45 protein-coding genes and 1 tRNA gene are annotated in these 49438 nt (G+C 64.2%); 20 read left to right on the top strand and 26 right to left on the bottom strand.

Translation table 11 applies throughout. The features are described 5' to 3' along the window. Nucleotides 1-234 precede the first annotated feature (234 nt). Nucleotides 235-1629, bottom strand: a complete 1395-nt coding sequence (gene hisS, locus IAE56_RS07120; RefSeq protein ID WP_200752021.1) for a histidine--tRNA ligase — start codon at nucleotides 1627-1629, stop codon at nucleotides 235-237. A gap of 139 nt (nucleotides 1630-1768) precedes the next feature. Between hisS and IAE56_RS07115 the strand changes: the two genes are divergently transcribed. Then, a complete protein-coding gene (locus IAE56_RS07115) occupies nucleotides 1769-2521 on the top strand; it encodes a helix-turn-helix domain-containing protein (protein WP_200752020.1) in 753 nt (250 codons plus the stop codon). A gap of 49 nt (nucleotides 2522-2570) precedes the next feature. Here IAE56_RS07115 and thrC read toward each other — a convergent pair whose 3' ends face one another. From thrC to IAE56_RS07090, 6 genes are all read right to left on the bottom strand, one after another. After that, on the bottom strand, nucleotides 2571-3860 hold the full coding sequence (gene thrC / locus IAE56_RS07110; protein ID WP_200752019.1) for a threonine synthase: 1290 nt from the start codon (nucleotides 3858-3860) through the stop codon (nucleotides 2571-2573). A 29-nt stretch (nucleotides 3861-3889) separates the two neighbouring features. Continuing rightward, a complete protein-coding gene (locus tag IAE56_RS07105) occupies nucleotides 3890-4804 on the bottom strand; it encodes a homoserine kinase (protein ID WP_200752018.1) in 915 nt (304 codons plus the stop codon). Continuing rightward, on the bottom strand, nucleotides 4801-7305 hold the full coding sequence (gene thrA / locus IAE56_RS07100) for a bifunctional aspartate kinase/homoserine dehydrogenase I (RefSeq protein WP_200752017.1): 2505 nt from the start codon (nucleotides 7303-7305) through the stop codon (nucleotides 4801-4803). The genes IAE56_RS07105 and thrA overlap by 4 nt, the downstream gene beginning before the upstream one ends. 84 nt (nucleotides 7306-7389) lie before the next feature. After that, the gene (locus IAE56_RS21240; protein ID WP_256643655.1) at nucleotides 7390-7524 is read right to left on the bottom strand and encodes a hypothetical protein; all 135 of its coding nucleotides are present in this window, start codon (nucleotides 7522-7524) and stop codon (nucleotides 7390-7392) included. 138 nt (nucleotides 7525-7662) lie between these two features. Continuing rightward, on the bottom strand, nucleotides 7663-8613 hold the full coding sequence (locus IAE56_RS07095) for a DMT family transporter (protein WP_200752016.1): 951 nt from the start codon (nucleotides 8611-8613) through the stop codon (nucleotides 7663-7665). A gap of 157 nt (nucleotides 8614-8770) precedes the next feature. Next, nucleotides 8771-9472 carry an AraC family transcriptional regulator gene (locus tag IAE56_RS07090; protein ID WP_200752015.1) on the bottom strand — a complete coding sequence of 234 codons (702 nt, stop codon included), beginning with the start codon at nucleotides 9470-9472 and terminating at the stop codon, nucleotides 8771-8773. Between the two features lie 103 nt (nucleotides 9473-9575). Between IAE56_RS07090 and IAE56_RS07085 the strand changes: the two genes are divergently transcribed. Next, nucleotides 9576-10361, top strand: a complete 786-nt coding sequence (locus IAE56_RS07085) for a DUF6491 family protein (RefSeq protein ID WP_200752014.1) — start codon at nucleotides 9576-9578, stop codon at nucleotides 10359-10361. On the opposite strand, the gene IAE56_RS07080 is transcribed toward IAE56_RS07085, so the two are convergent. From IAE56_RS07080 to IAE56_RS07055, 6 genes are all read right to left on the bottom strand, one after another. Further along, nucleotides 10358-11410, bottom strand: coding sequence for a linear amide C-N hydrolase (locus tag IAE56_RS07080; protein ID WP_200752013.1), 1053 nt, complete (start codon nucleotides 11408-11410; stop codon nucleotides 10358-10360). The two genes, IAE56_RS07085 and IAE56_RS07080, sit on opposite strands and share 4 nt — an antisense overlap. A gap of 68 nt (nucleotides 11411-11478) precedes the next feature. Further along, entirely contained in the window at nucleotides 11479-11907 is a 429-nt protein-coding gene (locus IAE56_RS07075; protein WP_200752012.1) for a BLUF domain-containing protein, read from the bottom strand. An 87-nt stretch (nucleotides 11908-11994) separates the two neighbouring features. Next, entirely contained in the window at nucleotides 11995-13128 is a 1134-nt protein-coding gene (locus IAE56_RS07070) for a hybrid sensor histidine kinase/response regulator (RefSeq protein WP_200752011.1), read from the bottom strand. Next, the gene (locus IAE56_RS07065) at nucleotides 13125-13697 is read right to left on the bottom strand and encodes a chemotaxis protein CheB (protein WP_200752010.1); all 573 of its coding nucleotides are present in this window, start codon (nucleotides 13695-13697) and stop codon (nucleotides 13125-13127) included. Before IAE56_RS07065 ends, IAE56_RS07070 begins: the two co-directional genes overlap by 4 nt. Continuing rightward, nucleotides 13697-14521 carry a CheR family methyltransferase gene (locus tag IAE56_RS07060; RefSeq protein WP_108759365.1) on the bottom strand — a complete coding sequence of 275 codons (825 nt, stop codon included), beginning with the start codon at nucleotides 14519-14521 and terminating at the stop codon, nucleotides 13697-13699. The genes IAE56_RS07065 and IAE56_RS07060 overlap by 1 nt, the downstream gene beginning before the upstream one ends. Beyond that, nucleotides 14518-17622, bottom strand: a complete 3105-nt coding sequence (locus tag IAE56_RS07055) for a response regulator (RefSeq protein WP_200752009.1) — start codon at nucleotides 17620-17622, stop codon at nucleotides 14518-14520. Before IAE56_RS07055 ends, IAE56_RS07060 begins: the two co-directional genes overlap by 4 nt. A gap of 178 nt (nucleotides 17623-17800) precedes the next feature. Between IAE56_RS07055 and IAE56_RS07050 the strand changes: the two genes are divergently transcribed. Both IAE56_RS07050 and IAE56_RS07045 read left to right on the top strand, forming a co-directional pair. After that, a complete protein-coding gene (locus IAE56_RS07050) occupies nucleotides 17801-18931 on the top strand; it encodes a PAS domain-containing sensor histidine kinase (protein ID WP_200752008.1) in 1131 nt (376 codons plus the stop codon). Then, nucleotides 18924-19283 (top strand): response regulator, encoded by a 360-nt coding sequence (locus tag IAE56_RS07045; RefSeq protein WP_116863368.1) that lies wholly within the window; start codon nucleotides 18924-18926, stop codon nucleotides 19281-19283. The genes IAE56_RS07050 and IAE56_RS07045 overlap by 8 nt, the downstream gene beginning before the upstream one ends. A gap of 268 nt (nucleotides 19284-19551) precedes the next feature. Here IAE56_RS07045 and IAE56_RS21110 read toward each other — a convergent pair whose 3' ends face one another. Continuing rightward, entirely contained in the window at nucleotides 19552-19662 is a 111-nt protein-coding gene (locus IAE56_RS21110) for a DUF3827 domain-containing protein (protein WP_234455939.1), read from the bottom strand. Between the two features lie 839 nt (nucleotides 19663-20501). On the opposite strand from IAE56_RS21110, the gene IAE56_RS07040 reads away from it, so the two are divergent. Further along, nucleotides 20502-22175: a PAS domain-containing sensor histidine kinase gene (locus tag IAE56_RS07040; protein ID WP_200752007.1), complete on the top strand. Its 1674-nt coding sequence runs from the start codon at nucleotides 20502-20504 to the stop codon at nucleotides 22173-22175. Between the two features lie 546 nt (nucleotides 22176-22721). Here the strand turns inward: IAE56_RS07040 and IAE56_RS07035 are convergent. From IAE56_RS07035 to IAE56_RS07020, 4 genes are all read right to left on the bottom strand, one after another. Further along, on the bottom strand, nucleotides 22722-22949 hold the full coding sequence (locus tag IAE56_RS07035; RefSeq protein WP_200752006.1) for a hypothetical protein: 228 nt from the start codon (nucleotides 22947-22949) through the stop codon (nucleotides 22722-22724). A 131-nt stretch (nucleotides 22950-23080) separates the two neighbouring features. Next, nucleotides 23081-23332, bottom strand: coding sequence for a hypothetical protein (locus IAE56_RS07030; protein WP_200752005.1), 252 nt, complete (start codon nucleotides 23330-23332; stop codon nucleotides 23081-23083). 145 nt (nucleotides 23333-23477) lie between these two features. Beyond that, nucleotides 23478-23714, bottom strand: a complete 237-nt coding sequence (locus tag IAE56_RS07025; protein WP_200752004.1) for a hypothetical protein — start codon at nucleotides 23712-23714, stop codon at nucleotides 23478-23480. Between the two features lie 319 nt (nucleotides 23715-24033). Then, nucleotides 24034-24110 (bottom strand) — tRNA-Arg (locus tag IAE56_RS07020). A 109-nt stretch (nucleotides 24111-24219) separates the two neighbouring features. On the opposite strand from IAE56_RS07020, the gene IAE56_RS07015 reads away from it, so the two are divergent. The 7 genes from IAE56_RS07015 (at nucleotide 24220) to IAE56_RS06985 (ending at nucleotide 31208) form a co-directional block, all read left to right on the top strand. Beyond that, on the top strand, nucleotides 24220-24810 hold the full coding sequence (locus IAE56_RS07015) for a phosphatase PAP2 family protein (protein WP_200752003.1): 591 nt from the start codon (nucleotides 24220-24222) through the stop codon (nucleotides 24808-24810). A gap of 88 nt (nucleotides 24811-24898) precedes the next feature. Then, entirely contained in the window at nucleotides 24899-25207 is a 309-nt protein-coding gene (locus IAE56_RS07010; RefSeq protein ID WP_200752002.1) for a hypothetical protein, read from the top strand. Nucleotides 25208-25296: 89 nt separating this feature from the next. After that, a complete protein-coding gene (locus IAE56_RS07005) occupies nucleotides 25297-26403 on the top strand; it encodes a polysaccharide biosynthesis/export family protein (RefSeq protein ID WP_200752001.1) in 1107 nt (368 codons plus the stop codon). Nucleotides 26404-26414: 11 nt separating this feature from the next. After that, the gene (locus IAE56_RS07000; protein ID WP_200752000.1) at nucleotides 26415-27110 is read left to right on the top strand and encodes a YjbF family lipoprotein; all 696 of its coding nucleotides are present in this window, start codon (nucleotides 26415-26417) and stop codon (nucleotides 27108-27110) included. Further along, entirely contained in the window at nucleotides 27107-27880 is a 774-nt protein-coding gene (locus IAE56_RS06995) for a capsule biosynthesis GfcC family protein (RefSeq protein ID WP_200751999.1), read from the top strand. The genes IAE56_RS07000 and IAE56_RS06995 overlap by 4 nt, the downstream gene beginning before the upstream one ends. Next, nucleotides 27880-30015 carry a YjbH domain-containing protein gene (locus IAE56_RS06990; protein WP_200751998.1) on the top strand — a complete coding sequence of 712 codons (2136 nt, stop codon included), beginning with the start codon at nucleotides 27880-27882 and terminating at the stop codon, nucleotides 30013-30015. Before IAE56_RS06995 ends, IAE56_RS06990 begins: the two co-directional genes overlap by 1 nt. 80 nt (nucleotides 30016-30095) lie before the next feature. Next, on the top strand, nucleotides 30096-31208 hold the full coding sequence (locus IAE56_RS06985) for a glycosyltransferase family 4 protein (RefSeq protein ID WP_200751997.1): 1113 nt from the start codon (nucleotides 30096-30098) through the stop codon (nucleotides 31206-31208). A gap of 87 nt (nucleotides 31209-31295) precedes the next feature. Here IAE56_RS06985 and IAE56_RS06980 read toward each other — a convergent pair whose 3' ends face one another. The 8 genes from IAE56_RS06980 to IAE56_RS21235 form a co-directional block, all read right to left on the bottom strand. Then, nucleotides 31296-32684 carry an O-antigen ligase family protein gene (locus tag IAE56_RS06980; RefSeq protein ID WP_200751996.1) on the bottom strand — a complete coding sequence of 463 codons (1389 nt, stop codon included), beginning with the start codon at nucleotides 32682-32684 and terminating at the stop codon, nucleotides 31296-31298. After that, nucleotides 32681-33709 carry a glycosyltransferase family 1 protein gene (locus IAE56_RS06975; protein WP_200751995.1) on the bottom strand — a complete coding sequence of 343 codons (1029 nt, stop codon included), beginning with the start codon at nucleotides 33707-33709 and terminating at the stop codon, nucleotides 32681-32683. The genes IAE56_RS06980 and IAE56_RS06975 overlap by 4 nt, the downstream gene beginning before the upstream one ends. Before the next feature lie 468 nt (nucleotides 33710-34177). Next, the gene (locus IAE56_RS06965; protein ID WP_200751993.1) at nucleotides 34178-35356 is read right to left on the bottom strand and encodes a glycosyltransferase family 4 protein; all 1179 of its coding nucleotides are present in this window, start codon (nucleotides 35354-35356) and stop codon (nucleotides 34178-34180) included. After that, nucleotides 35353-36801: a hypothetical protein gene (locus IAE56_RS06960; protein WP_200751992.1), complete on the bottom strand. Its 1449-nt coding sequence runs from the start codon at nucleotides 36799-36801 to the stop codon at nucleotides 35353-35355. The genes IAE56_RS06965 and IAE56_RS06960 overlap by 4 nt, the downstream gene beginning before the upstream one ends. Nucleotides 36802-36889: 88 nt before the next feature. Further along, entirely contained in the window at nucleotides 36890-39100 is a 2211-nt protein-coding gene (locus IAE56_RS06955; RefSeq protein ID WP_200751991.1) for a polysaccharide biosynthesis tyrosine autokinase, read from the bottom strand. A gap of 53 nt (nucleotides 39101-39153) precedes the next feature. Beyond that, nucleotides 39154-39588: a low molecular weight protein-tyrosine-phosphatase gene (locus tag IAE56_RS06950; protein ID WP_200751990.1), complete on the bottom strand. Its 435-nt coding sequence runs from the start codon at nucleotides 39586-39588 to the stop codon at nucleotides 39154-39156. Between the two features lie 148 nt (nucleotides 39589-39736). Beyond that, entirely contained in the window at nucleotides 39737-40720 is a 984-nt protein-coding gene (locus IAE56_RS06945; protein ID WP_325167175.1) for an undecaprenyl-phosphate glucose phosphotransferase, read from the bottom strand. Continuing rightward, a complete protein-coding gene (locus IAE56_RS21235; RefSeq protein ID WP_200751989.1) occupies nucleotides 40656-41345 on the bottom strand; it encodes a hypothetical protein in 690 nt (229 codons plus the stop codon). Before IAE56_RS21235 ends, IAE56_RS06945 begins: the two co-directional genes overlap by 65 nt. A 162-nt stretch (nucleotides 41346-41507) precedes the next feature. Here IAE56_RS21235 and galE point away from each other — a divergent pair, with 162 nt between their 5' ends. The 8 genes from galE to IAE56_RS06900 all read left to right on the top strand — a co-directional run bounded on the left by galE (nucleotide 41508) and on the right by IAE56_RS06900 (nucleotide 49302). After that, nucleotides 41508-42545 carry a UDP-glucose 4-epimerase GalE gene (gene galE, locus IAE56_RS06935; RefSeq protein ID WP_200751988.1) on the top strand — a complete coding sequence of 346 codons (1038 nt, stop codon included), beginning with the start codon at nucleotides 41508-41510 and terminating at the stop codon, nucleotides 42543-42545. A 152-nt stretch (nucleotides 42546-42697) separates the two neighbouring features. Next, a complete protein-coding gene (locus tag IAE56_RS06930; protein WP_200751987.1) occupies nucleotides 42698-44230 on the top strand; it encodes an aldehyde dehydrogenase family protein in 1533 nt (510 codons plus the stop codon). After that, on the top strand, nucleotides 44230-45069 hold the full coding sequence (locus IAE56_RS06925) for an SDR family oxidoreductase (RefSeq protein ID WP_200751986.1): 840 nt from the start codon (nucleotides 44230-44232) through the stop codon (nucleotides 45067-45069). The genes IAE56_RS06930 and IAE56_RS06925 overlap by 1 nt, the downstream gene beginning before the upstream one ends. A 115-nt stretch (nucleotides 45070-45184) precedes the next feature. Then, a complete protein-coding gene (locus IAE56_RS06920; RefSeq protein WP_108768676.1) occupies nucleotides 45185-45469 on the top strand; it encodes a DUF4190 domain-containing protein in 285 nt (94 codons plus the stop codon). Between the two features lie 5 nt (nucleotides 45470-45474). After that, nucleotides 45475-46245 (top strand): class I SAM-dependent methyltransferase, encoded by a 771-nt coding sequence (locus IAE56_RS06915; RefSeq protein WP_200751985.1) that lies wholly within the window; start codon nucleotides 45475-45477, stop codon nucleotides 46243-46245. An 8-nt stretch (nucleotides 46246-46253) separates the two neighbouring features. Continuing rightward, nucleotides 46254-47309, top strand: coding sequence for a quinone-dependent dihydroorotate dehydrogenase (locus IAE56_RS06910; protein ID WP_200751984.1), 1056 nt, complete (start codon nucleotides 46254-46256; stop codon nucleotides 47307-47309). A gap of 8 nt (nucleotides 47310-47317) precedes the next feature. Further along, nucleotides 47318-48382 (top strand): UDP-N-acetylmuramate dehydrogenase, encoded by a 1065-nt coding sequence (gene murB, locus IAE56_RS06905; protein WP_200751983.1) that lies wholly within the window; start codon nucleotides 47318-47320, stop codon nucleotides 48380-48382. 50 nt (nucleotides 48383-48432) lie between these two features. Beyond that, nucleotides 48433-49302 (top strand): DMT family transporter, encoded by an 870-nt coding sequence (locus IAE56_RS06900; protein ID WP_200752022.1) that lies wholly within the window; start codon nucleotides 48433-48435, stop codon nucleotides 49300-49302. The last annotated feature ends 136 nt before the right edge of the window (nucleotides 49303-49438 follow it).

Here is a 49438-nt window from a genome sequence, read left to right as displayed (position 1 = left end):
GCGGCATCCATGCCGCTCACACCCCTGCCACCGGACCCACCCCGCCTTCGAGAGTTTCCTGCGATCTGTCGAAACGGCATGACGCTGCTGTTGGTGGGTGCCGACCGTTGGTCGGCACGGGGTCGGATCCGTTCTCCTGGGAAAACGGCTCTGAGCCCGGAGCGCGAGTCGGAAACGAAAACGCCCACCGGGTGGTGGGCGTTTCGTTCAACTTCTGGGTGCTGCCTTGGGCAGTTACATCACCTTCGACTGTTCCAGCTCGACCTGCAGGGTGCTGGCCAGTTCGTCGCGGGAGACTTCGAACTGTTGTTCGCGCACCAGGTCCTTCACTGCCACGACGCCGCGGGCGAGCTCGTCTTCGCCAGCCAGGACCACGAAGCGGATGCCGGCCTTGGCGGCGTACTGGAACTGCTTGCCGATCTTCTTCGGCTCCATCTGCACTTCGGTGTTGATGCCACCGCTGCGCAGGCGGCGGGCGATGTCCAGCGACTGCGCCATGCCCTGCTCGTCCATCAGTGCCACCAGCGCCTGCACGCTGCTGGCTTCGATGCCGTCGATCAGGCCGGCTTCGCGCAGCTGCCAGAACAGGCGCGACAGGCCGATGGAGATGCCCACGCCCGGCAGCTTGGACTTGCTGTAGTGGCTGGCCAGGTCTTCGTAACGGCCGCCCGAGCAGATCGAGCCGATCTGCGGGTGGTCGGTCAGCGTGGTCTCGTAGACGGTGCCGGTGTAGTAATCCAGGCCGCGGGCGATGGAGAAGTTCAGGCAGTACGCGGTTTCCGGCACGCCCAGCGCCTGCACCAGCTGCAGCACTTCGCGCAGCTCGGCCACGCCGTTGCGCAGGGTTTCCGACGAGGCGCCACCGGCTTCCAGGGCGGCCAGCTGGGCCAGCGCGTCTTCATGACCCTTCGAGCGCACGGCCACGAAGGCCAGGATCTTCTCGACCTGCTCGGCCGGAATCTCGAAGCCCTCGCCCACCAGCGTTTCGCGCACGTAATCGGCGCCGCGCTTGTCCAGCTTGTCCACTTCGCGCAGCACGGCCAGCTGGCGCTCGCCTTCGGCCACGCCCAGGCTCTCGAAGAAACCGCGCATCAGCTTGCGGTTGTTCAGCTGGATGCTGAAATCACCGATGCGCAGCTCGGAGAACACGGCGTGGATGACGGCCAGAACTTCAGCGTCGTAGCGCACGCTCAGGCTGTCCTTGCCGATCACGTCGATGTCGCACTGGTAGAACTCGCGGAAGCGGCCACGCTGGGCACGCTCGCCGCGGTACACGCGCTGCATCTGGTAGCGGCGGAACGGGAAGGTCAGCTCGTGCTCGTGCTCGGCCACGTAGCGGGCCAGCGGCACGGTCAGGTCGAAACGCAGCGCCATTTCCGGCAGCGAGCGGTCGCCCGATTCGGCAGCATTGGCCAGCGCGCCGGTGGACTGCACGAAGTACACCTGGCGCTCGGTCTCGCCACCGGACTTGGTCAGCAATACGTCGGACAGCTCGAACACCGGCGTTTCCACCGGCAGGAACCCGAAGCGCTCGTAGTTGCGGCGGATGACGTCCAGCATGCGCTGCAACGCAATCTGCTCGCGCGGCAACAGTTCAAGGGTGCCGGGCGGGGTACGGGGCTTGATCACGGGCGGAACTCCTGCAGGAACGGGAACGTGGGAGGGGGCGACATTCTACCGCCCCGCATGGCTCAGCCGCCGATCAGGGGCCATAAGGCCGCATGAAGTATCATAAAGCCCTCCCCCGCCCGTGATACGCCTCCGCACCATGTCCCGGCCTTTTGGCGCTCCGTCCGCCGCCCACGACGACGCTGCGCCGTCCTGCACCACGCTGGACTGCCTGCACTGCTCGGTCCGCCACCTGGCGGTCTGCTCGGCGCTGTCGCCCGACGAAGTGCAGGCACTGGAACAGGTGACCGTGTCGCAGCAGGTGGGCCTGGGCAGCACCCTGGCCCGCACCGGCGAAGAACGCCAGCATGTCTATACATTGACCGCGGGCGCACTGCGCCTGGTGCGCACGCTGGCCGACGGCCGTCGACAGATCAACGGGTTCGTGCTGCCCGGTGATTACCTCGGCCTGAGTGGCAGCGACCACCATCGCCACGATATCGAAGCCATCGCTGACAGCCGCGTCTGCCGCGTGGCCCTGCCGCAGATGAAGGCGCTGCGCGGCCGCTTCCCGCACCTGGAACGCAAGCTGCTGCAGCGCGCCTGCCAGGAACTGGACGCCGCCCAGGACGCCGCGCTGGCACTGGCCCGCCTGCAACCGGCCGAAAAGCTGGCCGACTTCCTGCTGCGCCTGGCCGCACGCGAAGCCAGGCTGGGCGGCGATGGCCTGCGCGTGTCGCTGCCGATGGGCCGCGGCGACATCGCCGACCACCTCGGCCTGACCATGGAAACGGTCAGCCGCACCTTCACCAAGCTGCGCCAGCAGGGCCTGATCGCCCTGCCCCATCTGAACGTGGTGGAGATCCTCGACGAGGATGGGCTGCGTACGCTGGCGGGCGAAGGGCTGGCCTGACCGTCGCGCGGTTCACGGTGTTGCCGGCCAGCGGCCGGCACTACCCGCCTCAGCGCAACAACACCTCGCGCAGCGCCGCGTAATCAGCGGCCAGCGGCTCGGCATGCGCCGGCCGCTGCAGCAGCGCATCCAATGCCGGCGGCACCGCCACGCTTTCGCCGATCAACGGTTCCACCACCGCCTCGAACTTGGCCGGGTGCGCCGTCGACACCACCGCCCAGTCGCCCTTGGCGCCGCGCGCGCGCAGGTCCTGCAGCACTTTCACCGCCGTGGCGGTGTGCGGGCAGAACAGCTCGCCGCTGCTGGCATGCGCACTGGCGATGGTCGCGCGGATGGTCACGTCATCCACCGCGAACGCGCGGAACGCAGCACGCAGTTCCGCATCGTCATCGGCATACAGCCAGCGCAGGCGCTCGAAGTTGCTTGGCGCGCCCACATCCATCGCATTGGCCACGGTGGCCACGCTGGCCTGCGGCTGGTAGTCGCCGCCATTGAAGTAGGCCGGCAGCACCGCATTCGCATTGGTAGCCAGCACGATCTGGCCGATCGGCACGCCCAGTGCACGCGCCAGCACGGCCGCCATCGCATTGCCCAGGTTGCCGGTCGGCACCACCAGGTTGAGGCGGCGCCGCGTGCGCGCGTGGTGGGTCAGCGCCGCATGCGCGTAGTAGCTCATCTGCGGCAGCAGCCGGCCCAGGCTGATGCTGTTGGCCGAACTCAGCGGCACCTGCGCCTGCAGGTCGGTGTCGGCCAGCGCCTGCTTGACCATCGCCTGGCAGTCATCGAACGAGCCGCCCACGCGCAGCGCCTGGATGTTGTCGCCGAAGCAGCCCAGCTGGTGTGCCTGGCGCGGCGAAACACGGCCATCGGGATACAGCACCACCACGCGCACGCCGGGCTGGCGATGGAAGGCCGCTGCCACCGCGGCACCGGTATCGCCGGAGGTGGCCACGACAATCGTCAGGTCACGGTCCTTGCCCGCCTGCAGGCGCGACAACGTGCCGGCGAGGAAGCGCGCGCCGATGTCCTTGAACGCGGCGGTCGGGCCATGGAACAGCTCCAGCACATGGTCGCCGTCACGGCCCAGCGCACGCAGCGGTACCGGGAAATCGAAGGCCTCGCGGCAGATCTCCGGCAGTGCGTCCTGCAGCGGATCACCTTCGAAAAAAGGCGCCAGCAGATCGGCAGCGGTCTCGGCGAGGGTGGCACCGGCGTGCAGTTCGCGCGGCGCAGGCAACACGTCGGGCACGTACAGGCCGCCATCCGGGGCCAGGCCGGCGGCGATGGCGGCACTCAGGCCAACGGCGGGCGCATGCCCTCGGGTCGAAACGAATTGCATGAGCTCGGTATCCAGCAAGGGGGAAGGATTCAGCACAGTCGCGCTCCAGCAGCGTCCAGCGACGAGACCCAGGCTTCGCTGTCGAAGCCTGCGGCGGCAAACGCCGCACGCACGGGCGCCGCAGCGGCATGGGCTTGGTCGGCATCTTCAAACCAGGCAAACACACTCGGGCCGGCACCGGAAATGCCCGCGCCCATCGCGTTGGCTGCCAACGCGGCATCGCGTGCAGCGTCGAAGCCGGCGATCAGTGCGGCGCGGCGCGGCTCCACCAGCACGTCGCGCAGGCCGGCACGCACCAGGGCCGCATCGCCGCGGTGACAACCACTGAGCACCAGGGCAAGGTTGGCGCTCTGTGCGACAAATTCGCCCAGCGCATAGCTGCCCTGCAGTGCCGCCCGCGCGCGCCGGGTCTCCAGCACCGCGTGCGGATGCACCAGCAGGCTGTGCCAGCTGGCCGGCACCGGAATCGACACCAGGCGATCGGCCGTACACAGCGCCAGCCCGCCCAGCAGCAGCGGGCCGACGTTGTCACCGTGGCGGCCACCACTGGCCACCGCCTCGCCATCCAGTGCGTGTGGATACAGCGCTTCGCGCGGCAGCGGTGCATCAAGCAGCGCGTTGGCGGCCACCAGCGCGGCCACGCACGAGGCGGCCGAACCGCCCATGCCCGAGCCGAACGGAATGCCCTTGTCGATCTCGACCGCGAAGCCGTACGAAAGACCCACGCCCTCGCGCAGCGAGATCAGCGCGGCCCCGGCCGTATTACCCGGCGCATCCAGCGGCAGCTCGACGGCACTGCCGCGGATGGCCTCGATGCGCACGGTCGGCTCATCGATGCGGCGCACCGTCACGGTATCGCCGATGCCGGCAATGGCATGGCCGAGAATGTCGAAGCCCACGGCCACGTTGGCCACGGATGCGGGCGCGAATGCGCGTGCAATCACAGCCGCGCTCCTTCGCCGGCGGCCACGCGCAGCAGATCGGCAAACACGCCGGCAGCGGTGACTTCCGGCCCTGCACCCGGGCCCTGCACCACCAGCGGGTTGTCGCAGTAACGACGGGTGCGGAACTGCACCACGTTGTCGGTCAGGCGCAGGTTGGCGAAGGTGTGGTCGGCCGGCAGTTCCTGCAGGCCCACCGATGCACCCTCCGCATCGAGCCGGGCGACATAGCGCAGCACCGCACCACGCGCCCGTGCACCTTCGAGGCGCTGCAGCAGGCTGGCATCGGATTCACCCAGGCGGGCCATGAAGTCGTCCACGCTGCCATCGCGCAGCAGCGCCGGCACCAGGCTTTCCACCTGCACCTGTTCCAGGCTGAGCGCCTGGCCGGCCTCACGGGCGAGGATCACCAGCTTGCGCGCCACGTCCACGCCGGACAGATCATCGCGCGGGTCCGGCTCGGTGTAGCCCATCGAACGCGCCTGCGCCACCAGCTCGGAGAACGGCTGGCTGCCATCGAATCGATTGAACAGCCAGGCCAGCGTGCCGGAGAAGATGCCCTCCACCGCCAGCACTTCGTCGCCGGTATCGACCAGGTCGCGCAGCGTGGTGATCACCGGCAGACCGGCACCCACCGTGGCCTCGTAACGGAAGCGCGCGCCACTGGCGGCAGCAGCGGCATGGATGCGCTGGTAGCGCGACAGCGGACCCGAACCCGCCTGTTTGTTCGGGGTGACCACATGGATGCCGGCGGCCAGCCATCCCTCGTAGCGCTCGGCCACGTCGGCGCTGCCACTGCAGTCGATCACCACCGCATGCGGCAGGTGTGCGGCCAGCAGGTGTTCGGTGAACGCGTCCAGGTCGCTGGCCTGGCCATCGCCGTGCAGCGCCTGCCGCCAGTCGGCGTGCAGGACATCGGCTTCCAGGCGCATGCGCGAGCGCGAGGCCAGCGCACGCAGTCGCAGGTCGACGTTGGCCTTGGCCAGCAGCTGCGGGCGCGCGGCCAGCAGCTGGTCCAGCAGCGCCGCGCCGACATTGCCCGGCCCGATCACGCCCACCGCGAAGGTCTGCGGCGAGAGCCAGAAGCCGGCGTGCGCGGCACGCAGGGCGCGCGTTGCGTCGGCGCTGGCCACGGCCACGGAGATGTTGCGCTCGGACGAACCCTGCGCGATCGCCAGGATGTTCACCTGGGCACGGCCGAGGGCCTCGAACAGGCGCGCGGCCACGCCGGGCTGACCGGCCATGCCATCACCGACGGCAGCCAGCACGCTGACGCCCTCGCCGACCTGCACGCGCTGCACCTGGCCCACCGCCAGTTCGTGGGCGAATGCATGCAGCAGGGCCTCACGTCCACGCGCGGCCTCGCCGGCCTTCACCACGCAGCAGATCGAGTGTTCGGAAGACCCCTGCGAGATCATCACCACCGACACCTGCGCCTGGCGCAGTGCCGAGAACACGCGTTCGGCGGTGCCCGGCACGCCCATCAGGCCGGTGCCCTCCAGGTTCAGCAGGGCCAGGTCGGGGCTCAGGGTCAGGCCCTTCACCGGCCCGCGCGGCGAGCGTTCTGCGCTGATGCGCGTGCCCGGGTGCGCCGGATGGAAGGTGTTGCGGATGAAGATCGGCAGGCCCAGGCGGATGGCCGGCGACATGGTCTGCGGATGCACGACCTTGGCACCGAAATAGGCCAGCTCACAGGCCTCGTCGTAGCTGAGCGCCTCCAGCTGCACGGCCTCCGGCACCAGCCGCGGATCCGCCGACAGCACGCCATCGACGTCGGTCCAGATGTGCAGCTCATCGGCGTTGAACAGCGCAGCGAAGACCGCGCCGGAGTAGTCGCTGCCGTTGCGGCCCAGCGTGGTGATGCGGTCCGCGCGGTCGCGGGCGACAAAACCGGTGGCGACCACGCGCGACTGCGGGTGCTGCAGGCGCCATTTCGCCAGGCGGTCGGCGCTGGCCTCCCAATCCACGTCCACGCCCAGTTCGCCATGGCCGACGACCAGGACATCACGTGCGTCCAGCACCGCGCACTCTTCGCCGAGTGCCTGCAGGTGCATGCCCAGCAGCTGCGCGGAGAACACTTCGCCCAGCCCCTGCACGCGGTCCAGCACCTCGCGCGGCAGCTCACCGATCACCGCCAGCGCGCCGAGCACTTCGGCCAGGTGGTCGAAGCGCACGTCGATCCACTCCACGGTCTCGCCCACCTGCTCGCCGAGCAGGGCCACCGCCGCGCCGCGATGGCGTGCACGCAGGGCATGCCAGGCCTCGCGCCAGCCTGCATCGCCGCGTGCCGCCAGCTGGGCCAGCTCGATCAGTGCATCAGTGACGCCCTTCATCGCCGACACGACGGTGACCTGCAGCGGCTCGGGACGGGCCAGCAGCAGGCCGGCCACATGGCGGTAGCGTTCGGCGTTGGCCACCGAGGTGCCGCCGAACTTGTGCACGACGGTGGACGGTGCGGCCAGGTCGGCCGGTGCAGCGGGATGGGCGGGGGCGTGGGAAGACATGCAGACCTCGGTAGGAGGCCCCGTCACATGCAGGTGGTGGGTTTCCCCGTCACCTGGATGGTGCGGGGCCGTTGTTTTCGGGAGTTACACGAAGACGACGGGCCGCACCAGGGCAGTGGTGGCGGTGGTGGTAATAATGGTGGTGATGGCGACCGGCGCAGTCGACCCGCCCGCGGTAGCGGGGGCAATCAGGCTGGCGAGGGCGGCATCGAAGACCATGGCGCACAGAAAACACCGTGCGCCGGGGGGCTGTCAAGTGCTGCGATGCAAAAATCGTTTGTTTCGATCATCGCCCAACGTGCAGTCATTTGGTTGCAATTGAGACAAAGCCGGCATCAGGGCGCTTGAGGCCGGCAATCAGCCGGCATGTTCGGCGATCGCACGCGGGGCGCGGTGCGCGTGGGCACACAGCAGCACGCCCGCCACCAGAAACACGATCGCCAGCGCCTCCAGCAGGGTCGGCCAACGCCATTGCCAGGCGAAGGCATAGAGCAGCGCGGACAGGGTTTCGAACACGATCATCTGCCCGGTCAGGGTCAACGGCAGCAGGCGGCTGGCGCGGTTCCAGAACGCGTTGCCGATGATCGAGGCGATGACCGCGACGCCGGCGCTGATCACCCAGAACAGGCTCCACTGCGCGGGGGTGTGGCCGGCGGCCTGGCCGATGAAGGCCATCGGCACCAGCAGCAGCGACAGGCCGCCAGTGGTGACGCCGGTCAGCAGCGACCAGTCATGGCTGGACAGATCGGCGCGCCGGGCCAGCCAACGACTGTTGCCCACCGAGTACAGCGCCCAGGAAAAAAGCGCACCAAAGGCGCAGACCAGGCCGATCAGGCGCTGCCGCCACGGCGTGCCCAGGTGCTCGGACATCAGCGATTCCCAGCCGACCAGGGCCACGCCCAGCACGCACAGGCCCAGCGCGGGCAGCAGCTGCTTCAGCGGCACCGCACCCTTCTCGCGCACGCCCACCAGGGTCACCACCACCGGAATCAGGCCGACGATGAGCGAGGCCGCCGCACCACCGGCCCACTGCACGGCCGTGGCCAGCAGCAGGAAGTACACCAGGTTGCCGGCCAGGCTGAGCCACAGCAGCCCCATCCATTCGGCACGCCACAGCTGAGGTGCCAGGCGCTTCCAGCGCGGCAGCAGCAGGATCACCGCGATCAGGCCGTAGACCAGGTAGCGGCCGGCGGACAGCTGCAATGCGTTGAAGGAATGCAGCACGGCAGGCGCGAGGAAGACAACGCCCCACAGCGCGCCAGCGGCAACGCCATTGGCGATGCCCAGGGCCATCGGGTTGTTGCGCATATCAGGTTCTTCGGGGGAGAGAACAGGCCGCGCAGTGTAGGCGGCGATGGGCGCGGCGTCTTGACCGAGGCTACTGCCCAATCTCTTCGTAGAGTCGAGCTTGCTCGACTGCGTTCAGTCGAGCAACAAACGGAATGCCAGTCGAGCAAGCTCGACGCTACAGAGACGCTTCACCGCGCCGCCAGGCGCTCGGGGTCAGGCCCGTCTCGCGGCGCAGCGCACGGGTCAGTGCACTCTGCTCGGAATAGCCCGCCGCCAGCGCGATATCGCTGATCGGCGCTGCACTGGTCAGCAACGCATGCTTGGCCCAGCGCAGCCGGCTGGCGCTGAGCCACGCCTGGGGACTGACCCCGAATTCGCGCTGGAACAAGGCATGCAGCCGGCTTTCGCTGACGCCCACATGGGCCGCCATGCGCGCCACCGGCCACGCCTGCCCGGGTTCGGCCTGCACGGCCGCACACAGGGCCTGCAGCCGCGCACCACTACCCGCAGGGGCAAACGCCCGCAGCAGGTCGGGCAGCAGCTCCGGCATGCAACCGCCGACCCGCACCTGGGCCAGGCGCTGGCGCAGTGAAAGCGGGAGGTGCAGCCAGCGCTGGCGGCTGAGGTGCTCCTGGGTCAGGTCATCCAGCACGCCCGGGCCGCAATCGACGATCACGAAACCGTTCGGCCCGTGCGCCATCTGGTCATGCGCCTCGCCGGCGGCAACGAAGGCCCCCTGCAGCAGGTCCAGGCGGCCGCCGCGACCTTCCAGCTCGAACTGCAGCTCGCCCTGCAGCGGCAGCACCCACTGTGCGTAGTCGTGACGGTCCAGGCCCGTTGACTGGCCGTAGTGCCGCAGGTGGAAGATGGCGCCCATCGCGGCAGTGTGCGCGTGCGCAGTGCGGCCTGCAATGTGGTCATCAAGGCGGACAGGACCGCATGCTATGTTCGGGCGATGTTCACCCCGCAAGGATTGCATGATGAATATCCGACCTTTGCTTCTCTCACTGGCCCTTGCCAGCCCTGTCGTGACGCCGCTGCACGCACAGGAACTGCGTACTCCGCCGGCACCTGGCTGCCTCGACGCGCGCGACGTGCAGCAGGTGGAGCAGGACACGCCCAGCGCCATCGCCGTCGCCGATGGCCAGGGCCGCGCCTTCCGCCTTGATTTCGCCGCCGACTGCCCGGGCGTCAACGAAGCCGACGCGCTCAGGCTGGAAGCCCCGCAGGGCTGGGCCTGCGGCCAGCCGGGCGAACGGGTGGTGGTTGACGGTCGGAGCTGCGCGGTCAGCGCGGTCACGCCGATCGACGGCCGCAGTTTCGCCACCATCGCCCGCGAAAGCAGCCGCCAGTACGCGGCCACCCTGCCCGGCGTGACCGTGAGCGCGAAGGGGCGCGGGGGCCGCGGCGGCGACACCCCGCATACCTTCCAGACCTCGTCTGCGGTGTGCTTCGCCACCCGCAACGTGCGCGGCTGGAGCGAAAGCCCGGAAGGCGTGGTGGTGGAAACCAACCCACGCCGCAATGGCGGCCACCGTTATTACCACGTGGAGCTGGCCAGCAGCTGTTCGATCCTGGCCGGCGCCACCGACGTGGACTTCCAGTCCGGCCTGCAGAACGGCCTGATCTGCGGCAATCCCCGCGACCGCATCGTGCTGATGCCCTCTGGCATCGAGGGCGACGGCCGCACCTACACCCCCAGCATGGCCCGCCCAGGCTGCGACATCCTCGCGGTCTATCCGAAGGACGGCAGCCGCGCGCCCTAGCCGTCCGTGCCGAGGAAGGCGAACGGCTTGCTCGGCACGAACTGCGACAGCGCATCACCGGAGAAGGTGTTGCGCTGGTCGCGGCCCAGGTCGAGCTTGAGCACCTGCCCTCCGAAATCGACCTTGTTCAGATCGACCCAGAACGTATTGGGCGTCAGTGCCGATTCGAAGAAATACAACCGGCGCTTGTGGTCGGCCACCGTGCGCCAGCGCGTGGACGAGATGTTCGGCTCGCCGGGCGTGGTGATGCCAAACGGCACCGATACGTTGCGGATGACGCTGAACACACTGGCCAGCGCCTCCACCGGATCTTCGGCCTTGGGAATGGCATTGATGTAGAACGAGGCACGCGCAAAGCGATCGGCCGAGCGGTTGGTACCCGGCAGCATCACAGTGCCACCGATGCTGTTCCAGTACGCATTGAGCGCCAGCTGCTGATCGAAGATCGGCGAGTTGGTCATCACCTGGTAGCGGCGGTCGTGATGGATGACCTGGCGACCGCCGATGTACTCGATGATGGCGCTGTCGCCGGTGGCATCAGACAGCGAAAGATGCAGGGTCGCCTGGCGGTCCTCACCGGGCACCTTGTCGGTGACGATGGCAAACGGCTCGCGCTCCAGTGCAGCCACGGCCTCGGCCACGCTGCCGAAATTGTCCAGCACGTACTGCGCCCACAGCGAGATGGCCAGCCCCGGCTTGTTGCCACGCTGCTGCGGATACTCCGATTCGACCAGCCACAGCAGGTTGGCGACCAGGCCCTTCTCGTTCATGCCGTCGGTGGTGGACACGTCGTAGCCGGTGGCCACCACGCTGCCGTAGCGCGCGGTCCACTTCGCCGACTTTGGCCCGGCCTGGCCGGTACGTTCGATGCCGCGCGGCAGGACATACAGGTTGGTGGCAACGTCCACCTTCCAGTCCATCGACCGGGCGGTGATCACATCGCCGTTGTCACCGAGATAGACCGCGCGCGTGCACGCCCATGCAGGAACCATCGCCGCCGCCAGCGCCATGGCCAGCGCCGCCCTGCCCTGCCACTTCATCCGCTTCATGCCGTGCTCCCTTCCCCAGGAAGCCCGATAGGAACCCGGCAACGGTGACAGCGGGGTGAAGCTCGACGCTACCCGGCGCTGAGCATCGGGCGCACGACGGCACTCAGAAGATCCACCGCCGTGGGAGCAGCATCCTCGCCCTCCACCGTGCGAGAGAAACCGGACCAGTCACTGCTGGCCAGCTGGCGCAGCTTCAGCGCATCGACCGGCAACGCGCGCATCGACCAGTACGGAAACTGGCGCTGGCCCAACCGCCCGCGCGCCAGTTCGACGATGTCCACGTGGCTGCCCGCCTGCAGGATGCGCTCGTACACAGAATCGATGCCATCGGGCGGCCCTTCGATGTACTGCAGGAAACGCTGCCCATCGTGCAACAACACGCCCGTCACCCCGGCCATCCGGTTGAACCGGGTGGCATCGTTCACCAACGTCTGCAGGCGTTCGGCGGAAAGGTCCGGCCGGGCCTGGCTGACGTAGGCAATGGCGCGAAGTGGCATGCATCTTCCTTGGCAACGTGAGCGGCCACGGTAGCAGCTACGGACGAGCCCGTCTCAGTTCGCTCTCGCGCTCCCTGAAGAATTCAGTTAACGGCTGATGCGTGTCTCGGCGCGCCGTGGCAGCACCGCTTCGAAAACCACCTGCCCCTGCTCGTTGCGTGCACTCAGTCGTCCACCGTGCGCGGCCACGAACTGATCGACGATGTACAGGCCAAGACCCAGCCCCTTGCTCTGGTGGAAGCTGGCCTTGAACGGCTCGAACAGGCGCGGCAGCAGTGCTTCCTCGATGTGCCCGGCATTGCGCACGCACAGGGTCACCACGCGCGAATCGCTGCCATCGACGGCAACCCGCACCACATCGTTGCCCCCATGGGTGATCGCATTGCCGACCAGGTTGGCCACCACCTGCCCCAGGCGATCCATGTCGCCGTGCAGGGTGGCATCACCAGTGGCTTCGAAGGCGATGCGATCGCTGCCGTGCGCGCTGCCGGCTTCGGCAATCACCGCACGCGCCAGTTCCTCCATGTCGCAGGCATTGGCCTCCAGGCGCAGTCCGCCGCTGCGGATGCGCGAGAAATCCAGCAGCTGCTCGACCATGCGCGCCATGCGCACGGTGCTGGCCTCCAGGTGCTGCAGGGTCTGCTGCGCACTGGTGTTGCCCGGCGGCAGTTCCAGCGACAGCTTGTCGGCGCACAGCAGGATGGCCGACAGCGGCGTGCGCAGATCGTGGGTCAGCACCGCGGCCATCGTCTCGTTCAACTTCAACGCGCGCTCCAGCGCCTCGTTGCGCGCCTTCAGCAGCTGGCGCTGCTGGTAAAGCTCGATGAACACATTGACCTTGCTCAGGATCACCTGCGGCGCCACCGGCTTGTGCAGGAAATCGACCGCACCGCTTTCGTAGCCCTTGAACGCACGCACCGGATCATCCGGCGAGGCGGTCAGGAAGATGATCGGCACATCGCGGCTGCGCTGCGAGCCGCGCATCAGCTCGGCCAGGGTGAAGCCATCGATCTCCGGCATGTGCACGTCCAGCAGCGCCAGCGCCACTTCATGCTCCAGCAGCAGCTCCAGCGCCTGTGCGCCCGAGCCGGCCAGCAGCAGGTTGACGCCCTCGCGGCGCAGCAGCGCCTGCATGGCTACCAGGTTCTGCGGCACGTCATCGACGATCAGCAGGTTGACCGGGGTCTGCGACTGCGCAGGGTCCGGTGGCAGCAGGTTCATGCGAACAACTCCTTCAAGCGGCGGCACATCAATTCAAGAGGCAGCACGGCATCAGCGCCGGCGTGCTGCAGGGCGGAGGCCGGCATCATCGATGCCTCGGCCTCCTCGGGACATTGCAACCAGGCGCGGCCGCCAGCGGATCGCACCGCGGCCACCCCCTCACTGCCGTCGCTGCTGGCACCGGTCAGCAGCACCGCCAGCAGCTGCGGCCCGAACACGGCCGCGGCGGATTCAAACAACGGATCGATGGCCGGGCGCGAGAACAGCACCGGCTCATCCATCGACAACGCGATGGTCTGCGCGTCCTCGACCAGCAGGTGGTAGTCGGGTGCCGCGAAGGTCACCGTCGCTGCCTGCAGCGGCTGCTTGTCCTCCGCCTCGCGCACCTGCAGCGCGCAGTACGGCGCCAGCACTTCGGCGATGCGGCTGCTGCGGTCACGCGGCAGATGCAGCACCACCAGCACCGGTATCGGCAGACCGGCCGGCAGCGCGCCCAGCAGCGCCTGCAGCGCAGCCACGCCACCGGCAGAGGCGCCGACGACCAGCAGATGCGGACGCGAGGCAGCCATCAAACAACCTTCCGGTACAGCCGATGCTCGCGCGAGCAGGCTTCAAACGCATCGTGGTGGCGGCCGAACTGCAGCGATTCCTTGCTGCCCAGGCCAAGGAATCCACGGTGCACCAGCGCCTCACGGAACAGGCCCACGGCGCGGTCCTGCAGGTCGCGGTTGAAATAGATCAGCACGTTGCGGCAGGACACCAGGTGCACTTCGGAGAACACCGTGTCGGTGGCCAGGCTGTGGTCGGCAAACACCACGTTGCGGCGCAGCTGGCGATCAAACACCGCACCGTCGTAGGCGGTGGCGTAGTAATCGGACAGCGAACCGGTACCGCCGGCAGCCAGGTAATTGCGGCTGAACTGGGCCAGGCGGTCGATGCTGTAGGCACCAGCTTCCGCGGTGGCCAGCGCTGCCGGGTTGATGTCGGTGGCGTAGACGATGCTGCGCTCCAGCAGTCCTTCCTCGTGCAGCAGGATGGCCAGCGACCACACCTCTTCACCGGTACTGCAGCCGGCCACCCACAGCTTCACCGACGGGTAGGTGCGCAGCACCGGGACCACCTGCTCGCGCAGCTGCTTGAAATAGGCCGGATCACGGAACATTTCCGAGACCTGCACGGTGAAGAACTGCATCGCCTGGGCGAACAGGTCCGGCTCGTGCAGCAGCCGGTGCTGGAGGTCGACGAGGCGCTCGCAGTCATACCGCTGCATGGCCTGGCGGATGCGCCGCCGCAGCGAGGACACCGCGTAGCTGCGGAAGTCGTAGTGGTAGCGCTGGTACAGCGCCTCCAGCAGGACCTTCAGCTCCAAATCGAACAGCGCCTGCTCATTCATTGGCGCGAGCACCAGACCCGGCACAGCGAGACCAGCTTGTCGACGTCGATGGGCTTGGCGATGTAGTCGTTGGCACCGGCCTGCAGGCAGCGCTCGCGGTCATCGGGCATGGCCTTGGCGGTCAGCGCGATGATCGGCAGGTCCTGCAGGTGGCGCTGCGCACGGATCTCGCGCATGGCGGTCAGGCCGTCCTTCTCCGGCATCATGATGTCCATCAGCACCAGGTCGACCTCGCGCTGGGCCAGGCGATCCACTGCTTCCTGGCCGTTGCGCGCGATCTCCAGGGTCACGCCCAGCGGCTCGAGCACGCTGGACAGGGCGAAGATGTTGCGCACGTCGTCCTCGGCCAGCAGCACGGTGCGGCCATCGAGCACGGTGTCGCGGCGGCGGGCCTCGCGCAGCAGGCGCTGCTGGTCGCTGGGCAGGCTGGCTTCGACGCTGTGCAGGAACAGGGTCACCTCATCAAGCAGGCGCTCGGGCGAGCGTGCGCCCTTGATGATGATGCTCTTGGAATAACGGCGCAGACGCTGCTCTTCCTCACGACTGAGCGCGCGGCCGGTGTAGACGATCACCGGCGGGAAGCCGACGTCATCGTTGCCGGCCATGTGTTCCAGCAGGTCGTAGCCACTGCCGTCGGGCAGCGACAGGTCCATCACCATGCAGTCGAAGGTCACCGTGCTCAGCTGCTCCACCGCAGCGGCCAGGGTACCCACCGCCACGATCTGCAGCTGGTCGCGGCCCAGCAGCAGTTCCAGGTTGCGGCGCAGGTCGCTGTCGTCCTCGACGATCAGCAGGCGGCGCACATCACGCTGGCTGGTCTGTTCCAGCTGCTCGATGGCAGCGGCCAACCGCTCGCGGGTCGCGGGCTTCACCGCGTAACCGATCGCGCCCAGCTCGCGCGCCACCTGGCTGCGGTCCATACCCGAGACCACGTGCACGGGAATGTGGCGGGTTTCCGGGTTGCGCTTGAGGCGTTCGAGCACGCTCAGGCCGGACACGTCCGGCAGGCCGATATCGAGCAGGATGCCGTTCGGCCGCAGCTCGCTGGCCAGGGTCAGCGCCTCTTCGGCGGTGGTCGCTACCACGCAGTCAAAATCAAGCTCGTGTGCCAACGAAACCAGTGCCTCGGCGAAGCTCGCGTCGTCCTCTACGGCCAGGATCAGGCGCCCGGCGCGCTGGCGACGGCCGCGATCATCGGCAACGCTGGTGCCGGCCACCGCCGGTGCTGCGGCCATCGCCAAGGGCGCGGCAGCCGCGAGGTTCTGTACCGACGCCATCGGCGCCGGCGCCATCGCGGCCGGCTCGGCCGGTACATCACTGGCCGGTGCGCCCTGCAGCGGCAGTTCCAGGATGAAGCAGCTGCCGCGACCCGGCTCGCTGTCCACCTGGATATCGCCGCCCATGCGCACGGCGAGATCGCGCGAAATCGACAGACCCAGGCCGGTACCACCGTAGCGGCGGCGGGTGCTGCCATCGGCCTGGCGGAAGGCTTCGAAGATCACCTGCAGCTGGTCACGGGCGATGCCGATGCCCGAATCGCAGACTTCGAAGCGGATGCGGCCATTGCCAGCCGCACGCACGTGCAGGCTGACCTTGCCGTGCTCGGTGAACTTCACGGCATTGGCCAGCAGGTTCTTCAGGATCTGCTGCATGCGCTGGTTGTCGGCCACCAGCTGGGTCGGTGCCAGCGCGTCGGCTTCGATCTGCAGGGCCAGGCCCTTCTGCCGTGCCATCGGCTCGAAGGTCTCACGCAGGCGCTGCAGCACGCTGTCGACCACCACCACTTCGTCGGCCAGTTCCACATGGCCGGCTTCGATGCGCGACAGATCGAGGATGTCGTTGATCAGCGCCAGCAGGTCGTTGTTGGACGACAGGATCGCGCGGGCGTACTTGACCTGCTCTTCGGTCAGCGTGCCGTCCTTGTTGTCGGCCAGCAGCTTGGCCAGGATCAGCGAGCTGTTCAGCGGCGTGCGCAGCTCGTGCGACATGTTGGCCAGGAATTCGGACTTGTAGCGCGAGGTCGCCGCCAGCTCGTTGCTGTTGCGCACCAGCTGGCCCTGCGCCACCAGCAGCGCCTGCTTCTGCGCCTCAAGTTCGTGGGTGCGCTCTTCCAGCTGCACGTTGCTCTGTTCCAGCTCGGCCTGCTGCTGCTCCAGGTGGCCCTGCGACTGCATCAGGCTGCGGCTCTGCTCTTCCAGCTCCTCATTGGCCACGCGCAGCTCTTCCTGCTGGGCCTGAAGTTCTTCGCCCTGCCGCTGCGATTCTTCCAGCAGCACGACCAGCTGCGCGCGCAGCAGCGAGGCACGCAGCGCCATGCCGAGCGTCTCGCCGCAGCGCTCCAGCAGTTCCGTATCCAGAGTGCGCTGGCCGGCGGCCTGCGAGCGACCCAGTTCGACCACGCCCACCACCGCGCCATCGCTGCTGATCGGCGCCAAGATGCGCTCGCGCACCGTCACCTGGCCCAGGCTGGACTGCAGCTGCAATGCATGCTGGTCGTCGCCCTGCACGTGGCGGATCTGCTGATCGCGTGCGGTCTGGCCCAGCAGGCCTTCCTGCAGCGTCACCGACGAAGGCAGCCCGCTCGGCAGCGAGACCCCCCCGGTCAACTGCAGCCGGCCGCCTTCGAGGCGATACATCACGCCGACATCGGCCTGCAGCTGGCCCGCCAGGCTGGTCATCGCCGCATCGGCAATCTGTTCCGGCCCCAGGTCGCCTCGCAGGCTCATGGACACGGCGTTTTCCGCTTCCTGCAGCCACAGCGCACGCATCGCCTCGCGCCGCGAAGTAATGGCGCGCGAGACGATCAGCGCGATCATCAGGAAGCCGACGGCACCGATGGTGCGGTTGACGAAGGAGAACGAGGAATTGGTGCTGGCCGGGGCCACGTTGTAGCCGATGGCCAGCAGACCGCAGGCGACCACCGCCACCACGAAGGGCGCCCGCGCACTGCGCTGGAACACCGTGACGCCAATGGCCATGAAGTACAGCAGCCAGACGGCATAGCCCAGCGGAACCACCAGCTCCATGGCGATGGTCGCGGCCAGCAGCACGGCGGCAGCCATCCAGATCCAGCGGTCACGCGTTGTTGCACCAGCACGCATGCGGGTCGGTTCCAGAACACGAAAGGAGCACGATGGTACTCCCTGTCGCATTCAGCCGCATACGACCAATGGCACACGCATGGCGTGCACAAAACCTTCACGCTCGCCTGCCTACGTTCGCATCCCCTACAGGGGTATTACTGATTTCCAGGTGGACGCTCTTGCTTCTACGCCCTCCGTGTTGACGGACACGTCCCGACAACTGCGATTGCTGATTGACAGCGTTCGCGACCATGCGCTGTACCTGCTCGATCCCCAAGGCATCGTCTGCAGCTGGAACCCGGGCGCCGAGCGGATCAAGGGCTACCGTGCCGACGAAGTCATCGGCACCCACTTCAGCCGCTTCTACCTGGCCGATGAACGCGAGGCCGGCGAGCCGCAGCGTCTGCTGCACCTGGCCGCGCAGAACGGCCATGTGACCAGCGAAGGCTGGCGGGTACGCCGCGATGGCTCATCGTTCAGGGCCAGCATCGTCATCGAGGCGGTGCGCGAGAACGGCGAGCTGCTGGGCTTCGTCAAGATCACCCGCGACATCACCGAGCACTGGCAGGCCCAGCGCCTGCTGCGCGACGCCCAGCGCGCCCTGCGCCAGACCCAGCAGTTCGAGACCGTGGGCCGGCTCAGCCGCGGCCTGTCGCACGAGTTCAACAACCTGCTGACCACGGTCGGCAACGCGCTGGACCTGCTGTCGATGCGCCTGGGCAGCGATGCCCGCGCCGCCGAACTGCTGACCACCGCGCAGGCCGCCACCGACCGCGGCGCCCTGCTGACCCGGCAGCTGCTGGCCTTCAGCACCGGCCAGACCCTGATCCGCGAGACCCTGGACATCAACCAGCAGATCCGCGAGTGGCTGCCCGGCCTGCGCAGTGCCTGCCCGCCCGGGGTCACCGTGGAAGCGGCACTGGCGCCGGGCCTGCCCCAGCTCAACACCGACCCGCTGCAGCTGCAGACCGCGCTTGCGAATCTGGTCGCCAACGCTGCCGACGCCACGCTGGACGGCGGCCGTGTGCTGGTGGCCACCGCGCTTGAGCACCGGCTGGATCCAGACGCGGACACCGCGCTGCAGCGTCGATATGTGACACTAAGCGTCTGCGACGAGGGCCACGGCATGGCCCCGGACATCGCTGAACGGGCCACCGAGCCCTTCTTTACGACCAAGGACATCGGCAAAGGCAGCGGCCTGGGCCTCAGCCAGGTGTTCGGTTTCACTACCCAGAGCGGCGGCTTCGTTGATGTGTCCACCACGCCCGGTGTCGGCACCACGGTCAGCCTGCTGCTACCCGCAATGGAGGACCCTGCCCATGACTGATGACCCGCTCCGCGTATTGATGGTGGAGGACCAGTCCGATCTTCGCGAGATGATCGGCCTGGCGCTGCGCGATTTCGGCATCGATGTGGCAACCACGTCCGACGGCCACGAAGCCGTGGCCCTGATGCAGGGCGGCGAGCGCTTCGACGTGGTGTTCAGCGACGTCAGCATGCCCAACGGCATGTCCGGCATCGAACTGAGCGAGCACGTGGCCCGCGACCAGCCGCACGCGCGGATGATCCTGTCTTCAGGGTATGCGCGCTCGCAGCTGCCGCCGTTGCCCGACCAGGTGGAGTTCCTGCCCAAGCCCTACCGGCTGCGCCAGCTGGTGGAGCTGTTGAAGCAGGATTGAGGGATCACCGCCCTGCGTGGATCTACTAAACCGCGGTGGTGGGTGCGGACCGTTGGTCCGCACTGGGGAAACATCCATCCACGCATGGCGTGGATCTACTAACCCCGGTGGTGGGTGCGGACCGTTGGGTTGGCACTGCGGAAACCCCCATCCACGCGCGGCGTGGATCTACAACCCCGGCGGTGGGTGCGGACCGTTGGTCCGCACTGCGGAAGCCCTCACCCATGCATGGCGCGGATCTACGCTCGCTTGCGCCGGCCCGGCGCCTTTACCAGCGCATGAACAGCGTCACCACGAAGATGGCCAAGGCCACGCCGATGACGATCCACAGCCCTTTGCTCTGGCGCCAGGAGGGCTTACGGGTGCCGGGGTTGTTCATCGCTTGCTCCATCTTGATAACAGGGATGGAGCGAGCTTCGCGTTCTACATGTGCAGTGCGCGTGCAGAGTCGCGATATGCTCTCCCGTGCATTCAGGAATCCGTTTCGGGGTCCACCCGAAGGCGACTGACCCGCCAGCCCCCGTGCGAATTGAATCGCCCTGTGTCACCGGTCAGGCCATAGCGAAGCGCCAACCAGCCAGCGCGGACCGAGCCCACATGCCATTCCCGCACTTTCCTGTACGCATACTGAAAACGACGAGCTTGCATGAGCACACCCTAAGTGTGATGGTCATCACGATTTGCGGACGATAGCGCGAATCCGTTCCGGCTGGAAGACACCCCTCAGCCCGCCCCAACATCAGCGCTTGCGGCGGCGCCAGGCCCGGTCGGCAACGTGAACGAGCCCCAGCAGGCAGGCGGCCACCAGCGCTACCTCACCAACGGCGAGCAACAGGTCCACGGGAATACTCCGGATCAGGGATTGCGACCAGGCCGATGGCCTGCAAATAGCCGCCAACCTGTGCTGCAGGACCACCGTAAGCGCAAATGACCCCACTGTTCTGCAAGGTGATACGCATTTCCGGAACTCCAATCAGCATGAATGCGCGGCCAGAGGCGGCACCGCTTGTCAGGCGCTACATCCGCGACCGCTCCTCCGCCCCGCCACAGACATCACCGGCCCTCCCCCTCCACTCAGCCGGGAGCGACGGAAACGCCGGACACTGGCTCAGTTCACCGGGCGAAGCCGCTATTCCAGAAAGGGCCCGTCGGTCTGTGTCGAACATCTACACACCCCATCCCACATACTCCACCGCCGCTCTTCCGCCAGGACCACTGATGCTTCCCACCGTCTCAAATCCCGACTCCCTGGCCTTCCGGCTGTTCAGGGACTGCGACTGGGTTCAGGGCAAGGGGATGCGTGGCGCAAGTTGCGAGTTCTGCTCAGCTCTCAGCATGATCTTTGATTCCCCCGAGCCGCTCTGGATCGCATGGGGACCTGCTGAAAAGCGTTTCTTCTTCAACGACGCTTACCTGCCCCTTCTGCGCGGGAAGCTCCACGGCGCCATGGGAAATCGCATGGAAGTTGTCTGGAATGATGTCTGGGACGACGTCAAGGACCTGCTTCATGCAACGTTTGACGGCGAAGCGCAGAGCTTGAAAAACATGAAACTCCGTATGGACCGCGACGGCTTCCTCGAGGATACGGTCTGGACGTTCTCGTACTCGCCGCTGAGGATTCGATCAGGGGAGGTCAAAGGGCTGCTATGCGTCGTGAGCGAGCAGACTGAAATCGTGGCCGAGAGGAGCACACACAGTCGCCAGGTCGCACACTTCACGCAGGAAGCCAAAGAAGCAAATCTTGAGCTGGTGGCCGCCAGAGAGCAGCTGCGTCAGAGCCAGAAGCTGGAGGCCATGGGCCAGCTCACCGGTGGGGTGGCACACGATTTCAACAATCTGCTTCAGGTCATTGGTGGCTCCGCGGATATGCTCAGGCACGTAGGGGCACTCACAGCCCAGCAATCCCGCTATGTAAATGGCATATCCACCGCCTCGGATCGCGCCACCAAACTTACAGCCCAGCTGTTAGCATTCGCCCGCAGACAAAGTCTCACTCCGGAGGTGTTCGATCTGGTCGAAAGTATTCGATCGATCTCAGACATCATTTCTACGCTTGTCGGTGCGCGCGTAAGGATCGAACTCGATATGCCGCAACCTCCGATACCTGTGATCATTGACCGTAACCAGCTTGATACGGCAGTGATCAACATTGCGGTCAACGCCAGGGATGCGATCACTGGCACTGGCGTGCTGACGATCCGGGCTGAGGCTTGCGACGCAATCCCTGCCATCCGATCAGGCAGCCGGGTGTCAGGCAACTACGTAGCACTCAGCTTCACGGACAACGGCGCTGGCATTGCCGCTGGCGATCTGGAGAGAATTTTTGAGCCCTTCTACACCACGAAAGACGTGGGTGCAGGGACGGGCCTCGGATTGAGCCAGGTTTTCGGATTTGTGAAGCAGTCCGAGGGCGACATTGATGTCAAGAGCGTACTTGGCGAAGGCACAACCTTCACCCTTTATCTTCCCCGTAGCGAATTTTCGGGACAACTGGAGAGGGACAGGGAAGGCCTTCAAGATCTGTCCGGCGCAGGCATCTGCGTGCTGCTGGTGGAGGACAATCCAGATGTTGCGGATTTCGCATACAGCGCACTGAAAGGCCTGGACTATGGCGTGGTCCACGCCTACAACGTCGACGAGGCGGTTGCGGAACTGGAAAAGGATCACCGGAGATTCAGCGTCGTGTTTTCCGATGTGGTCATGCCTGGCCGAAGCGGCGTGGAACTGGGCCATATCGTTCGGGAGCGCTATCCGGAATTGCCGGTGATCTTGACCAGTGGGTACAGCGAACTACTCGCTCAGGATCCCAGCCACGGATTCATCCTGCTCAGGAAGCCTTACTCGCTATCGCAACTGGCAAAAGTGCTTGCAGATGTGTGCAAAGAGAGCTGATCGACGAAAATCCTGGGGCGCACACCACTTCCGATGCGCAGCGCGCAGGTCCGGCTGCAGACCAATCAAATCGTTCATAAATCACCAAGAGCATCAGACGATGCGATGGCTCAAGTGGCGCTCGCGAGGCATCAGGGGCGGCATCACGCCGCATCGACCGGACGTTATATGAGACCGGGAATGGCGCCGAGGCGCTGCACGCTGAGTAAAAGCCTCGACGAAGCACATCCTGTGCTTCGTCGGTGCACGCCTGTTTGTTGCCTGGCGAAGGATCGGACTGCCGGCGACCGAGGGAGCCAACTACTGACGAGGGGGTGGCGCGCCGCAATCAGCCGCTTGTCGGTGGAGCCCGGGGGTGACCCACGCGACGCCTGGCATCCGGCAGACCGAAACTGTCTCTCTCGTCCTTGAAGAGGTGCGTCCGGTGCCTGTTCATAATCGCAAGCGGCAGGTGTACCCGGCGTGAAAACGGTTACAACGCTACGGTTCTCGGTAGCTCGAAAGACAGGTTACGACCGCGCTGGCAAGCATCTGGCTAGTCGCACCTCACCGCTTCCGGCCCAGCTCCATCACGTGCCTCTCGACCGCAATCATCGCCAGCTGCATGGCGTCGCCCTTGTTGCGGATCAGACCCTGTTCCCGCACCTGCACCGCGACGTCCTCCACCGTGGCCGTGAACTGAAAGACGTCATCCACCTGACTGGTAATGGTGATCAAAAAGCGCTGTCCCTCCACCACACCTCGTATCGTCCGGCGAAACCCCACCGTATTCATGTCCACCCCCCTATCGATCACGGCTGCCAATCTACGCCACCGCACATCGGACTGAACAGGGCCGGATCTGGCGGTTCAGTACCAGCCGGCACCCATCAGCCTGGATAGAAGCGCCCCTGCAATCGAGCTTATCACCAGAATCGGGCGGCTCGATTGGCCCTGCAGTCGCCAGGAGCCAGCGTCCTCGCAATCGCGCGGGCGGCATCAATTCCCCCGGCAATCGCAGCCTCTCGCGTTTCAAATGCCGCGCCAGCGTGGACCTGTTCCAGAAATACAGCCTCCCCGGCTGCATAGACCAGGCCCATCGACTTCCACAGGCTCGGCGAGCAGACGTCCTGCCCCGCCACTGCCACCAACTTGAACACACCCTCGTGCACGTCCATGCAGCCCCTCCCTGAGTCCGGGGGCCGACATTACTCCGCCTGCGGGGCTCCGCCGTGAAGACGCGACAAGCCAAATGCATCGCGCGTGCACCTGCACCTCAAGGGCAGAGCCAGCCGCTGCTCGCTTCGGAGCCCGAAAACGAGGTCAATCAGCTGCGGCCACAAGTTCAAGAGCGATTCGCTCACTCACTTGGAGGGCCTCCAGGCACGACCTGGCCTCGATACCCTCCACCTGCCTCTCACCCTTTCCGCGGACCGACACCAGCAGCACATGCCAGCGCTCCGCGTTCTCTCTCAACAGTTCTGTCGTGAACGTGTCGGCTCCGACTGCGAGCGTCACGCGCCGGATGGGATCAACAATCTTGCCTGCCACTGTCTTCATGCCCTCTGCTATCACTCATCAAACCAACCAGCCGCCACTCGCAGAGGGATGTACTGCCACCGAGCGCGCTTACCGGCGCTGAGTATCCATCCGCGCAGGAACGGTCCGCAAGGTGCTGGGGGGCTGCATGAGTGCCGCTGAAAACGTGGGCCTCCCGGGCGAAGAGAGGCTGAGCGTCGAGTACGTACCGGGAAAGAGGCAGAGCAGACTGATCGCGTCGGGATCCTGAGGCCAAGAGCGCCCAGGTGCTGGCGGGCACATACAGGGCCCGCGCCACCTGGCCAGCCGACACGCTGAATTCCGGTGAGCGACTGATTTATGGTGACCCCGGCCCGATTCGAACGGGCGACCTTCCCCTTAGGAGGGGGACGCTCTATCCAGCTGAGCTACGGGGCCATTGGCAGCTGGGAAGGATACCGCGTCTGGCTGAATGGACCAAGCGCGGGAGGCGGTGGGACGGATCGGGTGTCGCTATGATCCCCTACCCCTACCCATTCAAAATCAGATGCCTGACGTCTGGAAACTGTTATCGAGCCTGGGTGACAGCCGCTGGCTGCTGCCCATGATCGCCATCCTACTGATCAGCCTTCCCCGCTCGTCATTCAAGTGGCGCGCACTGGCCGCTATCGCCTTAACGGCTGCGCTGACGCTCGCGAGCAAGCTTGCCTACATGGGCTGGGGCCTGGGAATCGCGGACATCGATTTCACAGGGTTTTCCGGGCATGCCGCCATGTCCAGCGCCATCTATCCGGTGGCCGGGACCCTGTTGGCCGGAACCCCTAGGCCAGCCAGAATTGCGGGTTTTTCTGCAGGGACAATCCTGGCCCTGCTGATTGGCTGGTCCCGCATTCCATTGCATGCCCACAGCGTGTCAGAGGTGGTCGCCGGCCTGGTGTTGGGCTTGAGCGCTGCGGCGTGGAGCCTTCGCTCCAAGCCTCTTCCGGCCAGGCCACATGCGTGGATCCTTGCTGTTTCCCTGGCAGCAGGACTCACGTTGCCGATCGCACCCCCCCACCTCCGGACCCACCAGATCGTGGTGGAACTCGCGAAATGGCTGTCCGGTCGCCCTGTAGTCATGCAACGTCACAGTTCGTAATGCAGGCATTCATATTTCTTGACACAACACCCTTCAATTAGCGACGATGGCTGAGGAAATTTCCCTCACGGAGTAGGAGACCCCGTAGATGAAGAAGATGATTGCCGCTCTGGCCCTGCTGGGTCTGTCCTCCCCGGTGTTCGCTCAGGAAGCCCCGGCTGCCGAGCCGGCCGCCGAAGTTGCTGCCGGTGCTGAAGGCGCCGGCGCTGCCGCCACTGGCACCCTGACCACGGTTGCGACCGTTGGCATGGGCCTCGCCGCCGCCGCCGTGCTCTACAGCGTTGGCGCTGACAGCAGCAAGGACGATGCGGGCAACAACAATGGCGGTGGCACCACCCCGCCGCCGACTGGCACCACCGGCACGACGGGTACCACCGGCACCACCGGCACCAACTGATCGGTTGACCGACGTTGTACCCCCGCCCCCGCCGGGCGTCAGTTCGGCGGGGGTTTTTTCATGCCCGTCAGGGCCAGGAAGAATTTTCGATGGACTGCAAGCGTCTCGTTGCCACGATGGCAATCGCCCTTACTCTGACCGGCTGCATGTGGGCCCCAGGCCAGCACATGCGCTCAAGCGTACTGGCGCGCGACGACCAGCCTGTCGGCAACGATCAGATCGAGCTGATTCCCATCACGCCGAAGCTGATCGCAATGGATCGTGCTTCAGATAGCGCGCCAAGCTTGCCGGCAGCGCTGACGCAGTTCCAGCCGGGCCCGTACCGCGTGGGCGCGGGCGACGTCCTCTACATCACCGTTTGGGACCATCCTGAACTGACCGTACCCGCCGGTCCGCAGCAGCAGCTCAACGCAGCTGGCCGCCCCGTGCAGTCCGACGGCTCTTTGTTCTATCCCTACATCGGCAAGATCACCGCGGCCGGCAAGACGCCAGGCGAGCTTCGCGAGGAGTTGACCTCCAAGCTCGCGCGTTACATTGAATCACCGCAGGTCGATGTAACTCTCCTTACTTACGCCAGCCAGCGCGTATGGGTGACCGGCGCCTCGCGCCAGCCCGCTACCGTGGCACTCACCGTGGTACCCCTCACGCTGGGCGACGCCATCAGCCAGGCGGGCCTGGACCCGACCCAGGCGGACCTATCTGGTGTACGCCTGACCCGCGATGGCACCACCTACACGATCGATCTGGATCGCCTGGGCCGCAACGGTGGTGGCGACACCAACGTGTTCCTGGCTGCCGGTGATCATATCTACGTGCCCTACCTCGATCGCAAGGAAGTGTTCGTGGTCGGCGAGGTCAGTCAGCCCGGCGCACTGAGTTTCAAAACAGGCGACATCTCCCTCAGCCAAGCCTTGGGACGCGCCCGCGGCCTATTGCAGACCACTTCCAACGGCAACGCCGTTTATGTCATCCGCGGCTCCAATGATCTACAGAACACGCCGTCTCAGGTCTTCCATCTCCAAGCGCGCTCGCCCGCCGCCTTCGCAGTGGCCAGCCAGTTCAACCTGCAGCCCGGTGACGTGGTCTTCGTGGGCGCTGCCGGCGTCACGCGCTGGAGTCGCTTTGTGAACCAGCTGCTGCCGTTCACCGCGATCATCACCAACGCCGCCAGCACAAAGAACGATCTGGACAATTGACGAGGCCCACCATGCGCAGGAGCGCTTTGGCCAATCTCACGCGTCTCGCTGGAAGCCGGCTGCCCTTGGCATTGGCTTTGCTGACCACGCTGACGATGGCAGGCTGCGGCGTGGTTGGCCGCACCAGTGTCAAGACGGTGCAATTGGCCATCAAGGGCAAGCCCGACGTGCAGCCGACTGCAGCCCAGGTTGCGGCCAAACCCTATCCGCAGATCAAGGTCACCGGTCCTTCCGGCGGTGCCGTGCTCGTACTGGGTAACGTCGATGGTGAACGACGCGCGTGGTACAGCGCAGATCGAAGCATTGTCTACCTGACCGATGGCCTGGTTGTTGGCACCTACCGCGGCCAGCCAGAGCTGCAGGGAATGCATATCGAAGGAGAGTCGCCCTTCCGTGCACTCCACCAGATTGCGAACGGCACAACGGTTCGCCGGCGCTACGACGTGATGCCCGGCTACCGCTTCGGCATGGAAGTCACAGGCACGCTGAACACGCTCGGCCGCGAGAGCGTGGAAATTCTTGGCCAGTCGCGCGAGCTACTGCACGTCCGTGAGCGACTGCGTGGCACCGGCTGGAGCAGCAACAACGACTACTGGGTTGACCCTTCCAATGGCTTCATCTGGAAAAGCGTGCAGGCCATTGCACCCGACACCAGCCTGGAAATCATCCAACTCAAGCCCTATTCGCAGGACCTGAAAGCCCAATGATGCTGCGATTGACAACACTCATGCTTGGCATGGGCATGGGTTGCTGCGCCAGTGCTGCCGCTCCGATCCACGTTGAAGTCACGGGTCATGTCCGCACCAGCGGCAGCCAATCGATCCCGGCCGGGAGTCGCCTGAGCGTCGCCGCACTGGCAGCCTTCCCTACAGAGGATGCGTATCTGTCGGGCGCAGCCTTGCTGCGTCGTGGTGCCGTGGAGTCGCAGACGCGCCTGAAGGCCGGACTGCTGTTCGACCTGGAGACACTGGCTTCGCAGCCCGGATCACCGGATCTTGCCAAGGCCGCGCGTGCAATGGCCGACAGGCTCACCAATCTGCCAGTGACCGGTCGCGAGCCACAACTGCTTGACCCGCGCGGACTGGAAGCAAGCCGGGAGCAGGACCGTCCTGCCGAAGCAGGAGACCGGCTGATCTACCCTGCCCGCCCCGCTACGGTACGGGTGACTGGCGCAGTGACTCAACCTTGCACGCTTCCTCACAGCTTCAGCCAAGACGCGCGCGCCTACCGGGAGGCCTGCGGCGTGTTGCGTGTCGCCAGCCCGGACAGTCTGTACGTCATTCAACCGGATGGCCACATCCAGAAGGCAGGCATCGCCCTCTGGAACCGCGGAGAACCCGTGCACCTGGCGCCGGGCGCCGTCGTGTTCGTTCCGCTGAACGACAACAAGATCAAGTCCATCGCCCCAGACATCAATGAGGAGGCTGCGCGCTTCCTTGCAACCCAGGTGCTGGATGCGCCGGGAGCCCCTCTCTAATGCACCACCGTTTGCCACCGCTGACGCCAATTCGTGTCGGCATCGCGCTGCTCAGCCTCAGCATCAGCGCCGCGCTCCAGGCACAGACCGCGCCTGCACCGACCGCCAGTGACTGGGGCGGAATCGGCCTGCTGCAGACACCGACTGCGCGCATGGCGGACGAAGGTGAGATCGCCTTTACTGCCAGTCATACCTCGCCCTACAGCCGCTACAACGTCGTAATGCAGCCACTGCCCTGGCTCGAAGGTGCGTTCCGGTATGTCTCCGTAGCCAATCGCCGTTATGGCCCTGAGTGGCTCAGCGGCGACCAGAACTACAAAGACAAGTCGATCGACGTCAAGCTTCGTCTGTGGCAGGAGAGCCGGTGGATTCCGGAGGTGTCGGCTGGATTCAGGGACCTCGGCGGCACCGGCCTCTTTTCCAGCGAGTACCTGGTTGCCAGCAAGCGCTTCGGCGCATTCGACGCGAGCCTAGGCTTGGCTACGGGTTACATCGGTAACCGTGGCGATTTCAGAAATCCCCTGGCATCCCTGGACGACAGGTTCGAAGTTCGACCCCGCGCGCAAGGCACAGGCAATCTGAACAGTGATGGCATGTTCCGTGGGCCGGTGGGCGTTTTCGGCGGCGTCAGTTACCAGACCCCTTGGGAGCCCTTGCAGCTGAAGCTTGAGTACGATGGCAATGACTACAAGCGCGAGCCCCAGAACAACAATCAGCGCCAGCGAACCCCCTTCAACTTCGGCGCCAGCTACGCCCTGAACTCCAATGTGCAACTGCATGCCGCGTGGGAGCGCGGGGACGCGCTGATGCTGGCAATCACGCTGCGTGGCAATATCGCGCAGGCGAGCGCAACGCCAAAGCTGCTCGACCCCGTTCCGGCTCCCACGCTCAGGGAATCACAGGGCACCAAGCAGCACGCATGCTTGGATGATGTTGATTGGCCCACGCTGGCCGCAGAACTTGAAGATAACGCAGGGTTGCGCGTGTCCCGCATCAGCCAGCGCGGGCAGGAGGTCATCGTCAGCGGCGAGCAGCGGCGGTTCTTCTACCCTGCACAAGGACTGGGACGCTCCGGCCGCCTGCTTGATGCCACCCTGCCAGACGAAATCACGTGGTTCACGGTGCAGAGCACTCGCCTGGGTGCGCCGATCGTCGAGACCAGCCTTGAGCGTCAGGCATTTGCGGAGTATGCCGACCACCGCATCGAGCTCAGCCAACTGGCCGGTCATATCGAAATGGCCACCCCGGCACAGCAACGGCGCACAACGCTCTACGATGCGCCCATGAAGCGGTTCGACGGCGGCTTCAATATCGGGTACCAACAGTCGGTTGGCGGCCCTGATGGCTTCATCCTGTTCCAGGTCGCAGGCACTTACTCCGGCAACCTGCACTTCACCCGCAACACGTGGCTTACTGGCACGCTCAGCTACAACGCCTACAACAATTACGACCGCTTCAGGTATGACGCTCCGAGCAGATTGCCTCGCGTGCGAACGAACATCCGCAGGTATCTCACGACAGAAGACCTGACCCTCCCGAACCTGCAGTTCACCACCGTGCACCAGCTGGGAGAGGACCTGTACGGCTCGGCCTACGCCGGCCTGTTCGAATCGATGTATGGTGGCGTTGGTGGCGAGCTCCTGTATCGGCCGCTCAATGAGCGCTGGGCAATCGGCGCAGAACTCAACTGGGTAAAGCAGCGCGATTTCGACCAGCGCTTCAGTTTCCGCGACTACAGCGTGGCCACCGGGCACGCAAGCCTCTATTACCAGTGGGGATCCGAGCGGAAGATCGTCAGCGTTGTAAGCGCCGGGCGCTATCTTGCCAAGGACTGGGGTGCGACCCTTTCGGTCTCGCGAGCCTTCAACAACGGGGCATCTATTGGTGCCTACGCCACGAAGACGGACGTTTCATCGGCAGACTTTGGCGAAGGCAGCTTCGACAAGGGAATTTTCGTCTCGATACCGTTTGATTTCATGCTTCCGCGATCGACGCGAGCCCGTGCGAACTTCGCATGGACGCCACTCTATCGCGATGGCGGCGCGCGATTGTCGCGTAGCTACGGCCTCTATCAGATGACCTCCGAGCGCGACCCAGACTTCTTCTTCCGCAACCTGGAAGTTATCGACAAGTAGCATTCAGGCCAAGGCAACGAACTGCCTTTCCTTACCGTTACTCCGAACCTGCAACACCGAAACCTGCAAGGACGAACAGCATGCGCGTAGCGATCATCCACGACTGGCTCACCGTAAATGCGGGCGCCGAGAAAGTCCTGAAGCAGATGCTGCTGCTGTATCCAGAGGCGGAGATTTTCACGCTGGTCGATTTCCTTCCCGCGGCGGAACGTGCGTTCCTCGGAAGCCATAAGATCCACACCAGTTTCATTCATAAGCTGCCACGCGCGCGAAAGAGCTACCGCAGCTACCTGCCGCTCATGCCACTGGCTATCGAGCAGTTCGACCTAAGCGCGTTCGACCTGGTCCTGTCCAGCAGCTATGCAGTCGCGAAGGGCGTGCTCACTGGCCCGGATCAGACTCATGTTTGCTACTGCCACTCTCCAATCCGCTACGCCTGGGATCTTCAGCCGCAGTATTTGCGCGAATCCGGCATGGAGCGCGGCCTGAAGAGCATCGTCGCACGGGTCATACTCTCTTACATCCGCATGTGGGACGTTAGAACCGCCAATGGCGTCGACCACTTCATCGCCAACTCGACCTTCATCGCTCGTCGCATACGCAAAGTCTACGGGCGAGAGTCGGTTGTGATTCCGCCGCCGGTCGACATTCCTGAAGCATTGCCGGCGGTGACCCGCAAGGATTACTACGTCACTGCCTCACGGCTGGTGCCGTACAAGCGAATCGATCTGATCATCGAGGCATTCAATCGCATGCCTGATCGAAAGTTGGTTGTGATTGGCAGCGGCCCAATGCTGGAGCAGATGAGGCGGTTGGCAAAGCCGAATATCAGCGTTCTCGGGTATCAGCCTCAGGAAGTGCTTGAGAAGCACCTCGCGGAGGCCCGCGCGTTCGTCTTTGCCGCTGAAGAGGACTTTGGTATTGCGCCGGTTGAGGCACAGGCGTTTGGCACGCCGGTTATTGCTTTTGGCAAGGGCGGCATCCTGGACAGCGTGATCGAGAGCGAAACTGGCAAATTCTTTGAGTCCCAGAGCGCAGAATCCATTATCGATGCGATCAGTCGATTTGAGTCTGATCTACAACAATGGGATCATGCCCAAATTGCAGCACATGCGAAGACCTTTAATCCAACCTCCTTCCGTGAGCGCCTGAGAACGGAAATTACTGCAGCAAGCGCCCAAACACGGAAGTAAGGATAGAGCACGCCACCGCGCCGCCTAATTGAGCCATAAAAAAAGCCCGGATGGAGTCCGGGCTTTTTTTTATGGATTCACCAACGACTAGCCAAGCTGCCTTCGCCCAAGCTCCAATCCATTTACGACACAAAGTGCGAACGCCGGAAAAACCCAGATGAACATGGAATAGGCAGGCGCAATTGATAGTAGCGACGCAAAAGTAAAGACAACGCCCACAAGATAGGGCAGAGCCTCATCATTCTGACGCGCACACTTAAGAACCCTCGAAGCTATATAGAAAGAGAACATCAGAAAGCAAACAGAACCAATAAGACCCAACTCCGCAAGAATCGCGGCGTATGAATTCTGAGGGAACGAGCCCGGATTCAGACTCTCGCCGAAGACATAAATAGGAATCTTGTACTCATGCGCATGCATAAAGAAAATGCTCGCACCCGGACCAACGCCGGTTATCGGATACTCCTTAAATATCTCCAGACCGATTAATGACGTGTAGGCCCGAAACTGCCCGGAGTCCAACGTAGTTGTCGGAACGGAAAAGAATCCCACGAGCTTGTGATAGAAGGCATACTCAAGCATTCCGCCGTAACCGGCAAGATACGCAGCACCAAGGGCCATCCCGAGAAGTGTCGCGAAGACAGCAATCCGCTTCATCCTGCCCCTAACAGTGCCAACCATCAGGCTTGTCAGGCCAACGGCGCCCACAAGACCGATCAGAGCACTGGACATTGTGAGAACCAAGCAAACTGCCGCGACAGTTAGAAAATAAAATCCAAGAACTCTGGGAAATAAATGTCGATAGTAGTAGGTCAACAGAATTACCCAGCCCTGATAGAGCACATAAAAGCTGGGCTCCTGACTGAACCCATACGCTCTGAAGCCGTAGCTAATTTTTCCTACATTCTGCACGAACTCAGGAAGCAACTGGATTGGAGTCTGGACACCGAGAACACCGTTCATGAATGCGGCAAACAGCGCAAACAATCCGATGAAGTTCCCGGAATACACAATCCAACGAATGACCAGTTCACGCCGACTAAACAGCGCCTTGGATCGACTTATCTCAGAGAATGCCACCCAACAAAGCAGAAAATAGAAACACGGGACTACCGTCGCAGCCCAAGTGGTGTAGCGAAGCTGTCCCAGCACGCCAAATCGCTCATAATATCCACTGATATCATCCTTCCAAGCGACCCAGAATACGACTAGCGACAGCACCGGTGAGAACACCAGAAATGCGAACGACCATAGTTCGCGCTGCCTGAAAATGGACCTGGACGCTAGTGAGACCATTAGCAGCGCCAACGCCAGAAGTTCGTATAGCCTGAACGAGCCACCAACACGAACTACCGGAAACTGTTGAAAACCGATGCATACGATGATTGCAAAGGAAAGCCAGGATCGCAAACCGAACTCATGCTCGAGCCTGCCACCAGCCGATGGAACAATGGGAATGCTCACCCGCATGATCATTTCAGGGGAACCTTATTGCCAAATGCAGCAGCGACGGCCGCCTCTGCCCGCTGATGCACCGCCGCCCAGGAAAAGACATCGGCTCGCCGCAACCCACGCTCCTTGAGCTCCAGCCGCAAATCGACCGAGGCAAGTACTGCATCAACGGCCGCTACGATCTCCTCGTCTGATTCTGGCGACACCAGCACTGCGGCGTCATCGCAGACCTCTCCCAGTGCGGTTGTCCTCGATGCAATTACGGGACAGCCAGTTGCCATTGCTTCCACGGCAGGCAAGCCGAAGCCTTCATAGAAGGATGGAAACAGTAGCAACGACGCATTGGCGTACAACGAAGCCAACTGCTCCTCACTCGCGAATCCAGAGAAGCGAACTCGATTCTCTACTCCAAACCGCCGCGCAAGGTCCATCAGGTCATCGGATGGCACTCCCGAGAACACCAAGCTCAAGTCTGGGTAGTTCTCCAGTGCAGCCAATGCACGCACGGCCGCCCGCTCATTCTTATGGGATTTTCGATTTCCCACACAGAGGATGTAGCCACGCCCTGCATCTCGAGTCACATCGTTCTTTGAGCTAGAGAGAAAAACCTCTGAAACTCCATTCCCAACTACCACCACGCGATCGGCAGACGCCCCGGACCAAACCAGTATCCTGTTCTTGGAGAATTCCGAAACTGTAAGCACCACCGCCGACTTCCGGCACGCCCTCAGCAGAACGCATCGATAGTAGAGTCTCTTAAGGAATCCAGTGTTATGACTGGTATCCACATGGTTAAGGTCATGCACAGACAGTACAAACCGCGAAAGCCCGAGCAAAGGCGCAGCAAATCCAGGGGAAACAACCCTCGCACTCTTATTGAGAAACATGAATGCAGTCAACCGGATTACGTCCAGAGCTCCCGCAGGATTTCCCCGCAACGGGAGGGACAAGCTGGACGAAAATCGACGCTTCAACTCCCTGCAATAGCGGCCGATACCCGTCGGACCATCCCAACGATCATCAAAGAAAAACTGATCCCGCTTGAACATACGACGCCCCTTAGACCCTATTGCTCACTACTGTTTCGCCAGCGGCAACATCCGAAAGCACAAGACAATTCGCACCAATCCGCGCCCCGTCGCCAAGCCTCAAAGGGCCTATTAGGGTGGCACCCGTACCCAGGTAGCAATCGCTACCGATAACAGGGACACCGGTATGTCGACCTTCGCGAGCGCCTATGGTCACACCATGGAAAAACGTCACTCTCTCACCAATTTCCACATCGCGATGCACAACAATCAGATAGGGATGGGGCAATCGAAGCGACGCGATAGCGGAAGATGAAATGAATGATGCGGGATTAATTTCGCAGTGATAGACCATCTGACAAATGATCCTTCTAAGCAAACGGAATGGCGCCTTCCAGCCACAGCTTCGCTCCAATAGCATTATCGAAATGACCAAGCGCCCATGGAAGCCGCGCTCACGTGGCGCCTTTAGATCGTGCAGCAGCCCCATTAGATTTTTGCCCTTGCTTTCTGGTAGACATCCACATATTGCATCGCAACCGCTCGCTCGGTGAACTCGTTCGAATAGCTCCTGCAATTGGAAGCAAGACCATTGAAATCTGATGCGTCGATTTTATCTACGGCACCAAGCAAACTTTCGACACTGAAAGGATCAAAGAGAAATCCAGTCCAACCGTCCTTAACGATGTCACCAAGTCCGCCCAGGCCAGACGAAACAACGGGAACTCCGTGCATGTACGCCTCGATTGCGACCCGCCCAAGAGGCTCGGCCCAGAGCGACGGGATTACCAGGACATTGATTCGCGCAAAGAATGAGGAAGGACGGACCTTGCCCAGAAATTCCACATTCGATGGAGCAGAGCGACGGAGCGAGTCGACATAGTCCAGCCTTCCATCACCTGCTATGACCCAGCGCAGCTCGGGCCGCAGCTTGGCAGCTTCAATAACTTTTTCAATTCCTTTGGATGGATCCAGTCGACCGATAAATCCATACACCTTCTGATTTTCGAGAAGCGCCGAGCAATAGCCCACATCAGGGGCACTGACCGAATTGTAAACAACACTGGCCGAACCGCGCTCGAATAGACCAGCACGAAGATGAATTTCTTTCACATACTCACTTATTGCCACAAAATGAGTTACCTTTCGAGAGAAGGGTCGCTTTCCAGCGACCCACAGCCTCGAGTCAAACGCCAGCTCCCCCTCGGGCTTTCCACCACCAAACAACGTGGAATTGGGATGAAGCAGATGATAATCCCGCGCAGTGTGCACGATTGGGATGCCCATCCGCGAAGCCGCATCCCACGCAGACACGGAGAATCCCGAGACATTGTTGGTATGCACGAGGTCAGGTCGAAGCTCACCAAGGGCATGCGCAATGTCCTTTCGCGCGCCTAGATTGAAGAAGTCTCTTGCATGCCAGATAGCCTTCCGCCAAGAGGCACGAACCTCCTTCGGCCCAAATGGCCAGTACGAATTCCTCAATGGAATTCGAATTACTTTGATCCCGCTTCCGGAGTCAACCTCGATCGAAGGACCCTCGTGCAGGGTCAGGACTGAAACGTCATGACCCAACTGCACCAGCCCATGGGCAAGTGACTCAACTGACTTCTCCGCACCGCCAACGTGGTATGGCGCATAGAGATTGTTCAGCAGGGAAATCCTCATGAGCGCACCCGGTTGTTCATCAAGCCTCTCATCAGCGTGGAGCAACCCTGCAAATTACAGACAAGGTAGAAGCTCATATAGACCCCCCCAGCAACCAACGCACCGACAGGAACAGATCGCACGCGCAGCTCGTCTGGCAAGGCCCAGTTGACGCCAACTGCCACCAGGGATGCTGACGCGACGCAAAGCACATCCCGCCATCTGACTTCAATTCCATACTTTCTACGCGCAAATGCAAGACCAGCGCCCGCACCAAGCAGAAGCGCAATAACGAGCGAGACCAGAATCTCCAGCGGCCCAAGCGCGCTGAACACATGAAGCGAGACCCATCCGAGCGCTGCAATGATCAACGACATCGCGCTTGTGAGGGCCGAGTAGTGCGTTCCTCCAGTAACCACAAACATCGCATCAATGCCAAAACTCTTGACGCAAAGCAGAGCGATGGCGATCGTAGCTGGCCAGATGTACAGAGTGTAGCCAAGCGCGTAGGCGGCTGGGACAAACTCCCTTAACTCATCCATCGCCAAAGCAAGGCAAACCGCGGCAGCAGTCACAATGGCGATGACTCGGATGAGATGATCACCAAGCGCGGCAGGGGCAGACTCGGCATCAGCATCGACTGATCGGATGAGCGGCTGCAGCAGCAGAAGATTCAGCGCGGCGCCGATTGCCATGAGTATCTTCTGCGCGACGTCGATACTAAGGAGCATTCCCGCGGATTGGTCCGAACCCGCCACGGAGGAAACCAGGTGGCGTGCCGCAACCGGCAATGCGTAGGCGAGTATGCCCGCCAGCGCTGCCGGGATGCCGTATCGGATCAGAAATCTAATGGATCGCTTGTCCAGCGATGGCAGACGCCACTTGAGCACACTCACGGTCATGAGCCAGGCAAGGAAAGAGGCACAGAGCGCCAATGCGGCCGACGCCGCACTTCCCGTCCAATAAGCGACACCGAGCGTCAGTGCAAGCGAAAGAACACTTCTCAACGCCCAGCTCGCCGCGAACGCCTTGTTCCTGAACTGGGCCCGGAGCCTTGCCTGGCTGTAATCGAAAGCACCCTGACTGCAGGCGTAGAGAAGTCCAAAGCCGACCCAGTAAAGGGCCTGCCCAGGCGAGCCGGCCGCCATGCAGATCACCGAAATCATCAGCGTTACGCTGACAATAAACGCATAGCAAAAATTCAGTGCCGCGCGCAGCCTCTCGGCGTCTTCCGGACGACCAGCCTCTGAATACCTAACTACTCCAATCCGCAGCCACTCGAACAGAACGGCAGCCAGCAGCTGACCAGACGCCCAGAAGACAGAGAAACTGACGTACTCCGAGGGCACCAACGCACGCGGAAGGAAGATCTGAATCAGGAGATTCGTCACATTGGCAAGGAGCAACGTGATGATCATCACGTAGCGCCCGCTGCGACCTGCCTTTGAACCGATCTTGTTTAGCAACTCCGTGGCCCTCCATTCATTGATCGCAGGGGCCACAAGCAATCACATTCAGCGTTTCCGACCGGGCGCACTGCACCTCATTAAATCCTCAGGTACTCGACTTGTACTCGTAGTATCCATAGCTGTAATAGCCCGTCGCACGCCGCTCGACAGCATTGAAGATCGCACCCTTGATCCGGACGTTGTTCTGCTCGAACCTGCGCTTCGCCAGGGCCAGCTCCTTGGCCTGATTCAAGCCAAAGCGCGCCACCATCAGACAGGTACCAGCATGATGCGCAATGATTGCCGCGTCCGTCACAGCAAGAATAGGCGGCGTATCGACAATCACCAAATCGTATTGAGGCGACAGAGTTTCAAGAAGCTGCGTGAAGTTCGCATGCATCAACAGCTCGGATGGGTTCGGAGGAACGTCACCGCGGGTAATGAAACTAAGGCTGTCGATGCCCGGCAGCGTACGCACGACCTGCGCCAGATCAGCCTTGCCCACCAGAAGATCCGAAAGGCCAGGCGACTGCACAGCACCCAACGCCTTATGCAGCGTCCCCTTGCGCATGTCAGCATCGATGATGAGGACGCGCTGACCAGCCTGCGCGATGACGGCGGCGAGATTCGACGAAACGAACGTCTTGCCCGCATTCGGGCTGGCGCCAGAGATCAGAACGATGTTGTTCTTTGCCTCCAGGCGGGCGAAATGCAGGCTGGTACGCAGGCTCCGTACGGCCTCGATCGCCAGGTCAGCTGGATCCTTGACGGCGAGCAGATGCAACTTCCCGTCTGCACGGAACTTGCCACGGACAGAGTCGCTCTGCTGCTGCGCACTCACAGGAATTGAGGCATAGACGGGCAGGCCAAGTTCCTCAATCTGCGCGGGGTCCTCCACGCCACGATTGAGCATCTGCTTCAGCAGGACCAGGGCAATGGAAAGGAACGCGCCGAGAACCGCGCCGATGAGCACAACAAGCGCCTTGCGCGGTCGAACCGGGGTGGTTGAATCAACCTCGGCCGCATCAACGATGCGCACATTGCCGACCGTACCTGCACGCGCCACATCAAGCTGCTGCGCCTGGTTGAGCATGCCGGTATACATTTCATTGCTGACCTGCAGGTCACGGGTCAAACGCAGCAGTTCCTGCTGCGCTTCGGGCAGCTGCTTCACCTGGCCTTGGAAGCCGCTCTTGCGGCCCTCCAGCTCGCCGATCTGTCGCATCAATGCTTGGTACGCCGGATGATCACGCGTGAACTTGCGATCCATTTCCGCCTGCTGGAGGCGGAGCTGCTGGATGCTGGTTTCGACGGCGACCTCCTGATCAAGAAGACCCTTGGTCTGCAGGCTCAGATCGACCGAGTTGGCGCGAGTCTGGTAAGCCGCCAAAGCCTTTTGCGCTGCGTCCACCTGATTACGCACATTAGGCAGCTGTTCCTTCACGAAGGTCAGCTGTGCCGAAGCCTCTGCGGAGTTTCGCTCAACATTCTGGCGAACATATGCCTGCGCCACCTGCTGCAGAAAACGCTGGGCCAACTCGGCATCGGCATTCTCATAGGCAAGCGTGAGAATGCCGGACTCCTTGCCCGACTCGCTTACGGCGACCTTCTTCTGCAGCTCGCCAACCACCTTGAGATGACGCTGACGCGTCACTTCAAAGCGCATGCCCGGATGTGCGCGCATCTCGGCGACCTGCATCACAACCCCCTTTCCAGAGGCGACCTTCCCAACCTGCCCCTTCAGCAGCTGGTTGCCGGAATCATCCATGAGCTCATAGGCACCCTTCTCACCTGCAATCAGGGTCAGAGGCTCAGCAAAAAGATGACGCGGAACATCGAGCTGGAAGACCTCAAGTCTCTCACCGCCCCAACCAAACCTGGACATCCCAAACCGCGGGTCGGCCAACTTCTCCGGATCCGCACGTTCCGACTTGCGGGCAAAGTAGCCACCAATCAGCGGGAAACGATTTGGCTCAACCTCAACATCCAGCCTCAGCGCATCAACAGCACTACCCACTACCGCGCGAGAAGTAATCAATGCGATTTCGGTGGTTGCCTCGGCAGCACCGCCACCCATGCCAAGGGATTGGCTGATATCGGAAAGACCCGGCAGGCTCGGCACCTTCGACTCCACCTGCACGATGGCATCAGCACGATAGATCGGCGTCGCCAGCAAGGCGTAGGCCACCGCAACGGCGAAGAACGCTCCAGTGATGCCCGCAATCCACCACTTATGGTCAATCAACGTGCCAAGCAGCTGCCGCAGATCGATTTCATCGGCATCGTCCTGTGCCGGATTACGGGTGTCGGTGGTCATCAGTAAGCGCTCTTCAATTGGTTACGGGCTGGGGCAGAAGGATGGCAGCAGCACTAGAAGTGCCGCGCCCAACTCTCAACACCCTCAGCCATCAGCTTGTAAACATGCTCGAATGCCGGCCGCTGCTGGCGGTACGGATCAGGAATCTCCTGCTCCTGCTGCCACTTGCCCAGCAGGAACGTCTTTCCCGAGGCCTGCGGTGCGATTTCGGCAATGCGACGCACATGCTTCCGCTCCATGGTCAGCACCAGATCGGCAGCTCCCAGGATGGCGTCATCGATCTGCCGGGCGCGGTGCGCCAGACCATCCATGCCCTGCTCCACCAGCAATTCCTGTGCCGTGGCATCAATGCCATGGCCGACCAGCGCCCCCAGCCCTGCGGAGGAGACCTGGATGCCCTTGCCGGCCACAGCCTGCCTGAGCATGACTTCAGCCGAAGGACTGCGGCAGATGTTGCCGACACATACGAATAGAACGTTCTTGAACACTGACTTCGATCCTGTGGCATTCCATGCAGCGCCGCGACCCCAAGTGGGACGGCGGCAGCCATACAGGATACCTTACGATGACGTTACACGCGATGAAATGGCCAGCAAATTCATGGCATTACGTCGCACTTCCCCGCTCAGTAGAGCCTCAATACGCCGACTTCTGGCCCAGCACCTTGAATGCCGTCATCACGATGATGCGCACATCCAGCGTCGGGCTCCAGCGGCGGATGTAGTCGATGTCGTACTGCACGCGCTTCTTCATCGAGCGCAGCTCGGGGGTTTCGCCTCGCAGCCCGTGCACCTGCGCCCAACCGGTAATGCCCGGCTTGACGTAGTGGCGGTGCATGTAGCGGTCGATCAGGCGCTCGTAGTGATTGTTGTGCTGCACGGCATGCGGCCGCGGCCCAACGACCGACATGCTGCCGCCCAGCACATTGAAGAACTGCGGCAATTCATCCAGGCTGCTGCGACGCAGGAAGGCGCCAAAGCGGGTCACGCGCGGATCGTTGCGGGTGGCCTGGGTAATCTTGTCCGAGGAGCCCTCCGCATGGACCCGCATGGAGCGGAACTTCAGCATGGAAAATTCCTTGCCGCCGAGGCCGTGGCGACGCTGACGGAACAGCACCGGGCCAGGCGAGCTCAGCTTGACGCCGATCGCCAACACGGCGAACACCGGCGCCAACATGATTACGGCCAGACCCGCCACCAGGATGTCTTCGATGCGCTTGGCCAATCGGAAATTGTGATCCGCCAGGCCTTGGCGCACACCGATCATCGGCACGTTGCCGACCTGATGCACGCCCGGATTAAGCGTGCCCCAGCCGGTGGTGTCCGGAATCAGCCGCACCGGCACAGGGAAGCGCTCGATCTGCTTCAGCATGGCCTTCATGTCAGCGGCATCGCCGGGGGTCATCGACACCCACAACTGATCGAATTCGCCGCGATGCTGGTCCATGTAACGCGGGAGGTCGGCCAGCGCCCCCAGGCAACGGGGTGCATCGCCGCCGCGGCGCGTCGCAAGATCGCCCTTGGCGGAGAAGTAGCCGACCACTTCCTTGCCCAGCTCAGGCTTGCCGCGCAGCAGGCGGTGCAGCTTCAGCCCCGACGAGCGCAGGCCGACCAGCAGCACGCGCTCGCGATCCAGGCCGCGCGCGCAGGCGGTGCAGTTGCACCCGCAACAATACGCGCACGCCCACCATGCCGATCAGGCCTGACACATACCAGGTCAGCAGCCAACGCGTGGGAACAGCCCCGGCCATGTCGACCAGGACTGCATAGAAGGAGAACAACCCGAAACTGCAGGACCACGCCAGCAGGAGGATCCACAGATCCACCACAAGGCCGCGGCCACGCCATGCGCGGTAAACCGGCCCGATCATGAAGCAGACCATCGCGCTCAGCAGCACGGCGCCAAACACCACCCGCTGCGACGGGTCCGGCGCGGCCGAACCATAGAACACCATGTGGGAAAGAATGGCGGACACCGGGACTACGAACAGATCCCCGAGGCGCAGCGCCAGTTCGAGGGCGGCACGCGCCTCGACCCTTCGTCTGGATCGAAGGGAATTGCCGGGCAGGTCTTCTACGGATCCGTGTAGCACTGACATCTCCAAGGGGCGAACCACGGCACCGCCGGGCGGCGGCACGCACCGAACTCCCCTGTCGGCACACATCCGTGGATCAAGCTGGCCAATAACGTGACGATTGTGCCTGAATTCAGCCTGAGAAAGTAGCGGAAATTCGATTAACAACACGGCTACTCCTAGCTGCGCGCCATCTAACCATCTGATTGCAAAGGCACCCTATATACTGAATAGGCGAGGCACTACTACAAAGATCGTGTCGATCTCGGCAAGCGACCCCGTCAAGGCTGTGCCTGCTACGATGCCGCCCCCACCTAGCAACACGGAAGATGCATGAGGCACATCCTCATCTGCGGCGGCGCCGGCTACATCGGCAGCCACATGGCCCAGTACCTCACCGAGCGCGGCGATAGCGTCACCGTGCTGGACAACTTGTCCACCGGCCACCGCGACGCCATCCGCTGGGGAGAGTTGATCGAGGCAGACCTTCTTTCCCCTGAGTCCCTGGAGCGCGCCTTCACGGGGCGCCGGTTCGATGCCGTCATGCATTTCGCAGCCCGATCGCTTGTGGGCGAATCGGTCAGCCAGCCCTACGACTACTACGCCAACAACGTAACCGGCACTCTCAACCTGCTGCAGGCCATGCGCCGCCACGACGTCGACCGGATCGTGTTCTCGTCCACGGCCGCCGTTTTTGGCAATCCACAGGCAGACGTCATTGATGAGGACCATCCCAAGGCGCCCATTAACCCCTATGGCGCCAGCAAGCTGATGGCAGAGCGCATCCTCGCCGATGCCGCGGCTGCCTACGGCCTGCGCTCGACGTGCCTGCGCTACTTCAATGCTGCGGGCGCCCTGCCCGACCACGGCATCGGCGAGGCCCACGCCTGCGAAACCCATCTGATCCCCAATGTCCTGCGCGCGGCGCTGGGCATCGGCTCAGCGATGAGGGTCTTCGGCGATGACTACGCAACACCCGACGGCACGTGCGTCCGCGACTATGTCCATGTGCAGGATCTGGCCCAGGCCCACGCACTGGCCTTGTGCTACATGGATGACACCCCCGGTGCGCATGCCTTCAACCTGGGTAACGGTCGCGGGTTCTCGGTCCGGGAAGTGATCGCTGCAGCGGGTTCGGTCTCCGGCCGCAGTATTCCCTTCGAACTGGCTGAGCGCCGACCGGGCGATCCGGCAAGCCTGGTCGCCTCCTCCGCCCGCGCCCGCGAAGTACTGGGATGGCAGCCGCAATGGACCGAGCTGGCACCGATCATCGAGAGCGCCTGGCAGTGGCATCGAAGCCCGCCAGCATGGTCTCCCCAGCCCCCAGCCCCTGGCATGGCACCCGCTGCAATGGACGTTCTGCCTGCCTGAACAGGCGCGCCAAGGGCGAGCAGGCGGGGCCACCCCACCCCGCACTGCACCAAGCCCCGCCACATCCCTCTGCTACCATCGCCGGTTCAGTCCGCCGCATCCCCCATCTGCCCGTGGCGGCACCAACTACGTAACGAAATACAGGAGTCTGCATGTCTTCCGAGCTGCTCAAGTCCCTTGGTCTGGACGCGATCAACGCTGGCACCTACCTGGGCAACGGGGAATGGTCGAGCGCCACCGGCGGTGAGCTGATCACCCCGGTCAACCCGACCACCGGCGAGCCGATCGCGCAGGTCCGCGCCACCACTGAGGCCGAATACGACACGGTCATCGCCCGTGCCCAGGAAGCCTTCAAGACCTGGCGCACCACCCCGGCCCCGCGCCGCGGCGAAGCCGTGCGCCTGTGCGGCGAAGCGCTGCGCAAGCACAAGGACGCCCTGGGTTCGCTGGTCGCCCTGGAAATGGGCAAGAGCAAGCCCGAAGGCGATGGCGAAGTGCAGGAGATGATCGACATCGCCGATTTCGCCGTGGGCCAGAGCCGCATGCTGTACGGCTACACCATGCATTCGGAGCGCCCCGGCCACCGCATGTACGAGCAGTACCACCCGCTGGGCCTGGTCGGCATCATCTCGGCCTTCAACTTCCCGGTGGCGGTGTGGAGCTGGAATGCCTTCCTGGCCGCCATCTGCGGTGATATCTGCATCTGGAAGCCGTCCAACAAGACCCCGCTGACCGCCATCGCCTCCATGCGCATCTGCAACGACGCGCTGCGCGAGGCCGGCTTCCCGGACATCTTCTTCCTGGTCAACGATGCGGGCACCGCCCTGTCGGAAAAGATGGTGGATGACCGCCGCGTGCCGCTGATCAGCTTCACCGGCTCGACCCAGGTCGGCCGCACCGTCAACGAGAAGGTCGCCCGCCGCCTGGGCCGCTGCCTGCTGGAGCTGGGTGGCAACAACGCCATCATCCTCGACGAGACCGCCGACCTGAAGCTGGCCGTGCCGGGCATCGTGTTTGGCGCCGTCGGTACCGCCGGCCAGCGCTGCACCACCACCCGCCGCCTGATCGTGCACCGCTCGATCTACGCCGACGTGCTGGCCACCCTGGTCAAGGCCTACAAGCAGGTGGAAGGCAAGATCGGTGATCCGACCGATGCCGCCAACCTGATGGGCCCGCTGAACAGCGACGGCGCCGTGCAGCAGTTCCTCGATGCCATCGCCCAGGCCAAGGCCGCCGGCGGCACCATCGAAACCGGTGGCACCCGCATCGACCGCGCAGGCAACTTCGTGCTGCCGGCCATTGTCTCGGGCCTGAAGAACAGCGACGCGGTGGTCCAGCACGAAACCTTCGCGCCGATCCTGTACGTCATGCCGTACGACAGCCTCGATGAAGCCATCGACATGCAGAACGGCGTGCCGCAGGGCCTGTCGTCCTCGATCTTCACCCAGAACCTGAAGACCGCCGAGAAGTTCCTGTCGGCGGCCGGCAGCGACTGCGGCATCGCCAACATCAACATCGGCACGTCCGGTGCGGAGATCGGCGGCGCCTTCGGCGGCGAGAAGGACACCGGCGGTGGTCGTGAGTCGGGTTCGGATGCGTGGAAGGTCTACATGCGCCGCCAGACCAACACCATCAACTACTCGGATTCGCTGCCGCTGGCCCAGGGCATCAAGTTCGACCTGTAATGGCAGAGGTTTCGGCCATTGCTGCGGGTCAGAGCCCCTCCGGGGATCTGACCCCTGCCCAGGGTCGGATCTCCACAGGGGCTCCGACCCTCGACTTCACCGGCCGCCGCGTGCTCATCGCCGGCGGCAGCAAGGGCATCGGTCGTGAACTGGCGCTGGCATTCGCCGGCGCCGGCGCACGGGTTTCGGTCTGCGCCCGCGGCCTGCCCGGGCTGCAGGCACTGCAGGCAGACGCCGAGGCGCAGGGCACGCCCCTCCATGTTGCCGCGGCCGATCTGGCCGAGGTCGAGCAGATCGGCGGCTGGCTGCAGACCGCCGCCGATGCGCTTGGCGGCATCGACGTACTGGTCAACAACGCCACCGGCTACGGCATGGCCGACGACGAGGACGGCTGGGCGGCCAGCCTGCAGGTTGACCTGATGGCGGCCGTACGTGCCTCCCGCCTGGCCCTGCCCTGGCTGCGGGCCTCGGATGACGCCTGCATCCTCAACCTGTCCTCGATCGCCGCCCAGCAGCCCCGGCCCGGTGGCGCGCCGTATGCGGCGGCCAAGGCCGCCCTCTCGCACTACACCACCTCGCAGGCGCTGGCGTTGGCGGCGGACCGCATCCGGGTCAATGCCATCGCGCCGGGCTCGATCGAGTTTACCGATGGCCTGTGGGACCGACGCCGCGTGGAGGACCCCGCGCTGTACCAGGGCACCCTGGCGCGGATCCCGTTCGGTCGCTTCGGCCACCCGCGCGAGATCGCCGACGCCGCGCTGTTCCTGTGCTCGCCGCTGGCGCGCTGGATCACCGGCCACGTGCTCAACGTGGATGGTGGCCAGGTGTTGATGGGCTGAAGCTGGGTCGCGCGCCGCGCTCGCCGGGCATGGCCCGGCGCTACCGCTGCTGTCCCGCCCATGGGCTTGCTGGCCCGCAGGCACTATCATGTGTGCACTGCCAAGGAGGATCCCCATGAGCGTGGCACCCCGACAGACAAGCGGCCTGGCCGTCCTCAGCCTGGTGCTGGGCATCGCCAGCTGGACCGTGCTGCCCTTCGTGGCCAGCATCGTGGCCATCATCACCGGGCACATGGCCCGCAGCGAGATCCGCCGCCGTCCCGCCGAGCTGGAAGGCGATGGACTGGCCCTGACCGGCCTCATCCTGGGCTGGTTGAACGTGATCATGCTGGGCCTGGGCCTGCTGGTCCTCGTCCTGTTCTTCGGCGGTCTGGCCTGGCTGGCCACGCTGTCGAACTGACCGCCATGAGCGCGTCGGACAGCACTGAACGCTTCAGCAGCCGGGTCGCCGATTACGTGCGCTACCGCCCGGACTATCCCGCGGCCCTGATGGACTGGCTGCATGGGCCGATGGCAGTGCCCCCCGCGGCGCTCGTCGCCGACATCGGTGCCGGCACCGGCATTTCCAGCCGCCAGTTCCTGGCCGCCGGCCATCCGCTGGTGGCGGTGGAGCCGAATGCGGCCATGCGCGCGGCGGCCGAGCAGTGGCTGGCACCGCAGTTTCCGCTGTTCCGCGCCGTCGATGGCCGCGCCGAGGCGACCGGGCTGGCCGATGCCAGCGTCGATCTGGTCAGCGCCGCGCAGGCCTTCCACTGGTTCGACACCGTGGCGGTGCGTGCCGAATGGCAGCGCATCCTGCACCCGGGCGGACTGACCCTGATCTACTGGAACTCGCGCCTGCTCGATGCCAGCCCGTTCCTGGTCGGCTACGAGCAGCTGCTGCTGGACTACGGCACCGATTACACCGCGGTGGCCGAGCGCTACCAGGACGACGCCACCATGCAGGCCTGGTTCGGCCCCGGCCTGCGCGGCATGATCGAGCTGCCCAACGTGCAGCACCTGGACTTCGACGCCCTGCGCGGGCGCCTGCTGTCTTCTTCCTACGCACCGCAGCCCGGGCACCCGCGCCATGCGCCGATGCTGGCGGCGTTGCAGGACCTGTTCAACGCCCATGCGGTGGATGGACAGGTCGCCTTTGAATATCGAACCCGAGCCTTCCTCGGCACGCTGGACTGAACCGACGCATGTATTCGCTTGCCCGCCCCCTACTGTTCTCGCTCGACGCCGAGCGCGCCCACGGCCTCGGCCTGTCCGCATTGGACCTGGCCTACCGCACCGGCACCACGCCGCTGCTGGCCGCACGCATCGCGCCGATGCCGAGCACGGTGTTCGGGCTGACCTTCCCCAATCCGGTCGGCCTGGCCGCCGGCCTGGACAAGAACGGCGAGCACATCGATGCCTTGTTCGCGTTGGGCTTCGGCTTCGTCGAGATCGGCACCATCACCCCGCGCCCGCAGGATGGCAACCCGAAGCCGCGGCTGTTCCGGCTCCCGACGCACCAGGCCATCATCAACCGCATGGGCTTCAACAATGCCGGTGTCGATGCGCTGGTGCGCAACGTCGAGCGCGCGCGCAACCGCCGCGGCCTGCTCGGCATCAACATCGGCAAGAACAAGGACACCCCCAACGAGCAGGCGGTCGATGACTACATTGCCTGCCTGGACAAGGTGTATCCGCTGGCCGACTACGTCACCGTCAACATCTCCTCGCCCAACACCGCTGGCCTGCGCGAACTGCAGGAAGAGACCGCGCTGCGCCAGCTGGTCAGCCAGCTGCGTGACCGCCAGGAAACCCTGGCCGCGCAGCACGGTCGCCGGGTGCCGATGCTGGTGAAGGTGGCGCCGGACCTGAGCGAGCGCGACATCGACGCCGCCGCGCGCGTGCTGGGCGAACTGCAGGTGGACGGCGTGATCGCCACCAACACCACCATCGATCGCAGCGGCATCGCCGGCGATCCGCTGGCCAGCGAGGCCGGCGGCCTGTCCGGTGCGCCGGTGCTGGACCAGTCGACCCTGGTGCTGCGTCGCCTGCGCGCACGCCTGCCCGAATCGGTGCCCCTGGTCGGCGTGGGTGGCATCCTCTCCGGTGCCGACGCGGTGGCCAAGATGGCCGCTGGCGCCGCCCTGGTGCAGTGCTACAGCGGCCTGATCTACCGTGGCCCGTCGCTGGTGGCCGAGTGCGTGGAGGCGATCCGTCGCCGCCGCGAAGCGCCCAGCCGTGGCGCGGTGGCGCCGCTGTGAGCGCACCCATGGACGGCCACGATACCTCCGCCGCACCGCTGCGCTGGACCCTTACCGAAAACGCCCCGCTGCAGGCGCTGAACACCTTCCACGTGCGCGCCAATGCGGCGCAGCTGCTGGAACTGCACGACCCCGCCCTGCTGCCGGACGTGCTGGCCCTGCCCAGCGTAGCCAACGGCCCGCTGCTGGTGCTGGGCAGCGGCAGCAACGTACTCATCGCCGATGACCTGCCGGGCACCGTGCTGGTGTTCGGCAACCGCGACATCAGCTTCCTTGAACACCGCGCCGACCACGCGGTCATCCGCGCCGGCGCCGGTGTGTCCTGGCACGGTCTGGTGATGTGGTCGCTGCAGGAAGGCCTGTCCGGTCTGGAAAACCTCGCGCTGATTCCCGGCACTGCCGGTGCGGCGCCGATCCAGAACATCGGCGCTTATGGCGCGCAGGTGGGCGAGTTCATCCAGACCGTCGAAGCCTGGGACTGCCAGGAGCAGGCCTGGGTGCGCATGGACAACGAACAGTGTGGCTTCGGTTACCGCGACAGCGTGTTCAAGCAGCAGCCCGACCGCTACCTGATCACCGCCATCGAACTGAGACTGCCGCTGCTGCACGACCTGCGCATGGACTACGCCGGCATCCGCGAGGAACTGCAGGCACAGGGCGTGGAGCTGCCCAGCGCGGTGGACGTGGCCAATGCGGTCATCACCATCCGCCGCCGCAAGCTGCCCGACCCGGACGTGCTGGGCAACGCTGGCAGCTTCTTCAAGAACCCGGTGCTGCCGCTGGAACAGGTGGAGGTGCTGCAGCAGCACTTCCCCGAGGTGCCGGTGTTCCCGGCCGAGCGCGATGACCAGCGCAAGGTCTCGGCGGCGTGGATGATCGACGCCTGCGGCTGGAAGGGTTTCCGCGAAGGCGACGCCGGCGTGGCCCCCAGCCATGCCTTGGTGCTGGTCAACCACGGCAACGCCACCGGCGCCGAACTGCTGGACCTGGCACGACGCATCTCCGCCTCGGTGCTGGAGAAGTTCGGCGTGCCGATCGAACCGGAGCCGCGCCTGCTCGGCGCCCAGTGGTGAACGCCCCGGCACGGCCCGCGCTCGCCACCCCGGCGCGGGCGGCGCTGCTGATGCTCGCCAGCACGATGGCGTTTGGCCTGATGGCCATCGCCATCCGCTATGCGACGCGCTACGTGCCGACCCAGGAAGTCGCGTTCTTCCGCAACGCGTTCGGCCTGCTGGCACTGTTGCCGATGCTGCTGCGGCCGGGCCGTGCGCCGCTGAAGACCCAGCAGCTGCCGCGCTATTTCGTGCGCAGCGCGATCGGCCTTGGCTCGATGCTCTGCGCGTTCTGGGCGCTGGGCCACCTGCCCCTGGCGCAGGCGGTGTCGCTGTCCTACTCCACACCGTTGTTCGTGACCATCGCCGCGGTGCTTTGGCTGGGTGAAACCGTGCGCGTGCGGCGCTGGGCGGCGGTGGTGGTCGGTTTCATCGGCGTGCTGGTGATCGTGCGGCCGGGCACGGCGGGCTTTTCCGCCGGCAGCCTGATCGCCGTGGCCGCGGCCCTGCTCAGTTCGCTGGTGGCGATCCAGATCAAGCAGCTGACCCGCGTGGACAGCGCCGACACCGTGGTGCTCTACACCTACGTGTTCTGGGTGCCGTTGTCGCTGGTGCCGGCCGTGTTCGTGTGGGTCTGGCCCACGGGCCTGGCGTGGGTGTGGCTGGTGGCGACGGGCGTGATGGGCACGGTCGGCCAGCTGCTGTGGACGCGCGCTTTGCGCTTGGGCGAGGTATCGGCCCTGACCCCGATCAGCTTCCTGCAGCTGCCGCTGGTGACGCTGTGTGGCTGGCTGTTGTTTGACGAAAGCGTGGACCGATGGACGCTGATCGGTGCCGGCATCATCCTGGCGGCGAACGCGTATATCGCGCACCGCGAGGCGGTGCTGGCGCGGCGCGCCGCGAGCGTGGCAGCGACGGCGGCGGCCAAGCCGGCGGAGTAAGGGTTGTTCGGCAGGGCTGCGCCCTGCACCTGCAGAAGCCACGTCAACGTCAACGTCAATGTCAGAAGCCAGAGCGGCATTCCGGGGGATGGCGGGGCACTGTGGGTTTGCGGGGACGCCGTAAATCCATCCATGG

The organism is Stenotrophomonas sp. S41 (assembly GCF_016624625.1).
Classification (GTDB): domain Bacteria; phylum Pseudomonadota; class Gammaproteobacteria; order Xanthomonadales; family Xanthomonadaceae; genus Stenotrophomonas.
Note: the sequence above shows the minus strand (reverse complement) of the source record. Positions and strands in the feature narration are given on the sequence as shown.

Excerpts from the sequence above, each read along its gene's own strand:
- IAE56_RS07115 (WP_200752020.1), top strand. The coding sequence starts at position 1,769 with ATGTCCCGGCCTTTTGGCGCTCCGTCCGCCGCCCACGACGACGCTGCG.
- thrC (WP_200752019.1), bottom strand. The coding sequence starts at position 3,860 with ATGCAATTCGTTTCGACCCGAGGGCATGCGCCCGCCGTTGGCCTGAGT.
- thrA (WP_200752017.1), bottom strand. The coding sequence starts at position 7,305 with ATGTCTTCCCACGCCCCCGCCCATCCCGCTGCACCGGCCGACCTGGCC.
- IAE56_RS21240 (WP_256643655.1), bottom strand. The coding sequence starts at position 7,524 with ATGGTCTTCGATGCCGCCCTCGCCAGCCTGATTGCCCCCGCTACCGCG.
- IAE56_RS07095 (WP_200752016.1), bottom strand. The coding sequence starts at position 8,613 with ATGCGCAACAACCCGATGGCCCTGGGCATCGCCAATGGCGTTGCCGCT.
- IAE56_RS07090 (WP_200752015.1), bottom strand. The coding sequence starts at position 9,472 with ATGGGCGCCATCTTCCACCTGCGGCACTACGGCCAGTCAACGGGCCTG.
- IAE56_RS07085 (WP_200752014.1), top strand. The coding sequence starts at position 9,576 with ATGAATATCCGACCTTTGCTTCTCTCACTGGCCCTTGCCAGCCCTGTC.
- IAE56_RS07080 (WP_200752013.1), bottom strand. The coding sequence starts at position 11,410 with ATGAAGCGGATGAAGTGGCAGGGCAGGGCGGCGCTGGCCATGGCGCTG.
- IAE56_RS07075 (WP_200752012.1), bottom strand. The coding sequence starts at position 11,907 with ATGCCACTTCGCGCCATTGCCTACGTCAGCCAGGCCCGGCCGGACCTT.
- IAE56_RS07070 (WP_200752011.1), bottom strand. The coding sequence starts at position 13,128 with ATGAACCTGCTGCCACCGGACCCTGCGCAGTCGCAGACCCCGGTCAAC.
- IAE56_RS07065 (WP_200752010.1), bottom strand. The coding sequence starts at position 13,697 with ATGGCTGCCTCGCGTCCGCATCTGCTGGTCGTCGGCGCCTCTGCCGGT.
- IAE56_RS07060 (WP_108759365.1), bottom strand. The coding sequence starts at position 14,521 with ATGAATGAGCAGGCGCTGTTCGATTTGGAGCTGAAGGTCCTGCTGGAG.
- IAE56_RS07055 (WP_200752009.1), bottom strand. The coding sequence starts at position 17,622 with ATGCGTGCTGGTGCAACAACGCGTGACCGCTGGATCTGGATGGCTGCC.
- IAE56_RS07045 (WP_116863368.1), top strand. The coding sequence starts at position 18,924 with ATGACTGATGACCCGCTCCGCGTATTGATGGTGGAGGACCAGTCCGAT.
- IAE56_RS21110 (WP_234455939.1), bottom strand. The coding sequence starts at position 19,662 with ATGAACAACCCCGGCACCCGTAAGCCCTCCTGGCGCCAGAGCAAAGGG.
- IAE56_RS07040 (WP_200752007.1), top strand. The coding sequence starts at position 20,502 with ATGCTTCCCACCGTCTCAAATCCCGACTCCCTGGCCTTCCGGCTGTTC.
- IAE56_RS07035 (WP_200752006.1), bottom strand. The coding sequence starts at position 22,949 with ATGAATACGGTGGGGTTTCGCCGGACGATACGAGGTGTGGTGGAGGGA.
- IAE56_RS07030 (WP_200752005.1), bottom strand. The coding sequence starts at position 23,332 with ATGGACGTGCACGAGGGTGTGTTCAAGTTGGTGGCAGTGGCGGGGCAG.
- IAE56_RS07025 (WP_200752004.1), bottom strand. The coding sequence starts at position 23,714 with ATGAAGACAGTGGCAGGCAAGATTGTTGATCCCATCCGGCGCGTGACG.
- IAE56_RS07015 (WP_200752003.1), top strand. The coding sequence starts at position 24,220 with ATGCCTGACGTCTGGAAACTGTTATCGAGCCTGGGTGACAGCCGCTGG.
- IAE56_RS07010 (WP_200752002.1), top strand. The coding sequence starts at position 24,899 with ATGAAGAAGATGATTGCCGCTCTGGCCCTGCTGGGTCTGTCCTCCCCG.
- IAE56_RS07005 (WP_200752001.1), top strand. The coding sequence starts at position 25,297 with ATGGACTGCAAGCGTCTCGTTGCCACGATGGCAATCGCCCTTACTCTG.
- IAE56_RS07000 (WP_200752000.1), top strand. The coding sequence starts at position 26,415 with ATGCGCAGGAGCGCTTTGGCCAATCTCACGCGTCTCGCTGGAAGCCGG.
- IAE56_RS06995 (WP_200751999.1), top strand. The coding sequence starts at position 27,107 with ATGATGCTGCGATTGACAACACTCATGCTTGGCATGGGCATGGGTTGC.
- IAE56_RS06990 (WP_200751998.1), top strand. The coding sequence starts at position 27,880 with ATGCACCACCGTTTGCCACCGCTGACGCCAATTCGTGTCGGCATCGCG.
- IAE56_RS06985 (WP_200751997.1), top strand. The coding sequence starts at position 30,096 with ATGCGCGTAGCGATCATCCACGACTGGCTCACCGTAAATGCGGGCGCC.
- IAE56_RS06980 (WP_200751996.1), bottom strand. The coding sequence starts at position 32,684 with ATGATCATGCGGGTGAGCATTCCCATTGTTCCATCGGCTGGTGGCAGG.
- IAE56_RS06975 (WP_200751995.1), bottom strand. The coding sequence starts at position 33,709 with ATGTTCAAGCGGGATCAGTTTTTCTTTGATGATCGTTGGGATGGTCCG.
- IAE56_RS06965 (WP_200751993.1), bottom strand. The coding sequence starts at position 35,356 with ATGAGGATTTCCCTGCTGAACAATCTCTATGCGCCATACCACGTTGGC.
- IAE56_RS06955 (WP_200751991.1), bottom strand. The coding sequence starts at position 39,100 with ATGACCACCGACACCCGTAATCCGGCACAGGACGATGCCGATGAAATC.
- galE (WP_200751988.1), top strand. The coding sequence starts at position 41,508 with ATGAGGCACATCCTCATCTGCGGCGGCGCCGGCTACATCGGCAGCCAC.
- IAE56_RS06930 (WP_200751987.1), top strand. The coding sequence starts at position 42,698 with ATGTCTTCCGAGCTGCTCAAGTCCCTTGGTCTGGACGCGATCAACGCT.
- IAE56_RS06925 (WP_200751986.1), top strand. The coding sequence starts at position 44,230 with ATGGCAGAGGTTTCGGCCATTGCTGCGGGTCAGAGCCCCTCCGGGGAT.
- IAE56_RS06920 (WP_108768676.1), top strand. The coding sequence starts at position 45,185 with ATGAGCGTGGCACCCCGACAGACAAGCGGCCTGGCCGTCCTCAGCCTG.
- IAE56_RS06915 (WP_200751985.1), top strand. The coding sequence starts at position 45,475 with ATGAGCGCGTCGGACAGCACTGAACGCTTCAGCAGCCGGGTCGCCGAT.
- IAE56_RS06910 (WP_200751984.1), top strand. The coding sequence starts at position 46,254 with ATGTATTCGCTTGCCCGCCCCCTACTGTTCTCGCTCGACGCCGAGCGC.
- murB (WP_200751983.1), top strand. The coding sequence starts at position 47,318 with ATGGACGGCCACGATACCTCCGCCGCACCGCTGCGCTGGACCCTTACC.
- IAE56_RS06900 (WP_200752022.1), top strand. The coding sequence starts at position 48,433 with ATGCTCGCCAGCACGATGGCGTTTGGCCTGATGGCCATCGCCATCCGC.